The sequence below is a fragment of the Ruegeria sp. CH10 genome (assembly GCF_056537125.1).
Genome location: NZ_JBQFQY010000002.1, coordinates 55,473 through 113,143, shown reverse-complemented (window position 1 = coordinate 113,143; position 57,671 = coordinate 55,473). Strand labels below are relative to the sequence as shown.

The window sequence follows — 57,671 nt, the reverse complement described above, 5'->3', positions numbered from 1 at the left end:
CCTAAGTGCCCCGGATAACGAGATTTCTCCGAAAACAACGGTATCCGCGGGCAGGGCTGTGTCTTCGCGGGCACTCAGCAATGCGGCGGCCACTGCCAGATCGGCGGCAGGTTCGCTGACCTTCAGCCCGCCGGCGACGTTCAGATATACGTCGAGCCCGGCAAAGGGGATGCCGCAGCGGGCTTCGAGCACCGCAAGGATCATCGCCAGCCGCCCGCTGTCCCAGCCGACAACCGTGCGGCGCGGCTGAGAATGCGGCGACGGGGCCACAAGTGCCTGTAATTCCACCAGAACAGGGCGGGTGCCTTCGATCCCGGCAAAGACCGCCGAGCCGGGGCTGGGGGTGCCGCGTTCCGACAGAAACAGGGCCGAGGGGTTGGTGACCTGTGCCAGCCCTTTCCCTGTCATCTCGAACACGCCGATCTCATCCGCAGGGCCAAAACGGTTCTTGACGGCGCGCAGGATGCGGAACTGGTGACCGCGTTCGCCCTCGAAATACAGCACCGTGTCGACCATGTGTTCGACCACCCGGGGGCCTGCGATCTGGCCTTCCTTGGTGACGTGGCCGACCATGATGATCGAGACGCCGTGTCGTTTCGCAAACGTGGTCAATTCATGCGCAGCGGCCCGGACTTGTGACACTGAGCCGGGGGCGCTGTCCACATTGTCCGCCCACATGGTCTGAATCGAGTCGATGATGGCAAGGCCGGGCTTTTCGGCCTCAAGCGTGGTGAGGATGTTGCGCAGGTTGGTTTCAGCAGCCAGTTGCACCGGTGCATCCTCAAGCCCCAGACGACGCGCGCGCATACGCACCTGAGCGCTGGCTTCCTCGCCCGAGACATAAATGGTTTTGACGCCTGCGCGCGAAAACCGGGCGGCGGCCTGCAGCAACAGGGTGGATTTGCCAATGCCCGGATCTCCGCCCACCAGCAGGGCCGAGGCGGGGACAAGGCCGCCGCCCAGCACGCGATCCAGTTCCTCGACCCCGCAGAGGGTGCGGGGCGGGGGCGTTTCCTCGGTGGACAGGTCCGTGAGTGCGATGGACTGGCCGCGCTTGCCACCGAGGGATTTCTTGGCGGGGCCAGCCGAAAGGGGGACGTCCTGGGTGATCGTGTTCCACTCACCACAGGCGTCACAGCGCCCGGACCAGCGCGAATGGGACGCGCCACAGGCCGAGCAGGAGAAAGTCGTCTTTGCCATGCGGCCTTGGTGCCCGAGGACGGGCGGTTCTTCAAGCCCTTGCAGGGCTTTCCTCACCGCCGGTGGGGCGCCGCGTCCTCAGGCCCCAAGGGGCCATCGTCCGCGGCGGGCGCTGGCGCGCCTTACTCGGCCGCGCGGGGCGGGGGCGACATGGCGATGACGCTGGAGGTTTTGGCCGCGCTGTCATTGGGCGCGGTCTGCAACTGGGCCGAAAGCTCGGGCAACAGTTCAAACAGTTCATCGCGCAGGCGGGACAGTTGCGAACGGGCGATGGTTTCCTCCATCTCGACATCGCGGGTCCATTGGCGCAGTTCATTCTGGATCACCTGCGCCTCTTCCAGACGCTGCTGGAACAGCTCGATCTCTTCCTGACGCTGTTGCAGGAAGGTGCGGGCCCGGGTGACGCGTGTATCGCCATAGGTATCTGCCAGTTCCTGGCTGATCTGGCTCATCTGAGCGGCGATTTCCAGGATTTCGGGTTCAAGCGATTGCAGGTTGGGGTGATGACGCAGGAAGGCCATGCGTTCCTTTACCGCGTCAAACTCGGATGACATCATGAACAGGCCCTCGCGGTCGGCGGCATGGGCCACCTGGTAAGCCTGCGTGATGTCGTGCATGTTCAAAGCAAACTTGCGGTGGTTGTTTTCCAGCGCCATCATACGGCCATTTGCAGGCAGGTAGAACGCCAGCATCAGGACCAAAGCCGTCAGGCCGATCTGGATGAACATTCCCGCGTCGGTTGCGGGGCCCGCCCCGAATCCGGCTTGCATGGACAGCCAAGGCAAAACCCCAAAGGCGGATAAAAGTGTCGTGGCAACGGCCATCAATGCGGCCGCGCAGATCAGGAAAAAAGTCAGTCTTAAAAAGGCATTCTGAAATTGCAATGTTATGTTGTGGAAGGTGGTCATGGTTGACGATCTCCTTCTAGAACCGGTTAAAGACCGGACCCTAGCGGAGACATCAAAAACACACAGAATGATCCGCTGCGGATCCGTAAACTACAAAACTTGCTGCTCGAAATATTAAGATGATACTCAGATAAACGTTTTCAATCAATTAGCTCTGAGGATTTCGTGATTTGAATGTCATCTCGGTAATATAGCCGAGGGCAAGCGAGGCCAGAATGCAGGCGGTAAACAGGTACAGACCCCAGGCGGTTTCTATGGTGGCGTATGAGATGCCCTTGGCCAGCGTGATGTAGAGTGCAATCAGGAAGATGTCGGCCATGGCGAGCTTGCCCAGGATGTTGAGCGCGGGTTGAACGCGCGGGTCCATCAGGTTCCATTGGATCAGGGCGGTGCCAATGGTTTTGACAAAAGGTGCCACGAGGGCAAAGACGGTGACCACCAGCGCAAGGAAGATGTCGGATTTCCACAATGATTGCAGGCCGGTGATGACGCTGATTTCGCTGAGGCCGAAAATGGGGAGGAGACCGGCGCGCATCAGCGGGGCGAACCATGCGATGGGGTAGAGGATCAGCAGCGAGAGGGTGGCGAGGCGGAGGGTCATTGCGTTGGTAAATCCGGTTCTTGTTGCCAACATCTATGGGCCGACAAATCCAGTCGCAAGTTTTTCATTGAGGTCGCAATTGCCCATGTTTAAGTGTTTTAGGGCATAGTCATTCTTCTTGGAGTTGCAGTGCCTGATCCTGTGATAAAAATCGTATACGGTCCGTCTGCACTGAGCAAAGGTGTCTCTAATGCGTCGACAGGAGGACTAGGCGCTCTTCTGTCCGCCGGCAGTTCGGCTGCTGACAGATTGCCCTTCGACCGGGAGCAGCTTTTTGGAGTGCTGCATTTCCGGTTGTACGAAACGAACCGTGCTAGACAAAGGGCCAATTGGTTTGGAGGACGGATTTACAACAAGTTTTCTGGCGAAGATCCCGAATATATACCAGTTTCGGGTACGCATTTGACGCAAACACTGGATGCAATCCGAATTCAGGCTCCGGACTTTGTAGTTGCTAGTGGGCACTACTTGCTGAGATATGACTACGCTAAACGGGCTTATGATCAATTGAAAAGCGAACGGCAGCAGGAAGGTACTTAACGCACCGCCTCAATCGGCCCCTCGGCACTGCCACTGATAAACTGCTCCACATAAGGATCACCCGATGCGTCCATCTGGCTGACCGGACCGGTCCACTGGATGACTCCTCCGTGCAGCATCGCCACATTGTCGGCAATCGCGCGGACGGAACTCATGTCGTGGGTGATGGTCATGGCGGTGGCGCCCATCTCGGTCACAATCTCGCGGATCAGGTCGTTGATGACGCCGGACATGATCGGGTCCAACCCGGTGGTGGGTTCGTCGAAAAAGATGATCTCGGGTTCGGCGGCGATGGCGCGGGCGAGCCCGACGCGTTTTTGCATGCCGCCTGACAGTTCGGACGGAAACCGGTCGGCCACGTCCGATTTCAGGCCGACGCGGCGCAGTTTCTCGATGGCGATCTCGCGGGCGTATTCGGCGGGGCGTTTCAGCGGGCCGCGCAGCAGGCGGAACGAGACGTTCTGCCAGACGGGCAGCGAGTCAAACAGTGCAGCGCCCTGAAACAGCATCCCGAACCGGGCCAGAAACGCGTCACGGTCGCCCTTGGCGGCGTCTTTGCCGTCCACATAGATCATGCCGCTGTCGGGTTTGATCAAGCCCAGGATACATTTCAGCGCCACCGATTTGCCGGTGCCTGACCCTCCGATGATGACCATCGACGTGCCCTTGGGGATCTCAAGGTTCATGCCCTGCAGCACGTGATTGTCGCCAAAGGCTTTGTGGACGTTTTCAAGCCGTATCATACCGAAAAGAACACCCCTGTCAGAATGAAGTTGGCGGCGAGGATCATGATCGCCGCAGCCTCGACCGAGGATTTGGTGGCCCGGCCAACGCCCTGCGCGCCACGGCCCGAGTTCATGCCGTAATAACAACCCATGACAGCGGTGATCAGGCCAAAGGCGGCACCCTTGGCGAGCGAGGTCAGCACGTCGTGTAGTTCCAGGAAATTCACCGTGTTCTGCAGATAGACGGCGGGGTTGAAGCCCAGGCTTTGCGTTGCCACCAGATAGCCGCCCGCGATGCCGATCACATCGCCTACGGCCACCAGAACCGGCACGGTCAGGATCGCGGCCAGAACGCGCGGGGCGGTGAGGTATTTCATCGGATGGGTGGACAGGGTGACCAGCGCGTCGATCTGCTCGGTCACTTTCATGGTGGCGATCTCGGCGGCAATGGACGATGTCACGCGCGCCGCGATCATCAGCCCGCCCAGAACGGGGCCCAGCTCGCGCACCATGCCGATGGCGACGATCTGCGGCACCACGGCCTCGGCATTAAAGCGCGCCCCGCCGGCGTAGATTTGCAGGGCCAGCGCGCCGCCGGTGAAGATCGCCGTCAGGCCAACCACCGGCAGGGACAGCCAGCCGATATTCAGCAGCGCCATGGCGAATTCACGCGGATAAAACGGCGGGCGGAAGATGTGAGAAATCGCATCCACCGTGAACAGCGCCACTTTGCCGAATGTCGCAAACAGGGTCAGGACCGCACGGCCCAGACCGCCCAGCATATCAAGAGGGTTCATTCCACGTAGCCCCGGGAATAGCGCGCACCAAGCGAGGTGAGGATTTCATACCCGATGGTTCCCGCCGCCTCGGCCAGATCATCGACGGTCTGGTGGCCGTTCAGAATACGCAGACGCTCGGGGTCTTCGGGCAGGTCGGTGACATCGACGGTGATCAGGTCCATCGAGATCCGGCCAACCACGGGGCAGGGTTTGCCTGCCGCGAAGGTATCGATGCCGCCGCCAATGGCGCGGTGCAGACCGTCCGCATAGCCTGCGGCTACGGTCGCGATCCGCGATGGGCGTTTTGCCACCCAGCTATTGCCATAGCCCACGGTCTCACCCACCTCGACCGAGCGGACCTGAATGACGGGCAGGTCGGCGGTGACAACAGGTTTTGCGTCCGCAAAGGGCATGCCACCATAAAGCCCCACGCCGGGGCGACAGAAATCAAAGTGGAACTCGGGGCCCAGCAAGGTGCCTCCGGTGGCCGCCAGCGACCTTGGTGCGGTGACACCTTCGGTCATCGCGCGGAAGGTGTTCAGCTGCTGCGCGTTCATCCGATGATCGGGCTCATCCGCGCAGGCCAGATGGGACATGACCACGACGGGGTTTAGTGCCTCGGCCTTGGGGCGCAGTTCGGCCCAGTCGGCGGGCTCCAGCCCCAGGCGGTTCATGCCGCTGTCGAGTTGAATCCCAAAGGGCCGATCGGGCAGAGCCTGCTGGTGGCGCGCGAATTGCTCGGGCGCGTTGATCAGTGGCGTCAGGTCATGATCGCGCAGCAGATCGGTGTCGCCTTCCATATGGCCTGAGAACACGGCGATCATCGGACCGGGGCCAACGGCCTTGCGCACGGCAACGCCTTCTTCGGCGACGGCTACGAAAAACTTGCGCACGCCTTCCTCGGCCAGCGTTGCGGAAACGGGTCCGGCGCCCAGACCGTAGGCGTCGGCTTTGACAACGGCGCCGGTCTCGACAGCCGTCTTTGCGTCCAGCGCGCGCCAGTTGCTGGCCAGCGCCTGAAGATTGATCGTCAATCGTGCGGTACTCATGGTGCTGTTCATGACATTGGAGCGCCGCAGGTCAAGGGGGAATGCGGCGATTTCGACCCTTATCGTGACGATACTGCGCGACGAATGGCCACTATCCCAAGGCATTGGCGAAAAAAGGCCTTTGAGCGGTTCAGCTATGTCTCGTCTTTGTGTTCGCACTGTGATCAACTTGAGACATAGAGCAAAGTCATTGATGCAACCAAAACGAGGTCGAAGGCGTTGAACCTGACAGCAGATTACGCAGCCCATACCGATCAAATACCCCGGTTTTTCCAGACGGTTTTTGCCGATTCCGAAGGCGCGGAGGAGGGGCGTACGATAGGGGCACTGGTGGCGGATATTCTCAACGCCACGCCGCGCGACGATCTGCGGGGTGCGCTGGCGCTGGACGGGGCCGACCTGATTGGGTGCACACTGTTTACCCGGCTGAACTATGAGGATGATCCACGTCAGGTGTTTCTGATGTCCCCGGTTGCGGTGCAGACGGGCAGGCAGAAATCCGGGATCGGCCGGAAACTGATCAGCTTTGGTTTGGATCACTTGCTCCTGCAGGGGGTGGATTTTGCAATGACCTATGGCGACCCGGCCTATTATGGCAAAACCGGTTTTCAGCCGGTGGCCGAAAGGGACGCCAAACCGCCCATGCCGCTGAGCATGCCGTTTGGGTGGCTGGGGCAATCCCTGAGCGGCGCTGAACTGCCCATCGCGGGCCCGTCACGCTGCGCCAGCGCATTCAACAAACCAGCGCTTTGGTAAGGGTCAGTAGCCTTCGATCTCGCCGCCCTGTTGCCAGGGCTTGACCAGATTGCCGAACCGGGTGAACTGCGCCTCAAAGGACAGCTCGACCGTGCCGATGGGGCCGTGACGCTGTTTGCCGACGATGACCTCGGCTTTGCCATGCAGGCGTTCCATGGCCTGCTTCCACTCTTCCATCTTCTCAAGTTCGTGATCGCCGGGCTTTTCGCGTTCTTTGTAGTATTCCTCGCGGAACACGAACATCACCACGTCGGCGTCCTGTTCGATCGAGCCCGATTCCCGCAGGTCTGACAGTTGCGGGCGCTTGTCATCGCGGTTTTCAACCTGACGGGACAGCTGCGACAACGCGATGACCGGGATGTTCAGTTCCTTGGCGATGGCTTTCATGCCCATCGAAATCTCGGCGATCTCGTTGACGCGGTTGTCGGCCATACCCCGGCACAGCTGCAAATAGTCGATCACAAGCAGGTCCAGCCCATGGGTCCGTTTCAACCGCCGCGCGCGGGCGGCAAGTTGGGAGATCGGCAGGGCAGGGGTGTCGTCGATAAACAGCGGGCAGGCTTCCAACTCTTTGGCGGCATCCACGAAACGGCGGAACTCACCCTCGGTCATATCACCCTGACGAATCTTGTGGCTGGAGATTTCCGAGGCTTCGGCCAGAACCCGGCCCGCCAACTGCTCGGCGCTCATCTCGAGCGAAAAGAACCCGACCACGCCGCCATCAATCGCGCCCTCGGACCCGTCGGGTTTGGTCCCGCGCTTGTAGGCTTTGGCCACGTTAAACGCCACGTTGGTCGCAAGCGAGGTTTTCCCCATCGACGGACGACCCGCCAGAATGATCAGGTCGGACGGGTGCAGGCCCCCAAGCTGTTTGTCCAAGTCGGCCAGACCGGTGGAAATCCCCGCCATGCCACCACCGCGCTGATACGCTTCGTTGGTGACGTTGACGGCTTCTGTGACCGCCTTGAGGAAGGATTGAAATCCCTGTTCGGTCTGGCCCTGCTCGGATAACTGATAAAGCTGTTGCTCGGCCTCGACGATCTGTTCCTTGGGCTCGCTGGACACATCGACCCGTGCCGCCTTGTCCGAGATGTCGCGACCCAGCCGGATCAGCTCGCGCCGGATGGCAAGGTCATAGATCATCTGGGCATAATCATGCACCGCGAAGGCACTGATCGATGCCCCGGCCAGTTTGACCAGATAAGCGGGGCCGCCCAGTTCCTTCAGGCCCTCATCCTCGGCCATGAAAGATTTCAGCGTCACGGGTGAGGCCAGCGCGTTCTTGGCGATGCGATTGGCCGCGACCTCGTAAATCCGGGCATGGACCGGGTCATAGAAATGCTCGGACCCGATGATCGAGGCCACCCGGTCATACAGGTCGTTATTGGTCAGGATCGCACCCAGAAGCTGTTGTTCGGCCTCAATGGAATGCGGCATGGTTTCGGCGTTTTGAATCTGCGCCGCTGCCTGCTCGATACTGCTTATCTCGTTCATTTTGTCCCCGCTGCCCTGCTGAGGTTCTACACGCGAATGACCGATCCAATCCATCTGGAAATCCCTGTGGCTAACTTGGGGTAAGACCTTGGGATAACTTTCCAGACAGGTTGGATATCTGAATGGGTGTAGCTTATTATGTAGGAAAAGTGGGGAAAGTCACCAGATATCGTGCTTGGTGCGCCGATTCTTCTGGGCTTATCCCCAAATTGTCCACAAGAGGTTTACGTGGGTTTATTGGCTTCCTGCCAGCCGCGGGGGTCGTTCAGGAAGGCTTCGACACCTTCAAGTGTCTCTTGATCAAAGGCTTTCTGGGCCTTGGCCTCGGCCAGAACATCCCACCAGGTGCACACGTGGTGCAGTTGCACGCCGTGGTCGCCCAGCGTTTTCTCAGTCTCGGGGAAGATGCCGTAGTAGAAAATCACCGCCGTATGGCCGCAGGTCGCGCCGGTATCGCGGATCGCATCCACGAAGGACAGTTTCGATCCGCCGTCCGTGGTTAGGTCTTCGACCAGCAGAACGCGCTCGCCCTCGCTCATCGCGCCTTCGATGCGGGCGTTGCGGCCGTACCCTTTCGGTTTCTTGCGTACATAGGTCATCGGCAGGGCCATACGTTCCGCCACCATCGCTGCAAAGGGGATGCCTGCGGTCTCACCGCCTGCAATGTTGTCGAACGCCTCAAACCCGGCGTTGCGCATCACGGTGACGGTCAGAAAGTCCATCAGGGTCGAACGGATGCGCGGGTATGAGATCAGCTTGCGGCAGTCGATATAGGTCGGGCTGGGCAGACCCGAGGCCAGCGTGAACGGCTCGCGCGCGTTAAAGTGGACGGCCTTGATCTCCAGCAGCATGCGCGCGGTCAGGCGGGCGATTTCGGTGCTATCGGGGAATGAGCTGGGGATCATGACGGGACCTCTGGACTGAAATGACGTTGCGGGCTGATAGCCCGTTGGAGCGGCCAGAGTCGAGAGGGTTGCGCGCAAAAGAAAAGCGGACCCGCAAAGGTCCGCTTTGTGCCCTCGCGGGCCGAGCATGCCAAGGTGGGCTTAGCTGCTCATGTCATAGGCCCGTTCGCCGTGTACCGACAGATCAAGGCCATTTGTTTCGGTCTCGGCGTCTACGCGAAGCGGGGTGATGAGCGCAACCAGTTTGATCAACACAAATGTGACAACTGCCGTAAAGACACCCACGATCACCAGACCGCCCAGCTGCGCGGTCCAGGCCCCAAGGCCGAAGACAGCGATCATGATGGTGCCAAAGATGCCGCCCACGCCGTGCACGGCAAAAACGTCCAGCGTGTCGTCGATGTTCAGCATATTGCGGACCACGTTGACGGCCTCTTGGCACAGCACACCTGCGACGGCCCCGATGATCAGCGCCTGAACCGGATCGACATAGCCCGAGGCCGGGGTGATCGAGGCCAGACCGGCAATGGTGCCGGTGACCAGACCCACCATCGAGGCTTTGCCGTATTTGATCCGCTCCCACAGTGCCCATGTCAGCGACGCGGTTGCGGCCGAGATATGCGTGACGGTCATCGCCATCGCGGCACCGCCATCAGCGGCCAGTTGCGATCCGCCGTTAAAGCCGAACCAGCCAACCCACAGCATCGCAGCCCCGATCATGACATAGCCGGGGTTGTGCGGTGGGGTCGTGCGGTTGCGGCGCGGTCCCAGCACCACGGCGATGATCAGCGCGGCCAGACCGGCGGTTTCGTGGACCACAATCCCACCTGCGAAGTCGCGCACGCCGATCTCGCCCAGAATGCCGCCATCGGTCAGCATGCCGCCACCCCAGATCCAGTGAACCACCGGCGCATAACACAGCAGCATCCACAGGCCCGAGAAGGTGAGGACAAAGCCAAAGCCCACTCGTTCGACATAGGCGCCCACAATCAGCGCCGGGGTGATGATGGCAAAGGTCATCTGGAACGCGAAAAAGAGAACCTCGGGCAGGGTGCCAGACAGGCTGTCTGCGTCGACCCCGTTCAGAAAGGCTTTGCCCAAGCCGCCCCACAGGCCCGATCCGCCGTCGCCAAAGGCGATGGAATAGCCCGCGACCAGCCACAGGATGCTCATCAGACAGGCGATCGAAAAGCAGTGCATGAAGACGCTCAGCACGTTGCGGGCGCGCACGAGGCCACCATAGAACAGGGCGAGGCCCGGCAATGTCATGAACAGGACCAGGGCGGTTGCCACTATGATCCAGGCTGTATCGGCTCCATTCATCGGCCGGTCTCCTCTTTAACTTGCGTGGCGGGGTTACAAGCGGATCAGAGGCGGGGAAAAAAGAGGCAACAGCCCAAGTCAGCGCCTGTTTTAAGGGCTTTTTGTGAATTGGCGATTAAATGAGCGGCAAAGTTCAGGATTTGCTTAAAAGATGGGCGAAAAGAAAAATGTTAAGCATTTGTCTTCGAAACCAGATGCCGACCGGGCGCTTTGCTCTGTTCGGCGATCACCCTCCTGCGGTGCCATTTTTGCCAGTCCCACACTGCAAGTCATTGCTTGTTTTCGCAGAATGCGGGTTTTAGGCTGAAGCAGGGCCAAAGGAGGAGCCGGAATGGGAGTGGAATTGTCAGGACCGCGTATCCAGAATCTGGGCGGGGTCACTGAAGGACCAAGCGCCATTCACGGAACCGGCTTGTTTGCAACGTCGGACATCGTTGCGGGAACTGTTCTGGGCCATCTGGACGGGCAGGTGGTTGATTACGACCGCAATCCAGATGTGCGCAGGCTGGAATGGAACGGCATCGGTGGCAGTCTGGTGCTGTGTCGTCCCTTTGCGACGCAATATGCGCTGATTAACCATTCTTTTACCCCTAATCTTTCAATACTTCGATCTGACTGGGCCATCGTTGCGCGGCAGGATATCCCGGCAGGCGCAGAGCTTACGCTGGACTACCTCGAACACGGTGTGCCACAGGATTATCTGAATTCTGCGCACGGAACCTATTTGCGAACCTCCTGAGATAACATGTTTACCCACCACCTTATCCATCCGGTTCATCTGGAGACCGAAACGCGCATCCAGCTGTCCTCGGCCGTTCGTGAGATTTTGCCCCTTCGGCCGGTGCTGCGCGGACTTTCCGCGCATGAGATTTCCGAAACGCGGCTGGATGCGAACCATACCGATGCGCTGCATGCGTTTTCGGGGGCTGCGTTCTCAAAAAGCCTGACGGATTTGCGGCGAAATGCCTGCCTGGAATGGGACTTGACCGACCTGGTGTCGCAGCCTGAAACCGGGTGCAGCACGTGGTATTACAAGCTGTTGCTGATGGTGTCGGGGGATATGTGTCTGGTCTACGGGGCCAGTTTTGCTGATCTGGCGGACGTCCCCCAGAACCCGCGCCCCTCATATTTGCAGCAGGTGCTGCCCAAGGCCCGCGCCACTGTCGACGCCCTGATTGATCTGCTAAAGCCCCGTGTGGGGTCGGTGGTCGAGGCCGATCTGGACACGCCCATTCACGTTGTACTGGGGGGGGGAGACTCAGCGGCATTTCACGCCCGCTTGTCGAGTTTGTTCGAGGCCGAAGGACTGGTGCTGTCCGATTGCGTCATGTCCTCGGCCGATACCGGCGAATGGACGATCTATGGCGGGTGGAGTTACTCGGCCATTATCCGCAAGGATTTCATGGAAGAGTTCTATTTCGTCGCGCTGATGTTCCGCCTGCAACTGGATTGGTTGAAAGCGCGTCGCATTCGGAACAAGATCGTCAATACAGCCGATGGTCGGGCTGAAACCTATCAGGGCAAGCAGATTGGTGCGTTGAACACTGCGCTGAACGAGTTGATTTTCTTTTTGCAGGTCGCGCGTCAAAGGCGGGCTGACTACCGGGCCAATCTCAAGCCGTGGCTGGCGCGCTGCTACGATTCAACCAACGAACGCTGGCATGTCGAGGATAACTTCGACAGTCTTTACCAAGCAGCCTGTGATTTTCGTGACTATGTTGGCTTCATCAGCGATGAGAAGTCGAAACTGCAGCTCGAAATTCAGTCTAAGCTGCTGTATTTTATCGCAGGTCTCGATACGCTGGCCATTTCCTCATTTGCGATGACATTGCTGTCGTTCCGGCGTGGCGACAGCCCGGTTCTACCCAATTGGATACATCAATACGGCCCCAAACTTCTGTTGTTGATTGTGGCGGCAAATGTTGGGCTGCTGCTGGTGATTTTCGTGCTGGGATTTGTGCGCAAACGCTAGGGTCTGGTCAGGCCCTGCATCAACAGCGCCAGCGCATGGTCGCGGGCGGCAAGGCGCACTTTGTCTCGCCCCAATGCTCCGAATTCGATTGTTTCGGTCTGAACCGCGCCGCCCGCTGCGGCCAGTCCGAAACAAACCCGCCCTTCGGGTTTGAATTCAGACCCGCCGGGCCCCGCGATACCAGTGACCGAAACCGCAAGCTGTGCGTTTGAACGGGTCAGGGCCCCTTGGGCCATTTCACCTGCGACCTGTTCCGAGACCGCGCCATGCGCCTCTAGCGTCTCGGGCAGAACGCCAAGCATCTGCTGTTTGGCCAGATTGGTGTAGGTGACAAAACCACGCTCGACCACGGCTGAGCTGCCGGGAACATCAGTCAGCGCGGCGGCCACCATGCCGCCCGTACAGCTTTCGGCGGTGGCGATCATCACATCCTGCGCCTTGGCGCGATCGAGTAGCTCGGCGACGGTCACAGGCCCAGTACCCCATGCGCGATCCCTGCCAGAATCAGCACTCCGATCCCGGCCAGAATGCCCGCGATGACGTCATCCAGCATAACCCCCATCGCATCATTGCGCCGGTCTGCCCAGCCAACCGGACCGGGTTTGGTGATGTCGAACAGCCGAAACAGCAGGAACCCGGCCACCCAGCCGGGCCAAAGCGCGGTAATGTCGATCCCATGCGCCCAGGACGGGTAGGAAATCGCCCAGAGCGCAATGAACTGCCCCGCAACTTCATCAATGACGATTTCAGAGGGATCGTGGTCGTCCTGCCCTTCGGTCATGACACGGGTTGCCCACAGCCCGCCAAAGAACACCGCGACCGTGGCCAGCGCCAGCAGGGGAAACCCTCCGATCGTATGCAAGACCCACACAAGGGGAAGGGCCGCCAGCGACCCCCATGTGCCCGGCGCGGGGCGCAGGTTTCCCACCCCGCAGACTGTGCCAATCAGGCGGGCGGCGTTCATTTGGGCGGCTGAGGCCATGAGCGTACTCTCCGGTCGTGTCAGGGCAATGTTTAGGGGGCGGTGAATGCAGAGGCAATCGCCCAAGGTAATCTGCCTAAAAATTAAGCATGTGATGATTTTGCGGGCTTGAAGGGCGCCGTTTTGTTGTTCATATGCGCCCAATTCGATATCAAAGTCGCAACTGCCCAAGGATTAAGCACGTTGACTCTTCACCTTGCCGACAAAGACCTGAACCCGCCGGTTCTGCTGGCCCCGATGGCTGGTATCACGGATCGGCCTTTTCGCGATCTCGTGATGCGGTTCGGCGCGGGCATGGTCGTCAGCGAGATGGTGGCCAGCCAGGAGATGGTACAGGCCAAACCCGGCGTCCGCGAACGGGCCGAGCTGTCGGCGGATGTGGAAAACACTGCCGTCCAACTGGCCGGGCGCGAGGCGCATTGGATGGCCGAGGCCGCGCGACAGGTGGCAGATCGGGGCGCGCGGGTGATCGACATCAACATGGGCTGCCCGGCTAAAAAAGTGACCAACGGCTATTCCGGCTCGGCCCTGTTGAAGACACCGGATCATGCGCTTACGCTGATCGAGGCCGTGGTCGCCGCCGTTGATGTGCCGGTGACCCTGAAGACGCGGTTGGGATGGGATGACACCCTGCTGAACGCGCCCGACGTGGCGCGGCGTGCGCAAGATGCGGGGATTTGTATGGTGACGATCCACGGGCGCACGCGGTGCCAGTTCTACAAGGGTCACGCCGACTGGAACGCGATCCGGGCGGTGAAAGAGGCGGTGTCGATCCCGGTTATCGCCAATGGCGATATTGTGGACGTGCCGACAGCGCGGCAAGCTCTGGATCAATCCGGTGCGGATGGCGTCATGGTTGGACGCGGTGCACAAGGAAAGCCGTGGGTTTTGGCTCAGATCTGTCACGCGCTTTACGGAACGCGGGCCCCCGATATTCCCACCGGAGAGGACCTGATCGACATGGTGCGCGCGCATTATCAGGCGATGTTGGCATTTTATGGGGCCGATCTGGGCCTGCGCGTCGCCCGCAAGCATCTGGGCTGGTACATGGACGAAGCTGGAACGCCCGCAACGCTGCGGCGCGCTGTACTTACCGCGCGCGACAGCGATGAGGTTCTGCGCCTGTTGGGCGACGCGCTGAGCGCAGATGCAGAGGTGGCCGCATGAACTCGGATCAAAGCATCTGGAACTCGCTGCCGGTTCCGGCCTTCATCATTGACCCCGAAGATCGCATTTCAGACGTCAATTCCGCCGGTGAGGGCTTTCTGAACGCCTCACGTAAGGCGGTAATCGGGCATCCGGTCTGGGATCAAATTGCCGTCGACGCCCCGTTGGAAGAAGCGTTTGAGCGCGCGCGCAGTCAGGGCACGCCCTTGTTTGTCAACGACGTCGACGCAGGGTCGGGCAATCGCGCGCCGCTGCAATGCGCATTGCAGATCGCGCCCTTGGTCGGGCATCCGGGGTCGATGATCATGATCATCTCACCCCGAGAACTGGCCGGGCGCATGACGCGGGGCAATACGGTTAAATCGGCGGCGCAATCGGCCATCGGCATGGCCGAGATGCTGGCCCATGAGATCAAAAACCCCTTGGCCGGGATCACCGGTGCGGCTCAGCTGCTGAGCATGAATATCCCGCAGCAAGACCTTGAACTGACGGATCTTATTGTGGCTGAAAGCCGCCGTATCGTAAAGCTGCTGGAGCAGGTTGAGCAGTTCGGAAACCTGTCCGAGCCCGACTTCAAACCGGTCAATATCCACGACGTTCTGGACCGCGCACGGCGGTCGGCGCTGCTGGGGTTCGGCGCACATATGACGATCATCGAGGATTACGACCCCTCGCTGCCGCTGGCTTTCGGAGACCCTGACCAGTTCCTGCAGGTGATCCTGAACCTGCTCAAGAACGCCTCGGAAGCGGCCGATCCCAATGCCGGCACCATCCGGCTGCGGACCTATTTCGAACATTCTTTCCGCCTGCGGCGCAGCGACGGCTCTGGTCACTCGCTGCCGCTTCAGATCGAGATCATCGATGATGGCCCGGGGCTACCCGAGAAAATTCGCGGCGACATCTTTGACCCCTTCGTATCGGGCAAGGAAAATGGCACCGGTCTGGGGCTGGCGCTGGTGAGCAAGATCATCTCGGACCACGACGGCTGGATTTCGGCGGATTCGGTTCCGGGCCGCACGGTGTTTCGCATTTCGCTGCGGCGGGCACCCAAGGACGCATCATAAATGGCCGCTAAGAGCAAGATATAAGGAGAGCACCCGATGGATGGCACAGTATTGGTCGCAGATGACGACCGCACGATCCGCACCGTTCTGACCCAGGCGCTGACACGGGCCGGGTGCAAGGTGCACGCGACCTCATCCCTGACCACGCTGATGCGGTGGGTTGGCGAAGGTAAGGGCGATGTGGTGATCTCGGACGTGGTGATGCCGGACGGAAACGGGCTTGAGATGTTGCCCAAGATCGCCCAGGACCGTCCCGGTTTGCCGGTCATTGTGATCTCGGCCCAGAACACGATCATGACCGCGATTCAGGCGGCTGAGGCGGATGCCTATGACTACCTGCCCAAGCCCTTTGACCTGCCGGATTTGATGAAACGCACGGCCCGTGCGCTGGAACAGAAACAGCGCGTGCAGACCGAGCCGGCCGAGACTCAGGATGAGCGCCCCGAAGAGCTGCCTCTGGTCGGGCGCACGCCACTGATGCAGGCGCTGTATCGTCTGGTGGCGCGGGTGATGAATACTGACCTGTCAGTCATGGTGTCTGGTGAAAGTGGGACTGGTAAGTCCCTGATCGCGCGAGCTATTCACGACTTCTCAGATCGTCGGACATTGCCTTTTGTCACCGCAACCGCAGCCGATCTGCGGGATTTGGAGGGGCCCGCACGGGTCATGGCGCGGGTGCGCGGTGGGACGCTTCTGATCGATGAGATCGCCGATATCGATGATGAGCTGCAGGCCCGCATCGTCCGGATGATGGACACGCCGGGCGATCATGTTCCACGGTTCATGGCCACCAGCCAATCTGATCTGACGGACGCAATGGAAAGCGGTCAAGTGCGTCAGGACTTGTATTACCGTCTTTGCGGGGCGACCATCCATGTCCCGGCACTGCGGGAACGGGTCGATGACATTACCCTGCTGGCCGATCATTTCCTCGCCCGCGAAGAGCGTGAACACGGTGCCAAGCGCTGGCTTAGCCCCGACGCGGTCGAGCTGGTGCGGCGCTATTCCTGGCCGGGCAACGTGCGGCAGCTGGAAAATGCAATCCGCCGCCTGAGCCTGACCAGCCGCGCCGATGAAATCTCGAAAGCCGAGGTTGAGGTGGTTCTGGGCAGCCAGCCCGAGGCCGAGCCGGTTCTGGGCGATGGTGAGCGTGAAAAGCTCTCTGCCTCGGTCGCACGTCATTTGCGCCGCTATTTCGATCTACATGGCAATCTTTTGCCGCCCCCGGGCCTATATCAGCGCATTCTGCGCGAGGTTGAGGCCCCCCTGATCGAACAGGCGCTGGACGCAACTGGCGGAAATCAGGCGAAATGTGCCGATTTGCTGGGGATCAACAGAAATACGCTGCGAAAAAAGATTACAGACCTCGATATTCAGGTGACACGTCGTCGCAAACTGATGTAATATCGCCACACAAACCGTGGCATCCGGGCATAGCCCGGCCAAAGACCACGACATATGGCGGTACGTCGCGAAAGCGACACATCAGAATGAGGGCAGACGGTGGTAACCCGGGCACAGAGCGGGCCGCTTCCAGCGATTAATCGGTGGCGGAAATCCCGAAAACTGCGCAATTTCGGCACCTTGGGGCTGGTTCTTTTAGGGCCTGCGCTGGCGTTGGCCACCTATCTTGTCATTGGTCCATTTGATCTGGGGGCGGCTGCCCCGACATTACGCCTGATCCTTCTGGCCGACCTTGTCTATGTGCTGGTCGTCGCGGCGCTGGTTCTGGGGCAGGTGGGCAGCCTGATCGCGGCGCGTCGGGCCAAATCCGCTGGGTCGCGGCTACACCTGCGTCTGATCGGCGCTTTTACGCTGCTGGCGCTGGTTCCCACTGTGACGGTTGCGATTTTTGCCGGCCTGACAGTGAATATCGGGCTTGAGGGGTGGTTCTCAGACCGGGTGCGTCAGGTGGTCGGGTCATCCCTGACTGCGGCCGAAGCTTATGAGCTGGAACACCGGCAGGGGCTGACGCAGGACGCAATCGTTCTGGCACGGTTCCTGAACAACGCCCGCGCGCGGGATTACTACATCTCAGACGCTGAACTGCGCGAGGTTCTGGCGCAGGGCCAGTCGCAAATCCAACGCGGCCTGCGCGAGGCGTATGTGATTGATGGAACAGGGGAAATCAAATCACGCGGCGATCGGTCCTATCTGTTCAACTATGAGGCCCCGACGCCCGAGCAGATGATCGAAGCCACCGATAATGACCTGCTGATCATCGCCGATTGGGAGAACAGCGAGTTTCGCGCGCTGGTGCCGTTGCGAGCCTATTTGGACCGCTATCTTTACATCAGCCGGGATGTGGATGGCGAATTGCTGACGCTGCTGGACGACACCAAGGAAACGGCGCAGTTCTATCAACAGCTCGAAAGCGAACGGGGACGGGTACTGTTTGAATTCGGCCTGCTGTATCTTGGCTTTGCGGTCATCCTGATCCTTGCGGCGATGTCACTGGGGATGTGGTTCGCCGAACGCCTGTCGCGCCCTGTGGGGCGGTTGACGACGGCGGCCCAGCGGGTCGGCGCAGGGGATCTGAGCGTTCAGGTGATCGAAGAGGCCAGCGACGACGAAATCGCCATGTTAGGTCGATATTTCAACCAGATGACGCGGCAACTTAAAGGGCAGCGCGACACGCTGCTTGAGAATACCCACCAGATTGAACGTCGCCGCCGCCTGTTCGATTCGGTTCTCAGTTCGGTCACGTCGGGCGTTGTCGGGGTTGACCCGGACGGATGCGTGACCTTCGTGAACCGCTCGGCCGAGCGGTTGCTGGACTGGTCGCGCGGCGAAGAGCATCTGGCGATTGGTATCGCCGTTCCCGAGTTTTTGCCCCTGTTCGAATACCTGAAAGACAGCGGCCAGGAGGCGGTTCAGGAAGAGATCAAGGTGACCCGCAAAGGGCAGTTGGAGAACTTGCTGGTCCGCATGGCGACCCGGCGCGGCGAGGATGGTGGGCTTGAGGGCTATGTGGTGGCCTTTGACGACGTGACCGATCTGGTCAGCGCACAGCGAATGGCCGCCTGGGGTGATGTTGCGCGGCGCATCGCGCATGAGATCAAAAACCCTCTGACGCCGATTGGGCTGAGTGCGGAGCGGATCAAACGCAAATTCTCACGCAAGCTGGATGAAACGGACAGTCAAACGCTGGATTCAATGACCGATGTGATTGTCCGGCAAACGGCAGACCTGAGACGGATCGTCGATGAATTCTCGAAATTCGCGCGGATGCCCGAACCCGAGCGCAGCGAAGAAAACATCGTTGATCTGGTGCGTGAGGCGGTCTTGCTGCAGCAGACCGGTCAGCCGGATGTACAGATCGATGCGGATCTGCCCGAAGACCCGATACTGACGGATGTGGATGCCACGATGCTGAATCAGGCGCTGACGAACCTGATCAAGAACGCAGGTGAAGCCATTGGAACGCTAAAGGAAAGTGGCGCACCCGAGAACCTGAAGCCACAAATCAAAGTGGCAGTGACCAGTGATGATGCGGGTGCGATCATTACCATTGCTGATAACGGCATTGGCCTGCCCGAAGACCGGGCGCGCCTGTTTGAGCCGTATGTGACCACACGGGACGAGGGCACCGGTCTGGGCCTGCCCATCGTCAAGAAAATCATCGAAGAACATGGCGGCGCGCTGACACTGGAAGATGCGCCGGTATTTGACGGACAGGACCATTTTGGCGCGATGGCCGTAATCCGTCTGCCCGGGGGCAATTTCCCCCAACCCTCAGCGCCCCAAAAGCAGGCAATTAAAACAAACAAACTGAAAGCAGACCAAAGATGAGTGACATTCTAATCGTAGATGACGAACGCGATATTCGCGAGCTGGTGTCCGACATTCTGGAGGACGAAGGCTATTCAACCCGGCTGGCCGGCAACTCGGATGAGTGCATGGCCCAGATCAATTCCGAACCGCCGGGTCTGCTGATTCTGGACATCTGGCTAAAGGACAGCCGCATGGACGGGATCGACATCCTAAAGGCGGTCAAGCGCGACAACCCGGATGTGCCGGTGGTCATTATTTCCGGCCATGGCAATATTGAGATCGCGGTGGCTGCGATCAAACAGGGGGCTTATGACTTTATCGAAAAGCCCTTTAACATTGATCAGTTGATGGTGGTGATCCGCCGCGCGATGGAAACCTCGCGCCTGCGCCGCGAGAATGCGTCTCTGAAACGCAAAGAGGTCACCAGCTCGGACATGATCGGGAAATCCGCAGCGTTCCGCGCGATGCAAGGCCAGCTGGACAAGGTGACGAAATCCAATGGCCGCGTGATGCTGAGCGGCCCTGCGGGCTCGGGCAAGGAAATCGCGGCGCGGTATATCCACGCTCATTCCAACCGCGCCAATGCACCGTTTGTGACAGTAAACTGTGCGGGCATTGAACCGGAACGCGTCGAGGAGGTGCTGTTCGGGCGTGAATCCTCGGAACGGGGGATCGAATCCGGTCTGTTGGAAGAGGCCCATGGCGGCGTGGTCTATTTCGACGAAGTCGCCGATATGCCGCTGGGCACCCAGTCCAAAATCCTGCGCGTTCTGGTCGATCAGCAATTCCAGCGTGTTGGCGGCACGGACAAGGTGCGCGTTGATCTGCGGGTGATCTCGTCGACCAACCGCGACCTTGAGGATGAAATCGCCGCTGATCGCTTTCGCGAAGAGCTGTACCACCGCCTGAACGTGGTGCCGATTGCCGTTCCGTCGCTGGAAGAGCGTCGCGAGGATATTCCGGTTCTGGCCCAGCATTTCATCGAGATGTGCAATGAATCGCAGGGTCTTGCCATGCGCGAGATCTCGGAAGAGGCGGTGGCGCTGTTGCAGACCATGACCTGGCCGGGGAATGTGCGTCAACTCAAGAACCTGATCGAACGGGTGCTGATCCTGGGCGAAAGCACGGGCCCGATTGAGGCACGCGAACTACCCAGCGAAGAGGAAAAGACGGACGACTCGGGCCGTGTGGTTCTGTCAGGTGCTTTGGCGACGCTGCCGCTGCGCGAAGCGCGCGAGGCGTTCGAGCGGGAATACCTGCTGACCCAGATCAACCGGTTTGGCGGCAATATCAGCCGCACCGCCAGCTTTGTGGGAATGGAGCGCAGCGCGCTACACCGCAAGCTGAAATCGCTGGGGGTTGTGACCTCGAACAAATCCGGTGCGCGGGTGGCGCAACTGGACGAACCGGAACCGGCGGAATAATCCGCCGGGCCTTTACCCAGCCTGACCGGGGTTGATGATCTGGAACGTCCCGTCGTCGAATTTCACATAGCAGGACTGAGTGCTCAGCGGCGGCAATGTCGTCGTTGGCGCAGGCGCGGCCTGTGACTTTGCGCTTTGGCGGCAGGGCGGCAGGCTGATCGGACGATAGCCTTTTTGCGCCATGCACTGTGCCTCGACATCACTGCGCAACCCCTGGTTCACATCGACCGTATAAACCTGACCGGGCTGCCACCATCCGGGGGTGCGATAGCAATTGCCATGGCTGTTGCAATAGGTGCGGCCGGGCCAATAGGTGGGTGGGCTTTGCCGCACTTGCGTGGCCACCGGCACATCATTGGCCGCCTGGACCCGGCATTGTGTGGTCTCGGTCTGTGCGCGTGACACGCTTTCGCCTTCGCGGTAATACATCGACAACGGGCCGCTGCACGCGGCAAGCACGGCCATTGGGATCAGCAGGCGAAGCATTGTTTTCATGGGCTTATCTTGCCTCAGCTTTGGCGGGATGACAATTCAATTGACCGCTTTGGGGGCATCTGTCATTCAAAGAATTCAGGCAGAAGGGCCAGGAACATGAAGGTCATCATTTGCGGCGCCGGTCAGGTCGGCTGGCAGATTGCGCGGCACCTTTCGGGCGAGTTGAACGACGTAACCGTGGTGGATAACAACCCCGATCTGGTGCGTCGCGCGACCGAGACGCTGGATGTTCAGGGCCTTGCTGGGTTTGCCAGCTATCCTGATGTCTTGGACCGGGCCGGGGCCCGCGATGCTGATATGATCATTGCAGCGACCCATTCGGACGAGGTGAACATGGTCACCTGTCAGATGGCGCATTCGGTGTTCTCGATTCAGCGCAAGATCGCACGCCTGCGGTCGAAATCCTACCTGCAGGCCATCCACTCGGATCTGTTCCGGCGCGACCACCTGCCCATAGACGTGGTGATCAGCCCCGAGCGCGAGGTGGCCGCCGCCGCCATGCGCCGCCTGTCCGCACCTGCCGCCTTTGATACCGAGATGTTCATGGATGGCAAAGCGCAGTTGCTGGGCATTCGCATCGACGAAGATTGCCCCATCGTGAACACGCCCTTGCGGCAATTGACGGACCTGTTTTCGACGCTGAGTTCCATCGTGGTGGGGGTCCGGCGCGAGGGCAGCCTGTTTGCCCCTGAATCCGAGGATCAGCTGTTTGTAGGCGATGAATGCTATGTCTTTACCAATGTCAAAGACGTGGACCGCACGATGGAGGTCTTTGGCAAGGCGCAAAAGAAACAGGACCGAGTGGTCATTGTCGGTGGCGGCAATGTCGGGCTTGAGGTCGCGCGGTCGCTGGAGGAACGCGAAAGCCGGGTGCGCGCCAAGATTATCGAACGCGACCGCAGTTGCGCCGAGGTTGCCGCCGAAGCGCTGGAGCGGACGATTGTTCTGAACGGCGACGGTCTGGATGCGGCATTGCTGCGCGAGGCGGGGATTGAACGCGCGGACGCGATGCTGGCGGTGACAGATGATGACCGCTCGAACATGCTGGCGGCGGTGCGCGCCAAGGCCGAAGGATGCGCGCTGGCCATCGCGTTGATCAACGATCCCAGCATGGTGGCGCTGATGGGGCCTTTGGGCATCGACGCCTATATCAACCCGCGGGCCACCACCGTAAGCTCGATCCTGCGCCATATCCGCCATGGCCGGGTGCGTCAGGTCTATTCCATCGGCGATGCCGAGGCCGAGGTGATCGAGGCCGAGGTTCTGTCGACCTCTCCGATGGCCGGGCAAAAGTTGCGCGACATAGATTTCCCCGAAGGCGTTCTGGTGGGGGCTGTCCGCAAGGGGGATGAGTTGATGCGCCCGACAGGCGGCCTGCGGATCGAGGAAAAAGACGTGGTGGCCATCTTTGCCATGGCCAAGGACGTCCCCGAGGTCGAACGGTTGATGCAGGTCTCGATCGACTTCTTTTGATGATACGGGCGGGCACACAAAAGATCTCGGTTGTGCGGCGCTTGCCGCTGTTTCTGCTGATCTGGTGTGTTGCCGCGCTGTCGATGTGGATACCCGCTGGTTATGCGTTGGTACTCGACAATCACGATACCTCGCGGTCGTTTTTCTACTCTGGTCTGCTGGGGCTGTTCGTGATGTCGACCATTGCGCTGGCCTCGTCAAACCGCAGACCACGGCGCGGGACGTTGGGGCAATTGGCGGTTTTGCTGGGCTGTTTTACCGTGCTGCCCCTGTTTCTGGCTATTCCTCTGCATGATGCTTTGGGGAACACAACGTTTCTGAACGCTTATTTCGACATGGTCAGCGCCCTGACGACGACCGGCGCCGATATCTTTCCTGATCCGGACCGGTTGACCGCTCCGCTGCATTTGTGGCGCGCGCTGGTGGGATGGATGGGGGGATTGCTGATGTGGATCGCGGCTGCGGCGATCCTGGCTCCGCTGTCTCTGGGCGGGTTCGAGGTGACCGCGCGCGGCCAGCCTGGCCGCCCTGTTTCGGGCGTGGCGCAGAGCGAAAAGGTGGACCCGCGCGGGCGTCTGATCCGGGTGACCCAAACACTGACGCCGGTTTATGTTGGACTGACCGGCGTGGTCTGGCTTTTGCTGATGATCGCGGGCGAGCAGGGCCTGACTGCCATCTGCCACGCCATGTCGACCATGGCCACATCCGGCATTTCCCCGGTCGGAGGGCTGGAAGGCGCGCAAGCCGGCATCACAGGTGAGGCGATCCTGTTTCTGTTCCTGTTCTTTGCCTTGTCCCGACTGACCTTTTCCACCGATACCGCAATGGCCGGGTATGCGCGGCTGGACCGCGACCCCGAGTTCCGCATCGGCATCATGATTGTTCTGGCCGTTGCGGCGCTGTTGTTTTTCAGGGTCTGGGCGGGCGTCAACGAGGTCGGCGCGACGCTGCAACCTGTTGAGGCGCTTAAGGTTCTTTGGGGCATGACCTTCACGGCCCTGTCCTTTCTGACGACTGCCGGATTCGAAAGCGCCAACTGGAATGATGCGCAACAGCTATCGGGGTTGGGGACACCGGGGTTGATCCTGATGGGGCTGGCCTTGATCGGGGGCGGCGTCGCCACCACGGCGGGGGGCGTCAAGCTGTTGCGGGTTTTCGCCCTGTACCTGAACGGCGCGCGCGAGATTGACCGCCTGATCTATCCGTCGTCAATCAGCGGAGCAGGCGGTGGGAACCGCCGTATCCAAAGCGACGGTGCTTTCATCGCGTGGATCTTTTTCATGATGTTTGCGATGACTCTGGCCGTGTTCAATCTGCTGTTGTCGATGATGGGATCAAGCTTTGAACAGGCGATGGTCCTGAGTGTCGCCGCCCTGAGCACCACCGGCCCGCTGATCGAGCTGGCGACAGATATTCCCATTCGGATCGTCGACCTTCCGGGCGGGGCCAAGCTGACGCTGTGCGCCGCAATGGTGATCGGGCGGTTGGAAACACTGGCGATCATTGCGCTGATTACGCCAAGCCTCTGGCGAGACTAAGATTCAACAGTCTTGAATTGACTGATTTTTGATCTGGAAACTCGGTTAATCTCTCTCCATACTCGGCCAGAGGGAGCGCGTTGGTCCGCAGCGCGTAGCAAGAACAATGGCGAGATTATAAAAATATGGCTTCGGACAGACAGAATCTGCAGGACGCGTTCCTGAACAATGTGCGCAAGGCAAAGGTCCCGGTCACAATTTTCCTGATCAACGGCGTGAAATTGCAAGGTGTCATCACCTGGTTCGACAATTTCTGCGTGTTGCTGCGCCGCGACGGACAGTCGCAGCTTGTCTACAAGCATGCGATTTCCACCATCATGCCGTCGCAGCCGATCAGCCTGTATGAGGGCGAAGACGCCTCTTGATGGAACATGACAGGACGCGCACCCGGGCCTGGGTGCTGCATCCGGAAATCAAATCAGATGAACAGCGCCGTGTCCCCGAACCGGCGCTGGCCGAGGCGGTGGCACTGGCCGCCGCTTTGCCCGATCTGGATGTGATCGGGTCCGAGATCGTACGCCTGCAACGCGCGCAGCCCGGTCTGCTGTTTGGCAGCGGCAAGATCGAGGAACTGGCCGAACGCCTGCATGACAGTGAAATCGAATTGGTTCTGATCGACGGGCCGGTGACTCCGGTCCAGCAGCGAAACCTTGAAAAAGCGTGGAAGGTCAAAATCCTCGACCGGACGGGTCTGATCCTTGAGATTTTCAGTGACCGTGCCCGCACCCGCGAAGGTGTGCTACAGGTTGAGATGGCCGCGCTCAGCTATCAGCGCACACGGCTGGTGCGCGCCTGGACCCACCTGGAGCGTCAGCGGGGCGGCTTGGGTTTTGTCGGTGGTCCGGGTGAAACGCAGATCGAGGCTGACCGCCGCGCCATCGACGATCAACTGGTGCGTCTGCGCCGACAGTTGCAGAAGGTCATCAAGACCCGCACCCTGCATCGTGCCGCCCGCGCCAAGGTGCCGTACCCGATTGTTGCGTTGGTGGGCTATACCAACGCGGGCAAATCGACGCTGTTCAACCGCCTGACCGGGGCCGAGGTGATGGCCAAGGACATGCTGTTCGCCACGCTTGACCCGACCATGCGTCGGGTCGAACTGCCCGACGGCCCCGAGGTGATCCTGTCGGACACGGTGGGCTTTATCTCGAACCTGCCGACCGAACTGGTCGCGGCCTTCCGCGCCACGCTTGAGGAGGTTCTGGGTGCCGATATCGTCGTGCATGTGCGGGACATCAGCCACGAAGAAACCGACGCACAGGCGCAGGATGTCGAGGCGATTTTGACCTCGCTGGGTGTCGATGATGAACGTCCCAGGCTTGAGGTTTGGAACAAGATCGACCTGTTGAACGATGACGAACGCGAAGCCGCGTTCAAACGCGCAGACCGTGATCCGTCGATCTTTGCCATCTCGGCCGTGACGGGCGAGGGGGTTGAGCCTCTGCTGGCGGAAATCGCAACCCAGCTGCAGGGCGCACGGCATCAAGAGGTGCTGTCGCTTGGATTCGCTGACGGCGACAAGCGTGCGTGGCTGTTCCGTCAGGACGTGGTGCGATCCGAGGAACAGACCGATGACGGGTTCACGATCACTGTGCTCTGGACCGACAAGCAGGCGGCTCAGTTCAAGGCGCTTTGACTGCTATTTCCCGTCGATCTGGCGCTGATAATCCTCGGCATCAAACCAGCCGAGTGAGGTCTGCACCTTGTGATCTTCGGTCAGATCCCATTCCTCCCAGCCGCGGGTCACCACGTGGTTGCCTGTCTGGGCATGGTGCCCTTCCAGTGTCCAAACAAAAATGGCGTGGTTTCCGGCCCATCGCAGCATGTCGCAGCGAACCTCAAGGTCGGGGAAATCGGCGTAAAAGCTGCGCGCCATTTCGGCCACGGCGGCGCGGCCTATGATTGGCTCGCCCCGATTGATGGTGATCTGTCCGTCTGGCGCATAAAAGCTGGCCACGGCGTCAGGGTCGCCCGAGCTCCAGGCGATTGCGTAATCGCGTGCAAGATTGTTCAATTTATCCCGAAGACTGGCCATCAATACCCCCACACTCAAATAACCTGATCAGACCGAGGGTACGGCAAAACGCCCGCTTTCGTCCACGCAGAGGCGAAAAAAGGGGCAAGGTCTTGCCGATACAGGCGAAATCAGCGCGGGATCAGGTTTGTCACACCAACAGCGGCTGCGCGGGCAAGGTCCAGATCAAGGGACATGGGGATGTATTCGCCCCGCCGCCACAGCTGTGCCTGATCGTCATAATAGCGCGACAGAAAGTGCCCCGATTGCCCGGTGGCCGTGATAAAGACCGAGCTGTCGGGGTCGGCAAAATCATAAACCCCGCGATAGCCTGCGCCATGCACATTCAGGAACGGGTTCTTGCCTTCGCCCGACGTACGCCCGCGCAGCAGCGTATTGTCGCCGCCGCTGGTGGATTGACGGATGTTGACGAAAAACCTCAGCACCGGAACTTCACCCAGAACCGGATGGTCATGGGTGGCCTGATGCGCGTCGCCCCAGCGCAGGGATTGCAGTGCGGTGCCGTAATTCTCGGCGATCCAGATCAGCGCGTCATCCAACGCCAGCCGCGCCATGTCGGTGCAGGTCTCGACCGGGGCGCTTTGGCGGACGTCGCACCAGACCGAGGCCCCGTCAATGTCGCGATAGACCCGTTCGATGAACAGCGGCTCCACATGTTTGTATTCCGCGGCCAAGGGGCCCAAATCGTCCGAGATCAAACGGATCTGCAAGGCCCGCAGCCAGGCGGCATAGATCAGCGGCTCGGGTAGGTGTTCGTTCATCTCGCCATTCCACTCGGCCAGCAGGGACAGGGCGATCTGGCGTTGACGTTCGGGGGTGCCTTCGGGGGCTGAGGCTCCGGTAAACCAGAGATCGGCGCCGATCAGTGGCAGCAGGGAACGAGCGGTAAAGCTGACGGTATCCAGCTGCGCCTCGATAAAGCTGTCGCGGGTGTGGACCTCACGTGATTGCATCAGGCGTTCCCAACGGTGCACACGTTGGGTATCGCCCCATTCATAGGACACATGTTCGGGAAAGGGGCGGTCGATGATCTTGTTGTTGGTGTTGCCCAGAATGCCGCCCACGGGGGCCACGAATTCGGGGTTGTCGGCATAGGGCAGGCGGCCCTGCCATAGGTTCTCGGCCAGCCAGCCGGGGGTCGGGATACGGCCCCGGCTTTGGTTGCGCAGGTCGCGTTTGGGCATCGCGCCGATCAGCTTCAGGCCGATTGTATCCTTATCGACCAGCGACAGGTTCTGCGAGGGTGAGATGAAGCGCTCTCCGGCGGCGATTCCTTCGCGCACAGTGTCTGCATTCATCAGCGCCATCGACGCGCTCATCGACGTGTCGCGCGGGCTGAGTGCTGTCCAAGAAAGAGACGCTATATGCCCCTGCGGTGTGATCGTTTCCAGATCGTAATGGCTGCCGGGCAGAACGGGGCCGTTTTCCGTCCAGCGCAGGGTCAGGGTAATGGGGGCCTCGTCCTTGATCTCGATGATCGAGGGGCGGGTGCGGAAGGTCTTGTAGCCCTCGGGCGTCAGGTATTCTTCGGGGTTATCGGGGTTCAGCTGTTCGATATGGACGTCCTGATCGTCCAGGTAGGACGAGGTCAGGCCCCAGCCCAACCGGTCACTGCGTCCAGCCATCACGGCGGGAATGCCGGGGATGGTTGCCCCAATCACGCCGCCCTTGGCCAGTTCCAGCCGGGCCAGATACCACACGCCGGGTGCGGTAAAGCCCAGATGGGGATCGTTGGCCAGCAACGTACCGCCACTGGCTGACCGCGTGGGCGCAGCGGTCCAGGCGTTCGATGCCCCGGCCAGTCCGCGTTTCGGGAAGGGCGACAGCGGGTTGTCGGGCATGGGCGTTCCGCGGGCATATTGCGGCAGGCCGGGAAACAGCGCGGCATATTCGGGTAGGGCGGCGATACCGGCCCCCGGAACATCGGGCAGAATATCTGCCAGCCGCGCCGGATCGTTCAGCATCAAAGAGGTGCGGGCGCGCAGAACCTCATCCTGCAGGTGGCCCGAGAGTTGCAGGCCCATCAGCTTGATCACGGCAATGCTGTCGCCGGGTTGCCACGGCGAAACGGGGGCGCTGAACAGGAACATCTCGGGCGCGCCGCGTCCCAATGCGGCCTCGTTAATCTCATCCAGCCGTGCGTTGACGCCGGCTGCGTAGGCACGCAGCGCCGCCTTGGTATAGTCGTCCTGAGCGTCCAGCGACCGGTGGGCCAGCCCATAAAGGTCCAGCCGGCGCAGCAATTTGTCGATATGGACCGTGCGCTTGCCGAAAATCTCGGACAGACGGCCTTGGGCGGTGCGGCGCATGACGGTCATCTGCCACAAACGGTCCTGCGCATGGGCGTAGCCCAGACCAAAAAACACGTCTGGGTCATTTTCGGCCAGAATATGCGGCACGTTGGCGGTATCGCGGATGATCTCGACCGGGGTGCTCAGACCGTCGACTTTGACCGTTTGGTCATAGTCGGGCAGCGACTGGTTGGCGAGGAAATACACCAGGGCCACAGCGGCCAGTGCAAGCAGGATCAGGCCCGTTGAAATACGCACTAGCCAGCGAAACACGAATCCCATCTGCGGCCCACAATCCTGATCTGTTCTCGGTTGCGGCAAGACTAGTGGATGGCCGGTCTGACCGAAAGAGGAACAGCCCCAGAATATTCACGTTTCCAGAGCCATAAACGAAATACCCCGCCGTGGCTGGTGCCGGTGGCGGGGCGTATCAGTAACCTGAATGCGGGGTCGGATCAGGGGATGATCCGCGTGTACTTGGTACCATCGACTGTCGCGCCGAATTTCAGACCGGCCTGACCAAACACCGCAGCTAGGACCGGAGAGCGCAAGGTTGTCGTGTCGGTCGACAAGGATTCACCTGTTGCGTCGACCACGTAACCAATATCGGCCCCGGCGGTCCATCCGCTGGAGCGGCGGAAATCGTTCAGCGCATCCTGGGTCATGAAGAACAGAACATGGGCATATTGCTGTGCCCCGATTTGCAACCCGGCAGTGCCGGAAATTGCGGAATAATAGTCAACCGTTGCGCCCTGAATGCGCAATGCGCCCTGTCCGTAGGCGCCTCCGAAAAAGATCAAACCGGCATCGGTGATCAGGGGCATGACCAACATGCCATTGGCTTTGTTTGCGATCTCAACCGTGTTGGGATAGCGCGCGTACATTTCTGTTAGCGTGGCATCGACGCGGGCGTCGATCGTGGCGGCATTGGAATTGCCGACACCATTGCCGCAAGCTGCGGTCACTGTCAGACCGGCCATGCCAAAGGCAAAGCCACGACGGCTTAGTCGGGGTGCGTTGGAACTGCTCATGTTTTTTTGTCTCTGTATAACTGCCTGATTTGTCGGGTGATCCCGATCTTGTGTGCAAGAATACGCCGATTGCGGCTGTGTGTCACGGGAAAGCTGCGCGACCGCAGATCACAATCGGCGAAAACTCGCGACAATTGCTGGCATTAGCCCTGAAGGATGCGCGCGACCTGAGGGGCGAAATAGGTCAGGATGCCATCGCAGCCCGCGCGTTTGAACGCCAACAGGCTTTCCAGCATCACCTTTTCCCCGTCGATCCAGCCATTCTGGGCTGCGGCCTGAATCATCGCGTATTCGCCCGACACCTGATAGGCATAGGTCGGCGCGCCAAACGCGTCTTTCACGCGGCGGCAAATGTCTAGGTAAGGCATGCCGGGTTTGATCATCACCATGTCGGCGCCCTCGGTCAGGTCCCGTTCGATCAACCGCAGCGCCTCGTCCGAATTGCCCGGATCCATCTGATAGGTCTTTTTGTCACCGGTCAGTGCTCCGGACGCGCCGACGGCATCGCGGAACGGGCCATAAAAGGCGCTGGCATATTTCGCGGCATAGCTCAGGATCATCACGTTGTGATGCCCGCCCGCCTCAAGCGCCCGGCGCATTTGACCGATGCGGCCATCCATCATGTCCGACGGCCCGATTATATCGGCCCCGGCCTCGGCCTGTGCGAGGGTCATTTTGACCAGCGCGTCGATCGTCTGGTCATTCACAATTTCGCCATCGACCACATAGCCGTCATGGCCATTGATGTTGTAAGGGTCCAGAGCGACATCGGTCATCACAGCGATATCCGGCGCTGCTGCCTTGATCGCGCGGATGGCGCGGTTGGACAGATTGTCAGGGTTCCACGCCTCGGCGCAGTCCTCGGTCTTCAGGCTGTCATCGGTATAGGGAAAGATGCAAATCGCCGGAATGCCCAACGATTGCGCCTCAACCGCGGCCTTTGCGATCAGATCGACCGACCGGCGCATGACACCGGGCATCGAGGGCACGGGCTCTTCTATGCCTTCGCCGTCGCGCACAAACACCGGCCAGATCAGATCATCCGTGGTCAGAGTGTTTTCCCGCACAAGGCCGCGAATGGCCTGCGATTTGCGGGCCCTGCGAAAGCGGGTCAGGGGATAGGGGGCGATGGTGGGTTTCATGTCGCGCTCTCCTTGAATATTCCCGCATTGGGTGGCATGAATTCCGGGTGGTCTCAAGGGTTAGGATGAACGTGCCTTTGCGAAAAGGCCCATCGGGACAGGGAACAAAGGGCTAACGCTTGGACTTATACTCTTCGCTTTTCGAAATCATCGATATGCGCAGCTTTTCGAATCTGTGGTACTGGATCGTGCTGGCGGTGCTGTGGTCTTCGGTCAGTCACTGGGCCATGGGCGTGCCCTATGACCTGCTGGTACGCGCCCGCCGGATCGGAGGGCAGACGGAACAGGATTTGCTGGATATCGTGCGCATCAACGGCAATCGTATCCTGTTTATCGTGGAAAAGTCCGGGCTAATCCTGCTGGCGCTGTGCTGTTTTGCCTTTACCGGTCTGGCGACGCTTGGGTTTTACTACGGGGTCGAATTTGCACAGGCGGTGTTTTTGCTGCTTTTCCCCATGAGTTTCGTGACATTCGTCAATATAAGGGCCGCACATAAGTTACGGCGCAGCGATGGCACATTGGAATTTGCGGGCAAGGTGCTGACCCGTTGCCGGATTTACACGCAGATTATCGGTATGATCGCGATTTTGATCACGTCGCTTTGGGGCATGTACCAGAATTTCTCGATTGGGGTTCTGGGGTAGGACATTCGGAAAGGCTGGGACATGAAGGCTCCGAACCACGTTACTGTTGGCGGCGCCCCCGAGGGGTTTGACGCGCAGCTTGTTCTGAACGAGATCGCACGTTCGGGCGGGCCCGTGTGCCATGTCGCGCGCGATGACAAACGGATGGAGGCGATGCGCGCCGCGCTGGCCTTTTTTGCCCCCGATATGCCGGTCTTTGTGTTTCCCGGCTGGGATTGTCTTCCCTATGACCGGGTTTCGCCCAATGCCGATATTGCCGCCGCGCGGGTGGCGACTTTGGCGGCGCTGGTGCATCAGATGCCAGACCGGTTTGTACTGCTGACATCGCTGAACGCTGCCACCCAGCGGGTGCCCGCGCGCGATGTGCTGCGCGAGGCCGCGTTTACCGCCCGCGTCGATCATCGTGTGGATGAGACCGCGCTGCGCAATTTCCTGGTACGCATGGGCTTTACCCAAAGCCCCACAGTGATGGAGCCGGGCGACTATGCCATTCGCGGTGGCATCATCGACATCTTCCCGCCGGGTGAATCCGGCCCCGTGCGGCTGGACCTGTTCGGAGATGTTCTGGACGGCGCGCGCCGGTTTGATCCGGTGTCGCAGCGCACGACGGAAAAGCTGGACATCGTCGAACTGGCCCCGGTGTCCGAGGTCATTCTGGACGATGCCGCCATCACCCGGTTCCGCCAGAACTATCGCATCGAGTTTGGCGCGGCGGGCACCGATGATCCCTTGTACGAGGCGGTCAGTGCGGGCCGCAAACATCAGGGGATCGAACACTGGCTGCCGTTTTTCCACGAAAAGCTGGAAACACTGTTCGACTATTTGCCGGACGCAACGATCACCGTGGACGATCAGGTCACACCTGCGCGGCTGGCACGGTGGGACACGATTGCCGACCAATACGAAACCCGGCGTCTGGCGCTGGAAAACCGATCCCGCATGGATACGGTCTATAAACCAACGCCGCCCGAATTGCTGTATCTGGACGATGCCGCGTGGGAGGCGGCAGTTGGCGCCCGCAGGGTGCTGCAATTCAGCCCTCTGCCACAGGCCAGCGGACCCGGTGTGATCGACGCGGGCGGTCGGATCGGGCGCAACTTTGCGCCGGAGCGGCAACAGGAAAGCATCAGCCTGTTTGGTGCTCTGGCCGCGCATATCACCGACAAGATGGCGAAAGGCCCGGTGCTGATCGCGTCGTATTCCGAAGGCGCACGCGAACGTCTGACCGGGTTGATCGAAGACGAAGGTCTGGCCGAAGCGATCCCCGTCACTGACGGCACCCGTGTCGGTAAACGGGGTCTGCATCTGGCCGTCTGGGCGCTGGAGCACGGGTTCGAAACCCCCGATCTAACGGTCATCGCCGAACAGGACGTGCTGGGCGACCGCCTGATCCGCCAGCCCAAGAAGCGCCGCAAGGCCGAGAACTTCCTGACCGAAACCCAGTCGCTGTCCCCCGGTGATCTTGTGGTGCATGTGGATCACGGTATCGGCCGCTACATGGGGATGGAGGTCGTCACGGCCGCCGGCGCCGCCCATGAATGCCTGCTGCTGGAATATGCCGAGCAGTCCAAGCTGTACCTGCCGGTTGAAAACATCGAGCTGTTGTCCAAATACGGCCACGACGAAGGTCTGCTGGACCGTCTGGGTGGCGGCGCATGGCAGGCCAAGAAGGCCAAGCTGAAAGAGCGCATCCGCGAAATGGCGGACAAGCTGATCCGCATCGCCGCTGAACGCGCGCTGCGGAAAGCTCCGGTCATGGACCCACCGCCCCACGCGTGGGAGGAGTTCAGCGCGCGCTTCCCCTATCAGGAAACCGACGATCAGTTGCGGGCGATTTCCGAGGTCATGGAGGACATGCATTCCGGCGCGCCGATGGATCGCCTGATCTGTGGCGATGTGGGCTTTGGCAAGACCGAAGTCGCCATGCGCGCGGCCTTTGTCGCGGCGATGTCCGGCGTGCAGGTGGCGGTGATTGCACCCACAACGTTGCTGGCCCGTCAACATGCTGCCAGTTTCAAGGACCGGTTCCGGGGCTTCCCGCTGGAGGTGCGGCAATTATCGCGCTTTGTCTCGGCCAAAGAGGCGCAGCAAACCCGTGACGGGCTGGCGCGCGGCACGGTGGACATCGTGATCGGCACCCATGCGCTGCTGGCCAAAGGGATACGGTTCAACAATCTGGGACTTCTGATCATCGACGAGGAACAGCATTTCGGCGTGGGTCACAAGGAACGGCTGAAGCAACTGCGCAGCGACATTCATGTTCTGACCCTGACCGCCACACCGATCCCGCGCACGCTGCAATTGTCGCTGACCGGGGTGCGCGACCTGTCGATCATTGGCACGCCGCCCATCGACCGTCTGGCGATCCGCACCTATGTCAGCGAATTCGACGCCGTGACGATCCGCGAGGCGCTGCTGCGCGAACACTATCGCGGGGGGCAGAGTTTCTACGTGGTCCCGCGCATCTCGGACCTGCCCGAGGTCGAGGAATTCCTGAAAGAGCAACTGCCGGAACTGACCTATATGGTGGCGCATGGGCAAATGGCGGCAGGTGAACTCGACGACCGCATGAACGCGTTTTACGACGGCAAGTATGACGTGCTGTTGGCGACGACGATTGTGGAAAGTGGTCTGGACATTCCGACCGCAAACACGATGGTGGTGCATCGGGCGGATATGTTCGGTCTTGCGCAGCTTTACCAAATTCGCGGCCGGGTGGGGCGGTCAAAGACCCGCGCTTACGCATACCTGACCACCAAGCCGCGCAAGAAGCTGACCGCCACGGCCGAAAAACGCCTGCGCGTTCTGGGCTCGCTGGACACGTTGGGGGCCGGGTTCACTTTGGCTTCGCAAGATCTGGACATTCGCGGCGCGGGCAATCTGCTGGGCGAGGAACAGTCGGGCCAAATGCGCGACGTTGGCTATGAGCTCTACCAATCGATGCTGGAAGAGGCGATTGCCAAGATCAAAGCGGGTGAGATGGAGGGACTGTCGGATGCCGATGACCAATGGGCCCCGCAGATCAATCTGGGTGTGCCGGTTCTGATCCCCGAGGATTACGTGCCCGATCTGGATGTACGTCTGGGCCTTTACCGCCGCCTGTCGTCACTGTCGACCAAAGTCGAATTGGAAGGCTTTGCCGCCGAACTGATCGACCGCTTTGGCTCTCTGCCAAAAGAGGTCAACACCCTGATGCTCGTCGTGCGGATCAAGGCCATGTGCAAACGCGCAGGCATTGCCAAGCTGGACGGAGGGCCAAAGGGCGCGACGATCCAGTTCCACAATGACAAGTTCGCGTCACCTCAGGGGTTGGTTGAGTTCATTCAGAACCAGCGCGGATTGGCCAAGGTCAAGGACAACAAGATCGTTGTGCGCCGTGACTGGAAGAAAGACAGCGACAAGATCAAGGGCGCCTTTGCGATTGCCCGCGATCTGGCTGAGAAGGTCATCGCCCAGACCAAAAAAGCCAAGGCAGGATGAGGAAGTAGGAGGGGGCTCTGCCCCCGCCGCGCGTGCCGCGCGACTCCCCCGGGATATTTGTGGACAGATGAAGAAGCGGATCCCAGCTTCATCTGGCTTTAAATATCCCCGCCGGAGGCATCGCGCGTTAGCGCGATTTAGGCGCGCATCGCGGCCTGAGCGCAAAAGCACGAGGCGGACACGGCGCGATCCGCGCGGGCAAGGGCCAGATGGAGGCGCTGTTTGATCTGTATGATCTCAACCCCTTCGCCGCGTGCTTTCAGGCAGTCGTGCAGACCCTTGAGACTCCAGACATTGTCCGGGTGGATTGAGGCGCGGCTAAGTGTGCCGCTCAGCCCTAAATCCTCGCGGTAAACCGCTTCGGCCTCGGACAGGTGCCCCTGTTCAAACAGCAGCGCCCCCAGCGCGTGGCGGGTGGGCTGCATCCAGCCCCATGGCTCGTCATAGGGCAGGGTGTCGTCCAGTTCGACCGAGCGGCGCAGATGGGCGAAGGCGATTTCAAAGTTGCCTTTGCGATATTCGATCTCGCCGCGCAGCATTTCCCGCGCGATTTCTAACAGATCAACCACGCGGTTGTTGTGGAGCAACCGGGTTTCAGGCACGCAGGCTTTGGCGGACAGGAACAGCTGTTCTTCGGCTTCGGCCTCAGCAACCTGACCCGTGGCCGCGTGGGCGATGGCGCGGGCATAGTGGGTTGTGGCGGTCAATGTGCGGTAGAGCTCGGGGTCGGACGGCAGATCGAGCGCTTTGGCCTCTTCCCAGCGGCCAAAGCGGATCAGGATATGGGGGCCCATCGACATGTAGCTTTCAAAGTAGTCCGCCATGGGCGGGCTTTCGATGCGCAGCATGTCCTCGGGCGTGGTGTCCCATAGCCCCTGATTGGCGCGCAGGGCGGGGTCCATCTGACCCAGAAACAGTGCGCCATAGATGACGAAGTGGTAATCGTGCTGACGGTAGCCGGTGTAGATGTTGAACGCCCCTTCGCGTTCGTAGTATTTCAGGTCGGCCTTGATGGCTTTTTCGTTCCAGTGCACAACATTGTGGTAATGACCGCACAGCACGTCGATATGGGTCGGCATGTGCACCAGATGGCCCGCATCCGGCACCAGCGTGCGCAACACATCCCCGGCCTTGAGTGCTTTTTCGGGGGTTGGCGACATTTCCATCAGGTGCACGTAGAGGTGCAGCAAACCGGGATGAGACATGGCGGCGGGGGCGCTGGCCATTGAGTCCTCAAGCGCTTTTTGTGCCTCAAGCGTGGCGGCACCCTTCGCGGGCTGACCGGTTTTCAGGTCCCACATCTGCCAGGGGGTCAGGTTCAGCAGGGCCTCGACATAGATGGTGCGCAGGTCCAGATGATCGGGCTGCGCGGCAAAACCCGTGCGCATAGCGTCGGCAAAGTCGTGATCCCAGCGGTGCATATCCGGGATCGGGTCACGTTGTGGATAGCGGGCGGGCAGGGCGCGGATCAGGGCTTGTTCGACAGGGTTCGCAGTATCGACCAGCGCAAGCGCCTGTTGGGTGGCGTCATAGGCTTGGGCCAGCGCCTTTTGCTGACCACGCGCGTCGCGCAAATCCCATGGCAGATTATAGTTGGGCCCCGCAGCATAAGCGATGCCCCAATAGGCCATGGCGCAGGTTGGGTCATGTTCGGCGGCCTTTTGGAAACACACGACGGCCTCATCATGGTTATAGCCGTAGGTCCAGATAAGGCCCCGGTCGAACCACAATTGCGCCTCGGGCACAGAGGTGCTGACGGGGCAGGAATATGTACCCAGATCGTAGTAGTCGCTCATCCAAACCATCCCGCTTTTTGATCAGGTTAGCGGGATTCGCGCGGTCTGCACAGGTCAGGCGGGCAGTCTGTTTTCGATCCGGCCCATATGCAGCATTAGCGCGAAACCCACGACGCTCATCGTCAGGATGCCCGCGATCAGCGGGGTCAGAGAGCCATCGAACAGCAGTCCGATCGGGGCCGCAATCGCCGCTGCCAGAACGGTCGAAAACGCTCCGATGACCGACGCGGCCATGCCGGCGATATGACCCATTGGCTCCATCGCGATGGCGTTCAGGTTGCCCATGGTCATGCCAGCCATGAAGAAGATCGAGGTTTGCCAAAAGACGAACAGGCCAAAAGACAGGTTGGGCGACAGAGGTATGGCGTTCAGCGTTGCCACGCCCAGAGTGACCGCGATCTGCGCGCCAAGCGCCCATGTCACCAGGCGGCGCATACCGATGCGGACCACAAGGGCTGCGTTCAGCAGGCTGGCCGATCCTGCAATCAAGGCCACGAGGCCGAACCAGAAGGGAAAACTGTCGGCGCTGTCGTGAATGACGTCATAGACCGGCTGCACCATGGTCAGCGTGGTAAACAGCATGCCTAGGCACAGGGTTTGAACGAAAATCGACAGGCGCACGGCGGGATGGGCGAACATCTCGCGCGCGGCAGAGGCCATCAGGGGCAGGCGCAGAGGGCGACGGTTTTCGGGCTTCAGCGATTCCGGCAGGCGCAGATGCATCCAGGCAACTGTAATCAGTGAAAACAGCATGAACGAGACAAAGATGCCGCGCCAGCCCACAAGGGCGATCAGGCCTGCACCCAGCATGGGGGCCACGGCGGGCACCAGCGTAAAGATCATCATCGCGATTGAGACGATGCGCGCCATTTCCCGGCCCGAATACAAATCGCGAATGATCGCCATGGCGACCACGCGGGGCGCGGCACAGCCGATCCCCTGGGCGATCCGCGCGAATAGCAGCACCTCCAACGAAGAACTGGCCCATGCCACTGCAGCGGCTGTAACGTAAACGGCTGACCCCACATAGATCACCGGTTTGCGCCCAAACGTGTCCGACAAGGGACCGACAAAGAAGGTACCGATCCCCATGCCCAGCACGAAGGATGTCAGGATCAACTGCGCCCGGTTGAGGTCATCGGGGCTGAGCTGTGCGCCAATTTCGGGCAGGGCGGGCAGCATCGCGTCGATGGAAAACGCAATCGTCGCAAACATCATTGCGACCAGTGCGATAAATTCACCCTTTGACATGCGATTGGTCATTGCGCCCTCCTGACCTGATCGCGCTATCACGGGAGGTCAGGCGGCGCCAGAGATCAATTTGCACATGGGTCTGTGCTAATTTGCAGGATTAGCCTCAATTTGAGACATGATCTCGCCGATCACTTTCTCCCACATTTCAGGGGGTTGCGCGCCGGGGACCGCATGTTGGTTTGCCACGATGAAGGTGGGCACCGAATTGACACCCATCTGACGGGAATGGGTGTCGCGGCCGCGGATGTCCTCGCGGTCGGCGTCGGATTTCAGCAGTTTTTGCACCACGGCGGCGTCCATACCGACGCTGTCGGCAATGTCGCCCAAAACCTCATGATCGCCAATGTCGCGGGCTTGCACGAAATAGGCATCGAACAGGGCATCCACCACCGCGTCCTGTTTGCCCTCAATCCCAGCCCAGTGGATCAGGCGATGGGCGTCCAGCGTGTTGGGGGTGCGTTTCATACCCTCGAAATCAATGCTAAGCCCGGCGTTTTCGGCATGTTCAACCACCGGAGCATAGGCGCGCACGGCTCCGTCTTTGCCGCCGAATTTCCGTTCAAGATACTCGCGGCGGTCCATGCCTGCATCCGGCATGTCGGGGTTCAGCTGAAACGGGTGCCATTCTATGACAAAAGGATGGTCGGGAATGGCGGCCAGCGCCTTGTCCAGATGGGTTTTGCCGATATAGCACCACGGGCAGATCGGATCGGACATGATGTCAAGCTTGACGGTCTGGGTCATGGTGTGTTCGCCTTGAAATAGGCCGGCAACGCCCGGCGCAGGAGTTTGCCATTCCCGCCGCTTGGCAGTTCAGGCAGATGGACAAAAGCGCGCGGTTGTTTGTAGCGCGCCAGATTTTCCTCGACATAGGTGCGCAAGGCGGCCTCGTCCAGTTTTTCCGGTCCGGTATAGAAGGCGGCTATCACGAATGTGTCTTGTTTGACCTCAACCGCTGCGGCGCCCACCTGGGTGATGCCGGGGTATTTGGACAGGGCGGCCTCAACCTCGACCGGGGACACGCGATAGCCGCCCGCGTTCATCATGTCGTCGCCGCGTCCCAGATAGGTGATCTGTCCATCGACGGCCATGGCGCCCTGATCGCCGGTCAGGAACCAGTCGCCCTGCATGCGAGCCTTGGCCTCATCCGGGGCGTTCAGGTAGGTCAGCATGAGGCCGGGATCGGTGCGGTGAATGGCAATAGTGCCTTCCTGCCCTTGGGGAACCGGGCCGTCCGGGCCCAGGATTGCGACGCGGCGGCCGGGCTGCGGCTGCCCCAGCGACTCGCCCCGTGCCGGATGATCGGGGCTGGACGAGATAAAGGTCGAACATTCGGACATCCCGAACGCCTCATACAATTCACACCCGGTCGCCGCGACCCATTGGGTGTGCAGCGGACGTGAAAGCTTTTCCCCTGCACACAGGCCGTGGCGCAGCGCAGGTAGGTTCAGCGCGTCCGGGGATTTCAGCAGTTTGCGAAACACGCCCGGCGCGGCGGCAAAGATCGTGGCTTTATGCTCATGCAACAGGTCGGGCAGCGCGTCGGGGTCGGTGCCGGGCTCAGGGATCAGTGCAGTGGCGCCGATGGTCCAGGGGTCCATCAACCCTGTGCCCAGCGTATAGGTCCAGTTAAAGGCCCCCGCATGGCACAGCCGGTCGTCGGCGCGCAGCCCGTACCAGCCATCCACCATCATCTGCCGCGCCCAGATCGCCCGGTGCGCGTGGGCTACGGCGCGCGGTTTGCCCGATGTGCCAGATGTATAGACCACATAGGCCAGCCGGTTCGGATCGCCCATCTCGAACGCGGCGGGGGGCAGATCGCGCATGGCGGTCAGGTCGCTGAGGGTGATCTGATTGGGATGCGCCGCGCAGGCGACCGTGGGGTCACGCAGGATCGCGACAGGTTGCAGGTCTGCGATGATCCCTGCGGTTTCTGGTTCGGTCAGTTGTGACGAGGTCGGAACCGGCACGATGCCCACGGCAATTGCGCCGAGATAGGCGATGGGGAAATCGACCGTATTGCCCAGACGCATCAGCGCTATGTCCCCGGGGGTCAAACCGGCGCGCAGCAATCCGGTAGCCGTGCCAAGTATCGCCGCTTTCAGCGCGCGATAGGTCCAGTCATCAGCCCCGTCGGCGCGCAACACCGACAAGGCAACCTTATCGGCCACCTCATCCGCGCGGCGCAGCACATGGGCGGCCAGATTGAAAGGGGCGGGGCAGGCCGGGGGCGGCCCCTGATCAAAAACAGACAGCATGGCAACTGGCTAGCGCGGTGCCTCGCGCGTTGCAAGCGGGGCAAGCTGCGCCTATAGAGTTCCGCATGAGCAAGAATGAACAGCCCTCACTGATCCGCATCGCCCGGGATTCCGGCGACCCGACCGAGCTGGAGCCTCTGGATCTGGGGGCTCGCGTGCGCGAGCTGCGCAAGGCGCGGAACTGGACGCTGGAACAGGCGGCCAGCCAGGCCGGTCTGGCGCGCTCGACCCTCAGCAAGATCGAAAACGGCCAGATGTCGCCCACCTATGACGCGCTGAAAAAGCTGGCGATCGGGTTGGAGATTTCGGTGCCTCAGCTGTTCACGCCGCCGCAGCGCGATCAGGTGATCGGACGCATGGCCGTGACCCGCATGGGCGAAGGGGCCGGGCACCCGACGGCCACCTATGAGCATGAGCTTTTGGCCGAGAACCTGACGAAAAAGCAGATGTTGCCCTATCGCGCCCGCGTGCGCGCGCGGTCAATGGATGAGTTCGACGGCTGGGTCCGCCATGACGGCGAAGAGTTCCTGTATGTGCTGACAGGGGTCGTGCAGCTGTATACCGAGTTCTACGAGCCCGTCGAAATGCGTCGGGGAGACAGCGCCTATTACGATGCCAGCATGGGCCACAACGTGATTTCGACCAGTGACGAGGACGCGACGATCCTGTGGGTTACGTCACTTGCTTAAGGTGCGGCTGAATTCGCGGTTCAGGCCTTCGGTAAACAGGAAATCCTCAAGCTCTTCATGGGCCTCGTTCACGGTCAGGTGGTGGCGTTCGGCCAGATAGGCCTCGAACCGTTTGCGATCTTTGCCCAAGCGCGGTTTGTCCTGATCGCGCAGGTTCGGAAAGCGCCGCTTTGCACGCGAGTACATCGAGTCCCAGTCTTGCGTCAGGTCAGTCCAGTTCAACATGTGTCAGCTTCCGTCATTTGCGTTGCACGGCTGCTCGGCCCACGTATAAGGGTACGGAGCACGGCAGAGTCCCCGAGCATGACAAAATGTCGCAGGTCGATCGGGCTGAGTTCCGGGGGTAAATGGCCCGCCACGCACAACGCGCAACGGGCCTACGGACCTAGGTTGTGAGTGAGTGGAGGCCGGTCCGCAAAACCCAAGAATGCAAGCGTGGCTGTCCGGCTATCTAGCGAAATTTTCAGAACTATTCCGAACAACCAACGTTCTAAAATATCGCTAAGCTAGCGTGTTTGGATATGATCCGTAAAGCCCTTAGTAAGGGTTTATTAGTCTTCTGCTGTAAATTGTTGGGCGCACAAAATGTTGTGTTCGTGGCCAAAAACATACAAATAAATAGTATTGTTTCCCACCTGTGCTGAAATCCGCCGACACCCAAGGCCGTGCGGCCCGGCAGAGATAACGAACCAGATGGTGCACAACCTTCGGTTAGTACGGGCTCAAATGTGAAGGTCGTCTTGGCTGCTGCGGGGCCCGCGCGCTCACTCTTCGTACCACCATATTTGCGGCATGTATTCCGGCCCGTCTCCGTAGATCGGCAGGGTGTCGGGATGCCTAAGCTCTTTGACATGTGCGATGCGACCCACATCGAAATTCCAGATCGGAATGACATATCGTCCGGCGGTCAGAACACGATCCAGCGCGCGGGTGGCCGCCACGAATTCCTCGTGGTTTTCCGAGGCCAGCATGGCATCGATCAGACCATCCACCGCGGGTGAGGCAACCCCCATCAGGTTGCGCGTGCCCTGAGTGTCGGCGTTCTGGCTGCCCCAGTACAGGCGCTGTTCGTTACCGGGGGACAGCGACAGAGCGCGCCGGAAAAACGTCATGTCAAAATCCAACTCGGCGGTGCGCCCGACCAGTTGGGCGCTGTCCACCTGTTCAATGGTAAAGGTGATCCCCAGCCGCTCCAGCGCGCGGGCATAGATTTCCATGGCTGTCTGACTTTCGGTATCGCCCTGTTGCAGTACGATGCTGAGGGTGAAATCCTGTCCCTGCTGGTTCCGCAACACCCCGTCCTGAATGGTCCAGCCGGCCTGGTTCAGCAGATCAATCGCCTTGCGGATGTTCGACCGGTTGCGGGCCGAGCCGTCACTGACGGGCAGGGTATACCCCTCAAGCGTGCCGGGGGGCAGATCGTCTGCAAAGGGCTCCAGCAGTTCAGCGACGCGTCCCGACGCGGGCCCGGGCTGCATGCTCAATTCCGAGCCCGAGAAATACGAGGTGATCCGGGGTTGGGCATTGCCAGTGATCGTGTCGTTGATGAACTCGAAATTGAACGCCAGCAGCAACGCCTCGCGCACGCGCCAGTCATCCAGAGGTGCGGCGCGGGTGTTCATCACAAATCCGGTCATGCCCGAAGGCTTTCCATGCGGGATTTCGGTTTTGACCACATCGCCGCGCTGAATGGCGGGGAAATTGTATTGGTTGTCCCATTTGTCGGCGTTGAACTCGCGCACGGCGCTCAGCTCACCTGCTTTGAAGGCTTCGAACAGCACGGTGCCGTCGCCGTAGAATTCGATGCGCATCTCATCCAGATTCATGGTGCCCCGGCGAAAGGGAACATCCGCGCCCCAATAGTCAGGATTGCGGCGCAGGTTCACGAAACGCCCGGCCTCATAGCTGTCGACGAGATAAGGGCCTGTTCCGATGGGGACATCATGCAGACCTGCATTTGCAAAATCTTTCCCCTCCCACTGCGCCTTTTGCAGGATCGGGCGCATACCGGCCAGCAGCGCCAGTTCACGATCGGGTTCATTGAACGAGATACGGACGGTGCGCGGTCCGGTCTGTTCGATCGTTGCAACCTTGTCCCAAAGCCCGCGATAGCGCAGATGACCTTGGGTGCCCAACGTCTCATACGACCAGATCACATCGTTTACGGTGACCGGGCTGTCATCGGAAAACCGGGCCTCTTCGCGCAGGGTGAATTCGACCCAGGACCGGTCTGGTGCAGTCTCAACTGATTCGGCTAACAACCCGTAAAGAGTGAAAGGTTCGTCCCAGGATCGGCCCATCAGGCTTTCATGGGTCCAAAATGGCAATTGCCAGGGGGATGCGCCTTTTTGCACAAACGGGTTCAAACTGTTAAAGCCGCCGGTATTTCCGAACACGACCCGGCCGCCCTTGGGTGCATCCGGATTGGCATAGGGCAGAGACACAAAATCCGGTGGTAGGGCCGGGTCGCCATACATAGCTATGCCGTGGGCCGATTCTGCGTTAGCGATAGCGGCAGAGAAAAGGCAGGTGATTCCCGCGATCACAGGGCGTGCGGGGCGTAGAAAATCGGGGCGCATTTTGGAAACAATCCTGCTCTGGCCTTATTTTGTTGGGATTCATCGTACCGATGATTTTTCTTATTATCAAACTTTTAGCTTGGATGAATGCAAGGAATTGCTTATAAAGGTTTCACTGCTCGATAGGTTTCTTGCCTGTATGAAACCTGCCTCAATAACTTAACGCCCGCTTCGTGCGGGCGTTTTTTTTGGGCGGTTTTTCCCTCTGAACCGGAACCGGAATGTTTCCCCGTTCACTTTGCAGGTGCAGCATGGCACTGTGCTGCCAAAGCGAAATCTGAGGGAGAACTGGCATGAGCCTGTCTGGAAAAACGGCAATCATCACGGGATCGAATTCAGGGATAGGTCTGGGCGTTGCACGCGAATTGGCCAAGGCCGGGGCGGATGTGGTTTTGAACTCATTCACCGACCGGGACGAAGATCATGCGCTGGCGGCCCAGATCGCGAAAGAGACCGGCACCAACGCGCGCTATATCAAGGCGGACATGTCCAAAGGCGATGAATGCCGGGCGCTGATCGAGCAGGCGGGGGCCTGCGATATTCTGGTGAACAATGCGGGCATTCAGCACGTGTCACCGATCGATCAGTTCCCGATCGACAAATGGGACGCGATCATCGCGATCAACATGAATTCGGCCTTTCACACCATGGCTGCGGCTTTGCCGATGATGCGCAAGGCCGGGTGGGGGCGGGTGGTGAACATCGCCTCGGCCCACGGGCTGACGGCGTCGCCTTACAAGGCGGCCTATGTCGCGGCCAAACATGGTGTGGTGGGGATGACCAAGACCGTGGCGCTGGAAACCGCGCAGGAACCGATCACCTGCAACGCCATCTGTCCGGGCTATGTGCTGACCCCACTGGTCGAGGCGCAGATTCCCGACACGATGAAGGAATACGGCATGAGCCGCGAGGACGTGATCAAGAACGTTATGCTTGAGCGGCAACCGTCGAAAGAGTTCGCAACGGTGGAACAATTGGGCGGGACGACGGTCTTTCTATGCTCGGACGCGGCGGCGCAGATCACGGGCACGACGATTTCCGTGGATGGTGGCTGGACGGCGTTGTGATGTTGTGTGGGGGCTTTGCCCTCACGCCCCCGAAGTATTTTGAACAGAAAATGGGGTGGGCGTGGTGAAAAAAATAAATCTGGCTTTGCAGGGTGGTGGCGCGCATGGGGCGTTTACCTGGGGCGTGTTGGATCGGCTGCTGGATGAGGACGATCTTGAGGTTGCAGCCATCACCGGCACCTCGGCCGGGGCGCTGAACGGGGCGGCGTTCAAATCCGGTATGGTGCGCGATGGGCGTGACGGAGCGCGCGCCAATCTGAACGGTCTGTGGGAGAGGATGGGGGCCGTAGGTGACATGCGGCTTGCCAATTGGATGCAGGCCATCGAACCCTCGCAGATTGCACAAGCGATGGAGTATTCCCTGCCGTTCTCGGTCGGGGATACGTGGTCGCGGTTGGTGTCGCCATATGCGTACGGCCCGTTTTACCGCAACCCGCTGGAGACCGTGGTCGATCGGTTCAATTTCGCCGAGATTTGCGCCGATGAAGGCCCCCGTTTGCATGTCTGCGCCACATGCGTGCGCAGTGGCAAGATACGGGTGTTCACCGGGGATGAGATCTCGACCGACGCGATCCTGGCGTCGGCCTGCTTGCCTACGCTGTTTCAGGCCGTTGAAATCTATGACCCCAAATCGGGCCGGACCGAGGCGTATTGGGATGGCGGCTATACGGGCAACCCGGCGCTTTATCCATTGTTCGACAGTGACTTGCCGGATGACGTGGTAATCGTAAATATCAACCCGCTGGAACGGGATGAGGTGCCAAAAACGCCGCAGCAGATTCAGAACCGGGTCAATGAAATCAGCTTTAACTCATCCCTGTTTCGCGAGCTGCGCGCGATCAGTTTTGTGCAGCGCCTGCTGGCCGAAGGTAAGCTGAAGGCCGGGGAGATGAGCCGCGTTCTGGTGCATATGATTGCGGATGACGCCTTGATGAACGATCTGTCCGTTGCGACCAAAACGGTGCCCAACCCGGTGATCCTGCACAAGCTGAAAGAGGCCGGTCGCGCGGCGGCGCATCGATTTCTGGCCGATCACAAAGACGATCTGGGGCAGCGCAGCACGGTTGATCTGCCCGAGATGTTCGGCTGATCACTCGGGCGGCTGGGTCGGGTCTTTTTCGTTGGGATAGACAAGGCCCGCCGAAATCACCAGTTTTGCGGCCTCTTCAATGGACATATCCAGAAGGATCACGTCCTCTTCGGGGAAGAACAGCAAAAAGCCCGAAGTCGGGTTTGGCGTGGTGGGGACGAAGATGCTCAGCAGGGCGCCGCCGGTTTCGGCGCGTTCGCTGACTTCGCCCCGCGCGGTGGTAGAGACGAAGCCGATCGCCCAGATGCCCCGGCGCGGGTATTGGATCAGGCAGGCTTTTTCAAAGGATCGCTCGGTCTGTGCAAACACCGTTTCCGAGATTTGCTTGATACCGGAATAGACGGATCGCACCACCGGCATCCGATCCACAACGCTTTCGGCGAAATGGATCAAAGAGCGACCGAGGATGCCCTTTGCGATCCAGCCGACCAGAATGGTGAAGATCAGGAAGATCACCACCCCTACGCCGCGCAGGTTGATGCCGACATATTGCTCGGGTTGGAATTGCTGCGGCACCAGCGGCAGAACCGCGCTGTCGATCCAGCCGACCACGGACCAGATCAGCCAGACGGTCAGCCACACAGGCGCAATGACAACGATGCCCGTCAGAAAAGACGCACGCAGCCGGGAAAACAGGCCCGGTCGGCGGTGAGGTTCTTCGTCAAAAGGCGTGTTCATTGCGGTCCTGAGCAGTTTGCGGATTTAGTTAAGCAGTCCCGTGCCTTGGTACAATAGGTTTATGTCATTGCGACAGGGCGCGGGCGATCCGGGCGGCCAATTTTGCGTTATTGCGGACCAGAGCGATGTTTGCGGTCAGCGAACGGCCCTCGGTCTGTTCGTAGATCCGTTGCAACAGATACGGGGTGACGCCTTTGCCCGTGATGCGGTGGGTGTCCGCGTCTGCCTGGGCCGATGCGATGATAGGGGCCAGTTCCTCGGCCGCAATCTGGTCATCCTCGGGGATCGGGTTGGCGATCAGTTGTCCACCGGGCAGGCCAAGGGCGCGGCGGGTGGCGTGGGCCTTGGCGATGGCCTCGGCACTGTCCATGCGCAACGGGGCGGCATAGGGGGATTTGGCCGACCAGAAGGCCGGGAATTCATCCTGACCGTGGGCGATGACAGGCACGCCCAAAGTCTCTAGCACCTCAAGTGTTTTGGCCAGATCGAGGATGGCTTTGGCACCAGCTGCAACCACCGTCACGGGGGTTTGCGCCAGTTCGTGCAGGTCGGCGGAAATGTCAAAGGACGTCTCGGCCCCCTGATGCACGCCGCCAATGCCGCCAGTGGCAAAGACCTGAATTCCAGCATAATGCGCCGCGATCATGGTGGCGGCGACAGTGGTGGCCCCGGTGCCCCCGGTCGAGATGCAGGCCGCCATATCAGCGCGTGAGATTTTGGCGACGCCTTGCGCCTGACCCAGAGCCTGCAGCTGATCAGCCTCAAGCCCCACGTTCAGAACACCATCAATCACCGCAATGGTCGCTGGAACTGCACCGGCGTCGCGGATGTCTTGTTCGACCTGTGCCGCGACCTCAATGTTCTGCGGGTAAGGCATGCCGTGGGTGATGATGGTGCTTTCCAGCGCCACAATGGGATGGCCTGCGTCTTTGGCGGCGCGAACCTCGGCTGAGTATTGAATGTCGATCACAGTGGTGTTTCTCCGGAAACGTAAGTGGCTGCGGCGTGCAGGGCGCGGGTCAGGGCTGCGTCGGGGGCGGCCCCGGCGGCCTCGGACGCGATATGCGCCGCCATGAAAGTGTCGCCTGCACCGGTCACGCGGGTGACCAGAACGGACGGGGGTGTTTGGGTCAGGATTTGACCGGCGCTGCCGATCGTGGCCGAATTGCCGCCATCCGTCACCAGCACCCGCAACGCGCCTCGGTCCAACAGGCCCTTGGCGGCGGATTCGGAATCGGTGAACTCGCGCTGACAGAGGATGCCAGCCTCTTCAAGGTTCACGTAAAGCGTCGCGCGCGCGTTTTTCAGGAACGGCAAAAGACGTTCGGCCTTACCGGGTGAGGCCGGGGCAACGCGCAGGTCCGCTTTTGCAAAGGCGGGACTTTGCGCGATGTCCTCCAGCAGGCTTTGCGTCAGGTTGCCGTCCAGCGCGATGGGGCCTTCGAACGGCGTATTTTCATACCCCAACGGCCCGTGCATCAATGGGCGCAAGATCTTGGACCCTGCGGCCTCCAGCGAATGCGCATCAGCAATTGCGGCGATCAGACCATTGGCCCCTTCGACCGCCATATACCGGTCGGTCGGCAGGTCCTGCGAACGGTAGACGTGATCCGTCACCATACCCAGCCGGGCGCAGGCGTTGACCAGTTCATCGCCTTCAGGGTCGCGGCCAATGGCGGTCAGCAGAGTAGGGGTCATGCCGAACCGCACCAGTGTCATGGCAATGTTCATGGCTACGCCGCCGGGCAGGCGGGTGATCCGCCCCGGCACGTCTGATCCCTGCCGCATGGCGCTGGCAGACCGCCCGATCACGTCCCACAGGACCGAGCCGATACACAGTATTTCGCTGTTCTGAGTCATGCCCGTGTCATGCCGCAGCCCCCCGGCGGGTGCAAGGGTTAACGCTCACATCGCGTCGGTAAGCGATTTCAACGCTGCGACCGGGTCGTCCTGCGACCAGATTTCATCCCCAATGCCAAAGAAATCGGTATGAGGGGCGAGGTCGCGGATCAGCTCGGGCGTCAGGCCGCCTTCGGCCACGACCGGCACTTCGATCATCTCGGACCACCATTGAAACAGGTCTTTCCCGGCAATCGTGCCGTCGCCCAAAGCTGACGCGCCAACCGGGCCAAAGGCCACATAATCCGCGCCATTCTCACCAGCGGTCATGCCATCGTGGCTGGAGGCGGCGCAGAAACTGCCAACGATGGCATCCGCACCCAGTTCCTTGCGAGCGGCGCGGACGGAACGCGCGGCATCGTCCAGATGCACCCCGTCCAGCCCCAGTCGTTGCGCCAGCAGGACATGGTTTGAGATCACGATCGCCACATCCCGCGCATGGGCAACCTCGCGGCAGACATCGGCGGCGCGGGCGATGGTGTCTTCGTCACTGCCCGCCAGCGCCAGCCGGATACAGGCAACCTCGGTGCTGTCCAGCACGCGGCCCAACTGCTCGGGGAAGGTGCTGAGCGCGATGGTCGGAGGCGTTATCAGGTAAATCTGCGGCTGCTCGGGGGTGTCCATGGCGCGTCCTTCGGAATTGTTCTTAGGCGCGGTTTAGCGGATTGCGCGGGGGAAGCAAACTTTTAAGCCTCTGGCCGAAGTATTTGGGAACAGAACAAGGGGATCGGCTTGCTCTGACCTGACAGGCCGATTACAGCAGGCGGAACTTTCGGAGACAGCCATGCCCAGCGATACATCCCAGCCGTCCTTTGTGCTTGTGCGCCCGCAGATGGGCGAAAACATCGGTGCCGCCGCGCGCGCGATGTGGAATTTCGGGCTGGACCGGATGCGGATTGTTGCGCCCCGTGACGGCTGGCCCAACCCCAAGGCTGTGGCGATGTCCAGCGGGGCCGGGCGGCTGCTGGATGAGGCGCAGCTGTTTGATGATCTGGCTGGGGCACTGGCCGACAGCACCTTTGTCTTTGCCACCACGGCGCGGCAGCGCGGCTTGACCAAGCCGGTCTACAGCCCCGAACGCGCCATGCAGATGGCCGCCGAAAAGGTCGCGGCGGGTGAAAAAGTCGCCGTTCTGTTCGGCCCCGAACGCGCAGGGTTGGAAAATGAGGACATTGCCAAGGCCAATGCCATCATCTCGGTGCCGGTGAATCCCGAATATGCCTCGCTCAACCTTGGGCAATGCGTGCTGCTGACGGCGTATGAGTGGATGCGTCAGACCGGCGATGTGGTGCATGAGGCCACCGATCTGGGCAAAGGTGACTGGGCCACAGGGATCGAGGTTGAGAAACTGGTTGAACACTATGAGGACCGGTTGGAGGAGGCAGGCTTCTTCTACCCGCCCGAAAAGGCCGAGGGGATGAAGACCAATCTGCGCAACCTGTGGTCGCGGATGCGGATGACGCGGGCCGATGTGCAGATGCTGCACGGGATCATGCGTCAGATGGTCCGCTGGAAGGACAAGGGCTAAGGCTGGACCTATGTTCCGCTTCACCCTAGCTTGCGACGAAATCCAAGGCACAAGAGGACAGCATGAGCGGTAAGCGCAGCATCTTCGAAGACGTCTCAGACACCGAAAAACAACAGGCAGTTCAGCCCGGTATGATCGACCGTGGCCGTGGTGGCGCGCGAAAGGCGATCCGCGCGTGGCTGATGATCCTGTTTGCGCTGGTCGTGATCATGATCGTCGTGGGCGGGCTGACCCGATTGACGGATAGTGGCCTTTCGATCACCGAATGGCGCCCGATCACCGGGGCCATCCCGCCGATGTCCGAGGCCGACTGGCAATCCGAGTTCGACAAGTACAAGGAAATCGACCAGTGGCGCATCCAGAACCAGTGGATGGAGCTGGATGACTTCAAATTCATCTACTGGTGGGAATGGGGCCACCGCCAGTTGGGCCGCGTGATTGGTCTGGTCTGGGCGCTTGGGTTCTTTGGTTTCCTAGTCGCGCGGAAAATCCCGACGGGATGGACCGGCAAGCTGCTGATCCCAGGTGTTCTGGGCGGGGTTCAGGGCGCTGTCGGCTGGTGGATGGTCGCCTCGGGCGTGACGCAGGGCGAGGGGATGACCGCTGTTGCCAGCTATCGCCTGGCCACTCATCTGGGGCTGGCCTTTGTGATCCTGGGGTTTCTTGCGTGGTACATCTTTGAACTGGGCCGCGAAGAACGCGACCTGTTACAGGCCCGCCGCGCGAAAGAGGCGAAACTCTTCTCGCTATCCACCGGCCTGATGCATTTCGCATTCCTTCAAATCCTGATTGGTGCTTTGGTCGCGGGGATCGACGCGGGGCGGTCCTACACCGACTGGCCCCTGATCGGCGGGCAAGTGTTGCCGCCCGATGCCACGATGCTGGAGCCGATGTGGCGCAATTTCTTCGAAAGCCCCGGTCTGGTGCAGTTCATTCACCGCTGCGCGGGCTATCTGCTGTTGATTTTCGGCGTCATCGTCTGGCGGCGGGGCGGCACCAGCGCGCATCCGCAGACGCGGTTTGCCTTTAACGCAGCCTTTGCGGCGCTGGCACTGCAAGTGGTGATCGGCATCGTAACCGTGGTTTATGCCGCGCCGTGGCAGATCGCGATTGTCCACCAGTTCATGGCCGTAGTCGTCTGGACCCTGATCCTGCGCGCGCGGTTCCTGACCGCTTACCCAATCGCAACCTCAATCCGCGGAGCGTGACATGACCGCCTTTGACGACCTGATGGCTTTTCAACGCGAAACCTCGGCTTTGGGGCAGATTGCCGGGCGGTTGGGCTGGGATCAGGAAACGGTGATGCCGCGCGGGGCGGCCCCGCAACGGGCCGAGGAGATGGCCGCGATTGAGGCTGTCCTGCACGCCCGCCGGTCCGACCCGCGTGTGGCCGAATGGCTGGAACACGCCGACCCGCAGGATGAGGTGGGGCAGGCGCAGGTTCGTGAAATCCGCCGGTCGTATGAGCGTACGATCAAAGTGCCCGCTGATCTGGCCAAAGCCATCGCGCGGGTCACATCCGCCGCGCAGGGTACTTGGGCGCAGGCTCGCGCGGATGAGGATGTCTCGGCCTTCCTGCCCGTGTTGCAACAGGTCGTCGCCCTGAAACGCGAAGAAGGCGCGGCGTTGGCCCAAGGCGGTGACGTGTATGACGCGATGGTCGAGGATTATGAGCCGTACACAACCGGCAGCCAGATCGCCGACATCTTTGATCAGATGCGCCCGCGTCTGGTGGCCCTACGCGCAGCCGTTCTGGACCGCCCGGCGCCGCAAGAACTGACCGGCACATTTGATGAACTCACCCAGATGCGCTTGTCGCAGAAACTGGCGACAACCTTTGGCTATGACCTGAACACGGGGCGGGTGGACAAGGCCGTGCACCCGTTCAGCTCGGGCAGTGGTCTGGACGTGCGCATCACCACCCGCACCAGCGAGACTGATCCCTTCAACTGTTTCTATTCGGCCATTCACGAGGTCGGCCATGCTGCCTACGAACAAGGCATCGATCCGGCCTATGCGCTGACACCGCTGGGCAGTGGGGTGTCGATGGGCGTCCATGAAAGCCAAAGCCGGATTTATGAAAACCAGCTGGGCCGCTCGCGCGCCTTTACCGGTTGGCTGTTCGACCAGATGAAAGACGCGTTTGGGGATTTCGGGATTGCCGATGCAGACGCGTTCTATGCCACGGTCAACGGTGTCCATAACGGCTATATCCGTACCGAGTCGGATGAGGTGCAATACAACCTCCACATCATGCTGCGCTTTGATCTGGAGCGCGCGCTGATGGCCGGAGACTTGCAGGTCGACGATCTTGAGGCCGCGTGGAACGACCGGTTTAAATCGGATTTCGGTTATGCGGTCGATAAGCCGTCGAACGGGTGTTTGCAGGATGTCCACTGGTCGGTGGGGCTGTTTGGTTACTTCCCGACCTATTCGCTGGGCAACGTCTATGCCGGGTGCCTGTATCAGGCGTTGCGCGCTGCGGTGCCGGATCTTGAGACGCAACTGGCGCAGGGCGACACGACAGGCGCAACCACGTGGCTGCGCGAGAACCTGCAACGCCATGGCGGGCTTTACGCACCCCGCGACACAATCACCCGCGCCAGCGGGATGGAGCCCGGACCGGAACCGCTCTTGTCCTATCTTGAGGGTAAATTCGGCGCGCTCTACGAGCTGTGAGACGTCACGTTCCCGTGTCGCGGCATGGGCTTTTCTGCCGCAACCGTTAAAGTGCCCCAAGACACGCGTCGGAGGGGCCTTTGTCAGTCAGTCGGAAACTCAAAACGCGGGCCGCAATGGTTCTGACCAGCAGCGGGTTGCAGACCACGCGGCGAACCCTGCATGAGGTCAGGCGCCGACTGACCGGACAGCCTCATGTGGTTGAGTATTTCCATGATCTCTCAGATCCTTACAGCCTGCTGACGGTGCAGGTTCTGGCAGATTTCAAACATCGCTATAGTATAGAACTTCGAACCTTTCTGATCTCAGGATCGCCGCCCGATATGATGCCCTCACCAGAAGCGTTTCGGCTGAATGCGTTCCACGATGTGGTGCGGGTGGCCAACCGTTTGGGCTATGTGCCTCCCACGGTGCCCACTCCTGATCCCGCGCGCATTGCCACGGCGGAACGCGTTTTGGCTGGCGCGGATGATTTCATTGCCATGGCTCCTGAGGTGACTGAAACCCTCTGGGCTGACGCATCAATCCCGGAGGGGCCAGAGGTCGATCCAGCGACGGTCATAGCATTGGGCGATCAATCTCTTGCGGCGGTCGGCCATTATCAGGGCGGATGTTTTGCCTATGGCGGCGAGACCTATTGGGGGCTGGACCGGCTGCATTATCTGGAAAACCGGTTGCAGGGTCTGGGGCTGGGGCAAAAAGCTGATCCGATCATCCCGCAGATCGCACCGAACCTGACCCCAGCGCCGGGGGCTGAGATCGAGTTCTTTTTCTCTTTCCGCAGCCCGTATTCCTATCTGGCCTTCGACCGGGCCCGTGCCCTGGCCCGAGACTGCCAGGCCAATCTGATCCTTAGGCCGGTGCTGCCGATGCTGATGCGCGGCTTGCCGGTGCCAAAGGCGAAATCGTCCTACATCCTGCGCGATTGCACGCGCGAGGCGCGGCGGCTGGGTATTCCATTCGGTCGCATCTCTGATCCGCTGGGGGCAGGGGTGGAACGTGGTTATGCCCTGCTGGATCATGCCGAGGCGCAGGGGCGGCTGGCTGACTACTGCTCGGCCTTTCTGACGGCTGTGTGGTCGCAGGGGATTGATGCGGCGACGGAGACCGGCTTGGCCCAGATCGCGGAAAAAGCGGGGCTGGATTGGCAAGAGGCCAAGGCGCATGTGCACTCCGACACGTGGCGCAACCGGGTTGAGGCCAACCAAGCCCGCCTGCAAGAGATCGGCCTGTGGGGCGTGCCCAGCTTTCACGTCAACGGGCAGAGCATCTGGGGGCAGGATCGGCTGTGGGCAATTGCGGACCTGCTGCGCGGCAGTTAGCAGGCAAAGAAAAAGGCGCCGAAGCGCCTTTTTGTTCGTTTATTCGGGGGCTTGCCCGTCGTCTTCTTCGTCACCCTGATCGGCGATCCAGGCAACGCTGACGACCTCTTCCCCCTTGCCGGTGTTGAACACCCGCACGCCGCCCGCGCTGCGCGACCGGAACGAGATGCCATCGACAGGCACCCGGATCGACTGCCCCTTCGATGTCGCCAGCATGATCTGGTCGTCGATCTCAACCGGGAATGAGGCCACAAGCTCACCGCCGCGCATCGCCTTGTCCATGGCCGCGACACCCATGCCACCGCGCCCGCGCACCGGGTAATCGTGGCTGGAGCTCAGCTTGCCCGCGCCGCCCGATGTGATGGTCAGGATCAGGTTCTCGGCCGCCGACATCTCGGCATAGCGTTCCTGCGTGATGGTGCCGGGGGCTGCTTCGTCTTCGTCCGTCTCGCCATCATCGGCGATGCCCGCCACGGCCCGGCGCATCTTGAGGTAGGCGGCACGCTCGTCCGGGTCGGCCTCGAAATGGCGGATCACGGACATGGAAACCACCCGGTCGCCATTCGTCAGCTTGATGCCGCGCACACCGGTGGATTCGCGCGAGTTGAAGACGCGCACATCGGTGGTGCGGAAACGGATCGCACGGCCCGAATTGGTCACCAGCATCACATCTTCGTCTTCCGAACAGATACGCGCGTTCACCAACTCCACATCGTCCGGCAGCTTCATCGCGATCTTGCCGTTGCGGCGCACATTGGTGAAATCCGACAGGCGGTTACGCCGCACATCGCCCGCGCTGGTGGCAAAGACGATTTGCAGGTTCTCCCACTCTTCATCCGGCACATCCACGGGCATGATCGCCGCGATGGAAACCCCGGTCGGGATCGGCAGGATGTTGACGATCGCCTTACCTTTGCCAGTCCGGCTGGACTGCGGCAAACGCCAGGTCTTGAGCTTGTAGACCATGCCTTCGGTGGTGAAGAACAGCAGCTGCGTGTGAGTGTTGGCCACGAAGAGGTTGGTGACGACATCCTCTTCCTTGGTCTGCATCCCCGACAGGCCCTTGCCGCCGCGCTTTTGCGCGCGGAAGTCGGCCAGCGGTGTACGTTTGATGTAGCCGCCCGATGTAACGGTCACGACCATGTCTTCGCGCTCGATCAGGTCCTCGTCTTCCATGTCGCCGGACCAGTCGACGATCTCGGTGCGACGGGGCACGGCAAACTGTTCACGGACTTCGCGCAGCTCATCGCCGATGATCGACATGATGCGTTCGCGCGAGGACAGAATATCCAGATATTCTTTGATCTTGGCCGCCAGTTGCTCCAACTCGTCCGTGACCTCTTTGACGCCCAGTTGGGTCAGGCGCTGCAGACGCAGTTCCAGGATGGCGCGGGCCTGAACCTCGGTCAGGTTATAGGTGCCATCGTCGTTCATCTTGGACAGAGGATCGTCGATCAGGCGCAGATAGCCTTCGATCTCGGCCGCGGGCCAGCGGCGGGTCATCAGTTTTTCGCGCGCCTCGGCGGCGTCGGCGGATGAGCGGATGGTGGCAACCACTTCGTCCACGTTCGACACGGCCACGGCCAGACCACACAGGATGTGGCTGCGTTCCCGCGCTTTGCGCAGGTCATAGGCGGTGCGGCGGGCGACGACATCCTCACGGAAGTCGATGAACGAGGTCAGGAACCGGCGCAGGGTCAGCTGTTCAGGCCGACCACCGTTCAGGGCCAGCATATTGCAGCCAAAAGACGTCTGCATCGGCGAGAAACGGTATAGCTGGTTCAGCACCACCTCGGGCGTTGCATCGCGTTTCAGTTCGACCACGACGCGCACGCCATTGCGGTCGGATTCGTCCTGCACATGCGCCACACCTTCGATGCGTTTTTCACGTACGGCTTCGGCGATCTTTTCGATCATCGAGGCTTTGTTCACCTGATAGGGGATCTCATCCACCACAATCGCATATCGGTCGCGGCGGATTTCCTCGACCCGCGTCTTGGCGCGGATGATGACGCTGCCGCGCCCCTCAAGATAGGCTTTGCGCGCGCCGGATCGGCCCAGCATGACGCCTCCGGTCGGGAAATCAGGTCCGGGGACGTATTCGATCAACTGCTCGGAGGTCAGGTCAGGGTCGTCGATCAATGCCAGCGTGGCGTCAACAACCTCACCCAGGTTATGCGGAGGAATGTTGGTCGCCATACCCACGGCGATACCGCCTGCGCCATTGACCAGCATGTTCGGGAACCGGGCGGGCAGGACGGTCGGCTCTTTGTCTTTGCCGTCATAGTTGTCCTGAAAATCGACCGTCTCTTTTTCGATATCGGCCAGCAGGGAGGCGGCGGGTTTGTCCATCCGCACTTCGGTATAACGCATGGCCGCCGGGTTATCGCCGTCCATCGAGCCAAAGTTGCCCTGACCGTCCAGCAGCGGCAGCGACATTGAGAAATCCTGCGCCATCCGCACCAGCGCGTCGTAGATCGCGCTGTCACCATGCGGGTGGTATTTACCCATCACATCGCCCACCGGGCGCGCCGACTTGCGGTACGCCTTGTCATGGGTGTTGCCGGTTTCGTGCATCGCGTAAAGGATGCGCCGGTGCACCGGTTTTAGACCATCGCGCAGATCGGGGATCGCGCGGGATACGATGACCGACATGGCATAATCCAGATAGGATGTGCGCATCTCGGATTCGATGGAGACCGTCGGGCCGTCATAGACTGGGCGCTCGGGCGGGGTTTCATCCATGTTTTCTGGGGTTTCTGGCGTATCGCTCACGTAAACTGCCCGTTCTTTGTGCTGGGTCTATATCTTGTGTGTGCACTCTATCAGACCCGGCACATAAGGTGCAAGCAAGCAGCGTATTTCGCGCAAAAAACCCCCGTAACACCAGAGTAACATATTGTTAACCAAGGATTAGGGGGTAGTCGTGTTACCCTGAAGAGACCTTGTAACAAATCTGGAGGTCTGCATGGAGCAAAGCGAAACGGAATTGATGCTTAAGGGATATGGGCTGACGACGGCGGAATTCTTCTATCACATGCCCGACTATATCCATGTTCTGAACACGTTCATCTGGCAGGACTACGATCTGGCGCCAGACCACCCGAAACTTTTTGAGTTTGTCGAGTTCTGGCAGCGCGAGATCGAAGGCCCGCTACATTCGGTTCGGTTTACCCATCGCAAGATGATCGCCCCCGGTGAATGGCGCAACATGGTGGGTGAGTTCCGCGTGAACTGAGCGAATGGAAAAATTTGGATGTGCAGTAAATTAGATACGTAAATTTGTTCTGCGCTTGGGGTAAGGTGCGATCAATCGCATTGACCACAGATGGAATCATTTCATGCCCCGAGGACTTATTTTAGCAACCAGCCTTTTCCTGAGCGGTCCGGCTCTGGCCGAAGGTGTTCTTGATAAGATAAAGAAAGGGGCGGAAAGCACGGCCACTGCCATTGGGCAAGGGGCCGAAGCAGTTGGTGATACGATTGAAAAAGGTGCCAATGCGGTCGATCACACGATCGATTCCACCGCCGATCTGGTCACCAATGAGGCCACCCCCGAAGAGACACGCGCCAAACTTGATCTGATGGCCGATGAAGTCTTGACGCAATTGCTGGCTGAAAACCCCGAAGCGGATGAGCTGTTCGGCATCAGCGCTGGATACGCGGTGTTTGACTCCCGCAAGGTCACGGTGTTTCCGGTTTCTGCCGGGTATGGGCGCGGGGTTGCGGTTTCCAAGGACACCGGGCAGCACACCTATATGAATATGGGCACCGGAGGCGTTGGGGCCGCCGTCGGCATTGGCGGGTTTGAAACCAAGTTCGTGATCCTGTTCCAAGAGCCTGCGGATTTGGACAAGTTCATCACCCATGGTTATGACGCAACCGCTGAATCGGGCGCGATGTATGGTGATGAGCGCAGCGATGAAACGGTGCGTTTTGTGGATGGCCGCTCTTTCTTTGTGCTTGGGAAGAAAGGCTGGCGTGTATCTGCCGGGGCGAACGGTACCAAATACTGGAAATCGCCCGAGCTGAACTAGCCC

At 60.4% G+C, this 57,671-nt stretch carries 50 protein-coding genes (1 of these 50 only partly in view); 23 read left to right on the top strand and 27 right to left on the bottom strand.

All coding sequences use genetic code 11. The features are described from left to right. The 6 genes from radA to alr form a co-directional block, all read right to left on the bottom strand. On the bottom strand, nt 1–1,200 hold the 5' portion of the coding sequence (radA, locus tag ACRZ94_RS06810) for a DNA repair protein RadA (RefSeq protein ID WP_475209158.1). The gene continues 162 nt to the left of window position 1, outside the view; the window shows 1,200 of its 1,362 coding nt (coding positions 1–1,200); its start codon is at nt 1,198–1,200; the stop codon falls past the left edge of the window. A 122-nt stretch (nt 1,201–1,322) separates the two neighbouring features. After that, nucleotides 1,323–2,108, bottom strand: coding sequence for a DNA repair protein (locus tag ACRZ94_RS06805; protein WP_480796971.1), 786 nt, complete (start codon nt 2,106–2,108; stop codon nt 1,323–1,325). Between the two features lie 148 nt (nt 2,109–2,256). Then, entirely contained in the window at nt 2,257–2,709 is a 453-nt protein-coding gene (locus ACRZ94_RS06800) for a paraquat-inducible protein A (protein ID WP_480796970.1), read from the bottom strand. A 536-nt stretch (nt 2,710–3,245) separates the two neighbouring features. Beyond that, nucleotides 3,246–3,992 carry an ABC transporter ATP-binding protein gene (locus ACRZ94_RS06795; protein WP_480796969.1) on the bottom strand — a complete coding sequence of 249 codons (747 nt, stop codon included), beginning with the start codon at nt 3,990–3,992 and terminating at the stop codon, nt 3,246–3,248. Then, nucleotides 3,989–4,771 carry an MlaE family ABC transporter permease gene (locus ACRZ94_RS06790; RefSeq protein WP_480796968.1) on the bottom strand — a complete coding sequence of 261 codons (783 nt, stop codon included), beginning with the start codon at nt 4,769–4,771 and terminating at the stop codon, nt 3,989–3,991. Before ACRZ94_RS06790 ends, ACRZ94_RS06795 begins: the two co-directional genes overlap by 4 nt. After that, nucleotides 4,768–5,802, bottom strand: coding sequence for an alanine racemase (gene alr, locus ACRZ94_RS06785; RefSeq protein WP_480796967.1), 1,035 nt, complete (start codon nt 5,800–5,802; stop codon nt 4,768–4,770). The genes ACRZ94_RS06790 and alr overlap by 4 nt, the downstream gene beginning before the upstream one ends. Nucleotides 5,803–6,021: 219 nt before the next feature. Between alr and ACRZ94_RS06780 the strand changes: the two genes are divergently transcribed. Continuing rightward, entirely contained in the window at nt 6,022–6,558 is a 537-nt protein-coding gene (locus ACRZ94_RS06780; protein ID WP_480796966.1) for a GNAT family N-acetyltransferase, read from the top strand. Nucleotides 6,559–6,561: 3 nt separating this feature from the next. Here ACRZ94_RS06780 and ACRZ94_RS06775 read toward each other — a convergent pair whose 3' ends face one another. From ACRZ94_RS06775 to ACRZ94_RS06765, 3 genes are all read right to left on the bottom strand, one after another. Then, complete coding sequence (locus ACRZ94_RS06775) at nt 6,562–8,052, bottom strand: replicative DNA helicase (RefSeq protein WP_480796965.1); 1,491 nt, start codon at nt 8,050–8,052, stop codon at nt 6,562–6,564. 224 nt (nt 8,053–8,276) lie between these two features. Then, complete coding sequence (locus ACRZ94_RS06770) at nt 8,277–8,957, bottom strand: orotate phosphoribosyltransferase (protein ID WP_480651639.1); 681 nt, start codon at nt 8,955–8,957, stop codon at nt 8,277–8,279. 141 nt (nt 8,958–9,098) lie between these two features. Further along, nucleotides 9,099–10,280 (bottom strand): ammonium transporter, encoded by a 1,182-nt coding sequence (locus ACRZ94_RS06765; protein WP_480796964.1) that lies wholly within the window; start codon nt 10,278–10,280, stop codon nt 9,099–9,101. Nucleotides 10,281–10,611: 331 nt separating this feature from the next. Between ACRZ94_RS06765 and ACRZ94_RS06760 the strand changes: the two genes are divergently transcribed. Both ACRZ94_RS06760 and ACRZ94_RS06755 read left to right on the top strand, forming a co-directional pair. Further along, nucleotides 10,612–11,019 carry an SET domain-containing protein-lysine N-methyltransferase gene (locus tag ACRZ94_RS06760; RefSeq protein ID WP_480651635.1) on the top strand — a complete coding sequence of 136 codons (408 nt, stop codon included), beginning with the start codon at nt 10,612–10,614 and terminating at the stop codon, nt 11,017–11,019. A gap of 6 nt (nt 11,020–11,025) precedes the next feature. Beyond that, on the top strand, nt 11,026–12,252 hold the full coding sequence (locus ACRZ94_RS06755) for a hypothetical protein (RefSeq protein WP_480796963.1): 1,227 nt from the start codon (nt 11,026–11,028) through the stop codon (nt 12,250–12,252). On the opposite strand, the gene ACRZ94_RS06750 is transcribed toward ACRZ94_RS06755, so the two are convergent. Both ACRZ94_RS06750 and ACRZ94_RS06745 read right to left on the bottom strand, forming a co-directional pair. Beyond that, nucleotides 12,249–12,722: a CinA family protein gene (locus ACRZ94_RS06750; RefSeq protein WP_480651631.1), complete on the bottom strand. Its 474-nt coding sequence runs from the start codon at nt 12,720–12,722 to the stop codon at nt 12,249–12,251. The genes ACRZ94_RS06755 and ACRZ94_RS06750 overlap by 4 nt on opposite strands. Further along, the gene (locus tag ACRZ94_RS06745; protein WP_480652868.1) at nt 12,719–13,216 is read right to left on the bottom strand and encodes a phosphatidylglycerophosphatase A family protein; all 498 of its coding nucleotides are present in this window, start codon (nt 13,214–13,216) and stop codon (nt 12,719–12,721) included. The genes ACRZ94_RS06750 and ACRZ94_RS06745 overlap by 4 nt, the downstream gene beginning before the upstream one ends. A 201-nt stretch (nt 13,217–13,417) precedes the next feature. Here ACRZ94_RS06745 and dusB point away from each other — a divergent pair, with 201 nt between their 5' ends. From dusB to ntrX, 5 genes are all read left to right on the top strand, one after another. Continuing rightward, nucleotides 13,418–14,401 (top strand): tRNA dihydrouridine synthase DusB, encoded by a 984-nt coding sequence (dusB, locus tag ACRZ94_RS06740; RefSeq protein ID WP_480796962.1) that lies wholly within the window; start codon nt 13,418–13,420, stop codon nt 14,399–14,401. Then, nucleotides 14,398–15,465, top strand: a complete 1,068-nt coding sequence (locus tag ACRZ94_RS06735; RefSeq protein WP_480796961.1) for a two-component system sensor histidine kinase NtrB — start codon at nt 14,398–14,400, stop codon at nt 15,463–15,465. Before dusB ends, ACRZ94_RS06735 begins: the two co-directional genes overlap by 4 nt. Before the next feature lie 36 nt (nt 15,466–15,501). Continuing rightward, nucleotides 15,502–16,869 (top strand): response regulator, encoded by a 1,368-nt coding sequence (locus tag ACRZ94_RS06730; RefSeq protein ID WP_480651625.1) that lies wholly within the window; start codon nt 15,502–15,504, stop codon nt 16,867–16,869. Between the two features lie 99 nt (nt 16,870–16,968). Next, a complete protein-coding gene (locus tag ACRZ94_RS06725) occupies nt 16,969–19,257 on the top strand; it encodes a sensor histidine kinase NtrY-like (protein ID WP_480796960.1) in 2,289 nt (762 codons plus the stop codon). Beyond that, nucleotides 19,254–20,663 (top strand): nitrogen assimilation response regulator NtrX, encoded by a 1,410-nt coding sequence (gene ntrX, locus ACRZ94_RS06720; protein WP_480651621.1) that lies wholly within the window; start codon nt 19,254–19,256, stop codon nt 20,661–20,663. Before ACRZ94_RS06725 ends, ntrX begins: the two co-directional genes overlap by 4 nt. 12 nt (nt 20,664–20,675) lie before the next feature. Here ntrX and ACRZ94_RS06715 read toward each other — a convergent pair whose 3' ends face one another. Continuing rightward, a complete protein-coding gene (locus tag ACRZ94_RS06715; protein ID WP_480651620.1) occupies nt 20,676–21,158 on the bottom strand; it encodes a hypothetical protein in 483 nt (160 codons plus the stop codon). A 96-nt stretch (nt 21,159–21,254) separates the two neighbouring features. On the opposite strand from ACRZ94_RS06715, the gene trkA reads away from it, so the two are divergent. The 4 genes from trkA to hflX all read left to right on the top strand — a co-directional run bounded on the left by trkA (nt 21,255) and on the right by hflX (nt 25,805). Continuing rightward, the gene (gene trkA / locus ACRZ94_RS06710; RefSeq protein WP_480796959.1) at nt 21,255–22,631 is read left to right on the top strand and encodes a Trk system potassium transporter TrkA; all 1,377 of its coding nucleotides are present in this window, start codon (nt 21,255–21,257) and stop codon (nt 22,629–22,631) included. Further along, entirely contained in the window at nt 22,631–24,169 is a 1,539-nt protein-coding gene (locus ACRZ94_RS06705; RefSeq protein ID WP_480796958.1) for a TrkH family potassium uptake protein, read from the top strand. The genes trkA and ACRZ94_RS06705 overlap by 1 nt, the downstream gene beginning before the upstream one ends. A 125-nt stretch (nt 24,170–24,294) precedes the next feature. Next, nucleotides 24,295–24,534, top strand: coding sequence for an RNA chaperone Hfq (hfq, locus tag ACRZ94_RS06700; RefSeq protein WP_010440340.1), 240 nt, complete (start codon nt 24,295–24,297; stop codon nt 24,532–24,534). Continuing rightward, entirely contained in the window at nt 24,534–25,805 is a 1,272-nt protein-coding gene (gene hflX / locus ACRZ94_RS06695) for a GTPase HflX (RefSeq protein ID WP_480651614.1), read from the top strand. Before hfq ends, hflX begins: the two co-directional genes overlap by 1 nt. 3 nt (nt 25,806–25,808) lie before the next feature. Here the strand turns inward: hflX and ACRZ94_RS06690 are convergent, their stop codons facing one another. The 4 genes from ACRZ94_RS06690 to hemB all read right to left on the bottom strand — a co-directional run bounded on the left by ACRZ94_RS06690 (nt 25,809) and on the right by hemB (nt 30,668). Beyond that, nucleotides 25,809–26,204 carry an SgcJ/EcaC family oxidoreductase gene (locus ACRZ94_RS06690; RefSeq protein ID WP_480651612.1) on the bottom strand — a complete coding sequence of 132 codons (396 nt, stop codon included), beginning with the start codon at nt 26,202–26,204 and terminating at the stop codon, nt 25,809–25,811. Between the two features lie 110 nt (nt 26,205–26,314). Beyond that, nucleotides 26,315–28,777, bottom strand: a complete 2,463-nt coding sequence (locus ACRZ94_RS06685; protein WP_480796957.1) for a penicillin acylase family protein — start codon at nt 28,775–28,777, stop codon at nt 26,315–26,317. Nucleotides 28,778–28,950: 173 nt separating this feature from the next. Beyond that, complete coding sequence (locus tag ACRZ94_RS06680; protein ID WP_480651609.1) at nt 28,951–29,526, bottom strand: lipid-binding SYLF domain-containing protein; 576 nt, start codon at nt 29,524–29,526, stop codon at nt 28,951–28,953. 143 nt (nt 29,527–29,669) lie between these two features. Continuing rightward, nucleotides 29,670–30,668, bottom strand: coding sequence for a porphobilinogen synthase (gene hemB, locus ACRZ94_RS06675; RefSeq protein ID WP_480651607.1), 999 nt, complete (start codon nt 30,666–30,668; stop codon nt 29,670–29,672). A 119-nt stretch (nt 30,669–30,787) separates the two neighbouring features. Between hemB and ACRZ94_RS06670 the strand changes: the two genes are divergently transcribed. After that, nucleotides 30,788–31,312 carry a component of SufBCD complex gene (locus tag ACRZ94_RS06670; protein ID WP_480651606.1) on the top strand — a complete coding sequence of 175 codons (525 nt, stop codon included), beginning with the start codon at nt 30,788–30,790 and terminating at the stop codon, nt 31,310–31,312. A 21-nt stretch (nt 31,313–31,333) separates the two neighbouring features. Beyond that, on the top strand, nt 31,334–34,792 hold the full coding sequence (gene mfd / locus ACRZ94_RS06665; protein WP_480796956.1) for a transcription-repair coupling factor: 3,459 nt from the start codon (nt 31,334–31,336) through the stop codon (nt 34,790–34,792). Nucleotides 34,793–34,929: 137 nt separating this feature from the next. On the opposite strand, the gene ACRZ94_RS06660 is transcribed toward mfd, so the two are convergent. The 4 genes from ACRZ94_RS06660 to ACRZ94_RS06645 form a co-directional block, all read right to left on the bottom strand. Then, on the bottom strand, nt 34,930–36,588 hold the full coding sequence (locus ACRZ94_RS06660; protein WP_480796955.1) for a tetratricopeptide repeat protein: 1,659 nt from the start codon (nt 36,586–36,588) through the stop codon (nt 34,930–34,932). Nucleotides 36,589–36,642: 54 nt separating this feature from the next. After that, complete coding sequence (locus ACRZ94_RS06655) at nt 36,643–37,851, bottom strand: multidrug effflux MFS transporter (RefSeq protein ID WP_480796954.1); 1,209 nt, start codon at nt 37,849–37,851, stop codon at nt 36,643–36,645. A 75-nt stretch (nt 37,852–37,926) separates the two neighbouring features. Continuing rightward, nucleotides 37,927–38,586, bottom strand: coding sequence for a DsbA family oxidoreductase (locus ACRZ94_RS06650; protein WP_480651599.1), 660 nt, complete (start codon nt 38,584–38,586; stop codon nt 37,927–37,929). Next, entirely contained in the window at nt 38,583–40,100 is a 1,518-nt protein-coding gene (locus ACRZ94_RS06645) for a class I adenylate-forming enzyme family protein (RefSeq protein ID WP_480651597.1), read from the bottom strand. The genes ACRZ94_RS06650 and ACRZ94_RS06645 overlap by 4 nt, the downstream gene beginning before the upstream one ends. Nucleotides 40,101–40,165: 65 nt before the next feature. Between ACRZ94_RS06645 and ACRZ94_RS06640 the strand changes: the two genes are divergently transcribed. Then, on the top strand, nt 40,166–40,789 hold the full coding sequence (locus ACRZ94_RS06640) for a helix-turn-helix domain-containing protein (RefSeq protein WP_480651596.1): 624 nt from the start codon (nt 40,166–40,168) through the stop codon (nt 40,787–40,789). Here ACRZ94_RS06640 and ACRZ94_RS06635 read toward each other — a convergent pair. Both ACRZ94_RS06635 and ACRZ94_RS06630 read right to left on the bottom strand, forming a co-directional pair. Further along, a complete protein-coding gene (locus ACRZ94_RS06635) occupies nt 40,778–41,014 on the bottom strand; it encodes a hypothetical protein (RefSeq protein ID WP_480796953.1) in 237 nt (78 codons plus the stop codon). The two genes, ACRZ94_RS06640 and ACRZ94_RS06635, sit on opposite strands and share 12 nt — an antisense overlap. A 539-nt stretch (nt 41,015–41,553) precedes the next feature. Beyond that, complete coding sequence (locus tag ACRZ94_RS06630; RefSeq protein WP_480796952.1) at nt 41,554–43,368, bottom strand: extracellular solute-binding protein; 1,815 nt, start codon at nt 43,366–43,368, stop codon at nt 41,554–41,556. Between the two features lie 293 nt (nt 43,369–43,661). On the opposite strand from ACRZ94_RS06630, the gene ACRZ94_RS06625 reads away from it, so the two are divergent. Together ACRZ94_RS06625 and ACRZ94_RS06620 are read left to right on the top strand one after the other, a co-directional pair. Further along, entirely contained in the window at nt 43,662–44,435 is a 774-nt protein-coding gene (locus ACRZ94_RS06625; RefSeq protein ID WP_480651590.1) for a 3-hydroxybutyrate dehydrogenase, read from the top strand. 61 nt (nt 44,436–44,496) lie between these two features. Further along, complete coding sequence (locus tag ACRZ94_RS06620; RefSeq protein ID WP_480651588.1) at nt 44,497–45,525, top strand: patatin-like phospholipase family protein; 1,029 nt, start codon at nt 44,497–44,499, stop codon at nt 45,523–45,525. Here ACRZ94_RS06620 and ACRZ94_RS06615 read toward each other — a convergent pair whose 3' ends face one another. From ACRZ94_RS06615 to ACRZ94_RS06600, 4 genes are all read right to left on the bottom strand, one after another. Continuing rightward, complete coding sequence (locus ACRZ94_RS06615; protein ID WP_480651586.1) at nt 45,526–46,203, bottom strand: DUF502 domain-containing protein; 678 nt, start codon at nt 46,201–46,203, stop codon at nt 45,526–45,528. Between the two features lie 64 nt (nt 46,204–46,267). Beyond that, complete coding sequence (locus tag ACRZ94_RS06610; RefSeq protein WP_480796951.1) at nt 46,268–47,173, bottom strand: pseudouridine-5'-phosphate glycosidase; 906 nt, start codon at nt 47,171–47,173, stop codon at nt 46,268–46,270. Beyond that, nucleotides 47,170–48,063 (bottom strand): PfkB family carbohydrate kinase, encoded by an 894-nt coding sequence (locus tag ACRZ94_RS06605; protein WP_480796950.1) that lies wholly within the window; start codon nt 48,061–48,063, stop codon nt 47,170–47,172. The genes ACRZ94_RS06610 and ACRZ94_RS06605 overlap by 4 nt, the downstream gene beginning before the upstream one ends. 45 nt (nt 48,064–48,108) lie before the next feature. Next, nucleotides 48,109–48,726: a thiamine phosphate synthase gene (locus ACRZ94_RS06600; RefSeq protein ID WP_480651580.1), complete on the bottom strand. Its 618-nt coding sequence runs from the start codon at nt 48,724–48,726 to the stop codon at nt 48,109–48,111. A gap of 160 nt (nt 48,727–48,886) precedes the next feature. On the opposite strand from ACRZ94_RS06600, the gene ACRZ94_RS06595 reads away from it, so the two are divergent. The 4 genes from ACRZ94_RS06595 (at nt 48,887) to ACRZ94_RS06580 (ending at nt 53,631) form a co-directional block, all read left to right on the top strand. Continuing rightward, nucleotides 48,887–49,630 (top strand): RNA methyltransferase, encoded by a 744-nt coding sequence (locus tag ACRZ94_RS06595; protein ID WP_480651578.1) that lies wholly within the window; start codon nt 48,887–48,889, stop codon nt 49,628–49,630. Between the two features lie 62 nt (nt 49,631–49,692). Beyond that, the gene (ctaA, locus tag ACRZ94_RS06590; RefSeq protein WP_480796949.1) at nt 49,693–50,838 is read left to right on the top strand and encodes a heme A synthase; all 1,146 of its coding nucleotides are present in this window, start codon (nt 49,693–49,695) and stop codon (nt 50,836–50,838) included. Between the two features lies 1 nt (nt 50,839). Further along, a complete protein-coding gene (locus ACRZ94_RS06585) occupies nt 50,840–52,309 on the top strand; it encodes a carboxypeptidase M32 (protein WP_480651574.1) in 1,470 nt (489 codons plus the stop codon). 116 nt (nt 52,310–52,425) lie between these two features. Further along, nucleotides 52,426–53,631 carry a DsbA family protein gene (locus ACRZ94_RS06580; RefSeq protein ID WP_480651572.1) on the top strand — a complete coding sequence of 402 codons (1,206 nt, stop codon included), beginning with the start codon at nt 52,426–52,428 and terminating at the stop codon, nt 53,629–53,631. 39 nt (nt 53,632–53,670) lie between these two features. Here the strand turns inward: ACRZ94_RS06580 and gyrA are convergent, their stop codons facing one another. Continuing rightward, nucleotides 53,671–56,406 carry a DNA gyrase subunit A gene (gene gyrA / locus ACRZ94_RS06575; protein ID WP_480651570.1) on the bottom strand — a complete coding sequence of 912 codons (2,736 nt, stop codon included), beginning with the start codon at nt 56,404–56,406 and terminating at the stop codon, nt 53,671–53,673. 193 nt (nt 56,407–56,599) lie between these two features. Here gyrA and ACRZ94_RS06570 point away from each other — a divergent pair, with 193 nt between their 5' ends. Then, a complete protein-coding gene (locus ACRZ94_RS06570) occupies nt 56,600–56,869 on the top strand; it encodes an usg protein (protein ID WP_424833538.1) in 270 nt (89 codons plus the stop codon). A gap of 103 nt (nt 56,870–56,972) precedes the next feature. Next, complete coding sequence (locus ACRZ94_RS06565) at nt 56,973–57,668, top strand: lipid-binding SYLF domain-containing protein (RefSeq protein ID WP_480796948.1); 696 nt, start codon at nt 56,973–56,975, stop codon at nt 57,666–57,668. Nucleotides 57,669–57,671 lie beyond the last annotated feature (3 nt).

What these genes read in the sequence shown, in the direction of transcription:
- ACRZ94_RS06605 (WP_480796950.1), bottom strand. Translation starts at nt 48,063, where the DNA reads ATGACTCAGAACAGCGAAATACTGTGTATCGGCTCGGTCCTGTGGGAC.
- ntrX (WP_480651621.1), top strand. Translation starts at nt 19,254, where the DNA reads ATGAGTGACATTCTAATCGTAGATGACGAACGCGATATTCGCGAGCTG.
- ACRZ94_RS06565 (WP_480796948.1), top strand. Translation starts at nt 56,973, where the DNA reads ATGCCCCGAGGACTTATTTTAGCAACCAGCCTTTTCCTGAGCGGTCCG.
- ctaA (WP_480796949.1), top strand. Translation starts at nt 49,693, where the DNA reads ATGAGCGGTAAGCGCAGCATCTTCGAAGACGTCTCAGACACCGAAAAA.
- mfd (WP_480796956.1), top strand. Translation starts at nt 31,334, where the DNA reads ATGAAGGCTCCGAACCACGTTACTGTTGGCGGCGCCCCCGAGGGGTTT.
- ACRZ94_RS06765 (WP_480796964.1), bottom strand. Translation starts at nt 10,280, where the DNA reads ATGAATGGAGCCGATACAGCCTGGATCATAGTGGCAACCGCCCTGGTC.
- hflX (WP_480651614.1), top strand. Translation starts at nt 24,534, where the DNA reads ATGGAACATGACAGGACGCGCACCCGGGCCTGGGTGCTGCATCCGGAA.
- ACRZ94_RS06615 (WP_480651586.1), bottom strand. Translation starts at nt 46,203, where the DNA reads ATGAACACGCCTTTTGACGAAGAACCTCACCGCCGACCGGGCCTGTTT.
- ACRZ94_RS06795 (WP_480796969.1), bottom strand. Translation starts at nt 3,992, where the DNA reads ATGATACGGCTTGAAAACGTCCACAAAGCCTTTGGCGACAATCACGTG.
- ACRZ94_RS06640 (WP_480651596.1), top strand. Translation starts at nt 40,166, where the DNA reads ATGAGCAAGAATGAACAGCCCTCACTGATCCGCATCGCCCGGGATTCC.
- ACRZ94_RS06755 (WP_480796963.1), top strand. Translation starts at nt 11,026, where the DNA reads ATGTTTACCCACCACCTTATCCATCCGGTTCATCTGGAGACCGAAACG.
- ACRZ94_RS06650 (WP_480651599.1), bottom strand. Translation starts at nt 38,586, where the DNA reads ATGACCCAGACCGTCAAGCTTGACATCATGTCCGATCCGATCTGCCCG.
- alr (WP_480796967.1), bottom strand. Translation starts at nt 5,802, where the DNA reads ATGAGTACCGCACGATTGACGATCAATCTTCAGGCGCTGGCCAGCAAC.
- ACRZ94_RS06630 (WP_480796952.1), bottom strand. Translation starts at nt 43,368, where the DNA reads ATGCGCCCCGATTTTCTACGCCCCGCACGCCCTGTGATCGCGGGAATC.
- ACRZ94_RS06735 (WP_480796961.1), top strand. Translation starts at nt 14,398, where the DNA reads ATGAACTCGGATCAAAGCATCTGGAACTCGCTGCCGGTTCCGGCCTTC.
- ACRZ94_RS06580 (WP_480651572.1), top strand. Translation starts at nt 52,426, where the DNA reads ATGGTTCTGACCAGCAGCGGGTTGCAGACCACGCGGCGAACCCTGCAT.
- ACRZ94_RS06775 (WP_480796965.1), bottom strand. Translation starts at nt 8,052, where the DNA reads ATGAACGAGATAAGCAGTATCGAGCAGGCAGCGGCGCAGATTCAAAAC.
- ACRZ94_RS06635 (WP_480796953.1), bottom strand. Translation starts at nt 41,014, where the DNA reads ATGTTGAACTGGACTGACCTGACGCAAGACTGGGACTCGATGTACTCG.
- ACRZ94_RS06805 (WP_480796971.1), bottom strand. Translation starts at nt 2,108, where the DNA reads ATGACCACCTTCCACAACATAACATTGCAATTTCAGAATGCCTTTTTA.
- ACRZ94_RS06645 (WP_480651597.1), bottom strand. Translation starts at nt 40,100, where the DNA reads ATGCTGTCTGTTTTTGATCAGGGGCCGCCCCCGGCCTGCCCCGCCCCT.
- ACRZ94_RS06595 (WP_480651578.1), top strand. Translation starts at nt 48,887, where the DNA reads ATGCCCAGCGATACATCCCAGCCGTCCTTTGTGCTTGTGCGCCCGCAG.
- ACRZ94_RS06730 (WP_480651625.1), top strand. Translation starts at nt 15,502, where the DNA reads ATGGATGGCACAGTATTGGTCGCAGATGACGACCGCACGATCCGCACC.
- ACRZ94_RS06790 (WP_480796968.1), bottom strand. Translation starts at nt 4,771, where the DNA reads ATGAACCCTCTTGATATGCTGGGCGGTCTGGGCCGTGCGGTCCTGACC.
- ACRZ94_RS06680 (WP_480651609.1), bottom strand. Translation starts at nt 29,526, where the DNA reads ATGAGCAGTTCCAACGCACCCCGACTAAGCCGTCGTGGCTTTGCCTTT.
- ACRZ94_RS06745 (WP_480652868.1), bottom strand. Translation starts at nt 13,216, where the DNA reads ATGAACGCCGCCCGCCTGATTGGCACAGTCTGCGGGGTGGGAAACCTG.
- ACRZ94_RS06705 (WP_480796958.1), top strand. Translation starts at nt 22,631, where the DNA reads ATGATACGGGCGGGCACACAAAAGATCTCGGTTGTGCGGCGCTTGCCG.
- ACRZ94_RS06660 (WP_480796955.1), bottom strand. Translation starts at nt 36,588, where the DNA reads ATGAGCGACTACTACGATCTGGGTACATATTCCTGCCCCGTCAGCACC.
- trkA (WP_480796959.1), top strand. Translation starts at nt 21,255, where the DNA reads ATGAAGGTCATCATTTGCGGCGCCGGTCAGGTCGGCTGGCAGATTGCG.
- ACRZ94_RS06770 (WP_480651639.1), bottom strand. Translation starts at nt 8,957, where the DNA reads ATGATCCCCAGCTCATTCCCCGATAGCACCGAAATCGCCCGCCTGACC.
- ACRZ94_RS06800 (WP_480796970.1), bottom strand. Translation starts at nt 2,709, where the DNA reads ATGACCCTCCGCCTCGCCACCCTCTCGCTGCTGATCCTCTACCCCATC.
- ACRZ94_RS06690 (WP_480651612.1), bottom strand. Translation starts at nt 26,204, where the DNA reads ATGGCCAGTCTTCGGGATAAATTGAACAATCTTGCACGCGATTACGCA.
- ACRZ94_RS06655 (WP_480796954.1), bottom strand. Translation starts at nt 37,851, where the DNA reads ATGACCAATCGCATGTCAAAGGGTGAATTTATCGCACTGGTCGCAATG.
- ACRZ94_RS06625 (WP_480651590.1), top strand. Translation starts at nt 43,662, where the DNA reads ATGAGCCTGTCTGGAAAAACGGCAATCATCACGGGATCGAATTCAGGG.
- hfq (WP_010440340.1), top strand. Translation starts at nt 24,295, where the DNA reads ATGGCTTCGGACAGACAGAATCTGCAGGACGCGTTCCTGAACAATGTG.
- ACRZ94_RS06570 (WP_424833538.1), top strand. Translation starts at nt 56,600, where the DNA reads ATGGAGCAAAGCGAAACGGAATTGATGCTTAAGGGATATGGGCTGACG.
- ACRZ94_RS06685 (WP_480796957.1), bottom strand. Translation starts at nt 28,777, where the DNA reads ATGGGATTCGTGTTTCGCTGGCTAGTGCGTATTTCAACGGGCCTGATC.
- hemB (WP_480651607.1), bottom strand. Translation starts at nt 30,668, where the DNA reads ATGAAACCCACCATCGCCCCCTATCCCCTGACCCGCTTTCGCAGGGCC.
- ACRZ94_RS06760 (WP_480651635.1), top strand. Translation starts at nt 10,612, where the DNA reads ATGGGAGTGGAATTGTCAGGACCGCGTATCCAGAATCTGGGCGGGGTC.
- ACRZ94_RS06585 (WP_480651574.1), top strand. Translation starts at nt 50,840, where the DNA reads ATGACCGCCTTTGACGACCTGATGGCTTTTCAACGCGAAACCTCGGCT.
- ACRZ94_RS06715 (WP_480651620.1), bottom strand. Translation starts at nt 21,158, where the DNA reads ATGAAAACAATGCTTCGCCTGCTGATCCCAATGGCCGTGCTTGCCGCG.
- ACRZ94_RS06600 (WP_480651580.1), bottom strand. Translation starts at nt 48,726, where the DNA reads ATGGACACCCCCGAGCAGCCGCAGATTTACCTGATAACGCCTCCGACC.